The sequence below is a fragment of the Rhodospirillaceae bacterium genome (assembly GCA_016712715.1).
Lineage (GTDB): Bacteria > Pseudomonadota > Alphaproteobacteria > Dongiales > Dongiaceae > Dongia.
Map to the genome: position 1 here is coordinate 458,259 of JADJQM010000002.1, position 55,019 is coordinate 513,277.

At 63.6% G+C, this 55,019-nt stretch carries 60 protein-coding genes, 1 tRNA gene and 2 pseudogenes (1 of these 63 only partly in view); 31 read left to right on the top strand and 32 right to left on the bottom strand.

All coding sequences use genetic code 11. The features are described 5' to 3' along the window. Nucleotides 1-78: 78 nt before the first annotated feature. Nucleotides 79-1,068: a substrate-binding domain-containing protein gene (locus IPK59_12845; GenBank protein ID MBK8159606.1), complete on the bottom strand. Its 990-nt coding sequence runs from the start codon at nt 1,066-1,068 to the stop codon at nt 79-81. Between the two features lie 513 nt (nt 1,069-1,581). On the opposite strand from IPK59_12845, the gene IPK59_12850 reads away from it, so the two are divergent. After that, nucleotides 1,582-2,400 (top strand): sugar ABC transporter ATP-binding protein, encoded by an 819-nt coding sequence (locus tag IPK59_12850; GenBank protein MBK8159607.1) that lies wholly within the window; start codon nt 1,582-1,584, stop codon nt 2,398-2,400. A gap of 70 nt (nt 2,401-2,470) precedes the next feature. Beyond that, nucleotides 2,471-3,457 carry an ABC transporter permease gene (locus tag IPK59_12855; GenBank protein ID MBK8159608.1) on the top strand — a complete coding sequence of 329 codons (987 nt, stop codon included), beginning with the start codon at nt 2,471-2,473 and terminating at the stop codon, nt 3,455-3,457. Nucleotides 3,458-3,651: 194 nt separating this feature from the next. Here IPK59_12855 and betA read toward each other — a convergent pair. The 7 genes and pseudogenes from betA to IPK59_12890 form a co-directional block, all read right to left on the bottom strand. Beyond that, nucleotides 3,652-5,318 (bottom strand): annotated as a pseudogene (gene betA / locus IPK59_12860) (choline dehydrogenase). Nucleotides 5,319-5,322: 4 nt separating this feature from the next. Continuing rightward, on the bottom strand, nt 5,323-5,475 hold the full coding sequence (locus IPK59_12865) for a hypothetical protein (protein ID MBK8159609.1): 153 nt from the start codon (nt 5,473-5,475) through the stop codon (nt 5,323-5,325). Nucleotides 5,476-5,553: 78 nt separating this feature from the next. Then, nucleotides 5,554-6,480, bottom strand: coding sequence for an NAD(P)-dependent oxidoreductase (locus IPK59_12870; GenBank protein MBK8159610.1), 927 nt, complete (start codon nt 6,478-6,480; stop codon nt 5,554-5,556). 65 nt (nt 6,481-6,545) lie between these two features. After that, nucleotides 6,546-6,884: a hypothetical protein gene (locus tag IPK59_12875; protein ID MBK8159611.1), complete on the bottom strand. Its 339-nt coding sequence runs from the start codon at nt 6,882-6,884 to the stop codon at nt 6,546-6,548. Nucleotides 6,885-6,903: 19 nt separating this feature from the next. After that, complete coding sequence (locus IPK59_12880) at nt 6,904-7,434, bottom strand: hypothetical protein (GenBank protein MBK8159612.1); 531 nt, start codon at nt 7,432-7,434, stop codon at nt 6,904-6,906. Then, nucleotides 7,412-7,819 carry a hypothetical protein gene (locus tag IPK59_12885; protein ID MBK8159613.1) on the bottom strand — a complete coding sequence of 136 codons (408 nt, stop codon included), beginning with the start codon at nt 7,817-7,819 and terminating at the stop codon, nt 7,412-7,414. The genes IPK59_12880 and IPK59_12885 overlap by 23 nt, the downstream gene beginning before the upstream one ends. 306 nt (nt 7,820-8,125) lie before the next feature. Next, nucleotides 8,126-8,269, bottom strand: a complete 144-nt coding sequence (locus tag IPK59_12890) for a hypothetical protein (GenBank protein ID MBK8159614.1) — start codon at nt 8,267-8,269, stop codon at nt 8,126-8,128. A gap of 181 nt (nt 8,270-8,450) precedes the next feature. On the opposite strand from IPK59_12890, the gene IPK59_12895 reads away from it, so the two are divergent. Then, nucleotides 8,451-9,425 (top strand): hypothetical protein, encoded by a 975-nt coding sequence (locus IPK59_12895; GenBank protein ID MBK8159615.1) that lies wholly within the window; start codon nt 8,451-8,453, stop codon nt 9,423-9,425. Nucleotides 9,426-9,601: 176 nt separating this feature from the next. Here IPK59_12895 and IPK59_12900 read toward each other — a convergent pair. Beyond that, a tRNA-Arg gene (locus IPK59_12900) sits at nt 9,602-9,678 on the bottom strand. 55 nt (nt 9,679-9,733) lie between these two features. Further along, nucleotides 9,734-10,195: a winged helix-turn-helix transcriptional regulator gene (locus IPK59_12905; GenBank protein ID MBK8159616.1), complete on the bottom strand. Its 462-nt coding sequence runs from the start codon at nt 10,193-10,195 to the stop codon at nt 9,734-9,736. Nucleotides 10,196-10,319: 124 nt separating this feature from the next. Between IPK59_12905 and gstA the strand changes: the two genes are divergently transcribed. Together gstA and IPK59_12915 are read left to right on the top strand one after the other, a co-directional pair. Then, entirely contained in the window at nt 10,320-10,925 is a 606-nt protein-coding gene (gene gstA / locus IPK59_12910; protein MBK8159617.1) for a glutathione transferase GstA, read from the top strand. 121 nt (nt 10,926-11,046) lie between these two features. Further along, entirely contained in the window at nt 11,047-11,577 is a 531-nt protein-coding gene (locus IPK59_12915; GenBank protein ID MBK8159618.1) for a flavin reductase family protein, read from the top strand. Nucleotides 11,578-11,592: 15 nt separating this feature from the next. Here the strand turns inward: IPK59_12915 and IPK59_12920 are convergent, their stop codons facing one another. After that, complete coding sequence (locus IPK59_12920) at nt 11,593-12,327, bottom strand: GNAT family N-acetyltransferase (protein MBK8159619.1); 735 nt, start codon at nt 12,325-12,327, stop codon at nt 11,593-11,595. Nucleotides 12,328-12,439: 112 nt separating this feature from the next. Here IPK59_12920 and IPK59_12925 point away from each other — a divergent pair, with 112 nt between their 5' ends. The 4 genes from IPK59_12925 (at nt 12,440) to IPK59_12940 (ending at nt 16,059) form a co-directional block, all read left to right on the top strand. Further along, nucleotides 12,440-13,408, top strand: coding sequence for an HlyD family efflux transporter periplasmic adaptor subunit (locus tag IPK59_12925; GenBank protein ID MBK8159620.1), 969 nt, complete (start codon nt 12,440-12,442; stop codon nt 13,406-13,408). Further along, on the top strand, nt 13,405-14,340 hold the full coding sequence (locus IPK59_12930) for an ABC transporter ATP-binding protein (protein MBK8159621.1): 936 nt from the start codon (nt 13,405-13,407) through the stop codon (nt 14,338-14,340). Before IPK59_12925 ends, IPK59_12930 begins: the two co-directional genes overlap by 4 nt. Next, complete coding sequence (locus IPK59_12935) at nt 14,337-15,470, top strand: ABC transporter permease (protein MBK8159622.1); 1,134 nt, start codon at nt 14,337-14,339, stop codon at nt 15,468-15,470. Before IPK59_12930 ends, IPK59_12935 begins: the two co-directional genes overlap by 4 nt. 127 nt (nt 15,471-15,597) lie before the next feature. Next, nucleotides 15,598-16,059 carry a hypothetical protein gene (locus IPK59_12940; GenBank protein MBK8159623.1) on the top strand — a complete coding sequence of 154 codons (462 nt, stop codon included), beginning with the start codon at nt 15,598-15,600 and terminating at the stop codon, nt 16,057-16,059. Here the strand turns inward: IPK59_12940 and IPK59_12945 are convergent. Further along, the gene (locus IPK59_12945; GenBank protein ID MBK8159624.1) at nt 16,056-17,048 is read right to left on the bottom strand and encodes an ABC transporter substrate-binding protein; all 993 of its coding nucleotides are present in this window, start codon (nt 17,046-17,048) and stop codon (nt 16,056-16,058) included. The two genes, IPK59_12940 and IPK59_12945, sit on opposite strands and share 4 nt — an antisense overlap. Before the next feature lie 175 nt (nt 17,049-17,223). Here IPK59_12945 and IPK59_12950 point away from each other — a divergent pair, with 175 nt between their 5' ends. The 4 genes from IPK59_12950 to IPK59_12965 all read left to right on the top strand — a co-directional run bounded on the left by IPK59_12950 (nt 17,224) and on the right by IPK59_12965 (nt 20,667). Beyond that, nucleotides 17,224-18,201 (top strand): proline racemase family protein, encoded by a 978-nt coding sequence (locus IPK59_12950; GenBank protein ID MBK8159625.1) that lies wholly within the window; start codon nt 17,224-17,226, stop codon nt 18,199-18,201. Further along, entirely contained in the window at nt 18,198-19,193 is a 996-nt protein-coding gene (locus IPK59_12955; GenBank protein MBK8159626.1) for an NAD(P)-dependent glycerol-3-phosphate dehydrogenase, read from the top strand. The genes IPK59_12950 and IPK59_12955 overlap by 4 nt, the downstream gene beginning before the upstream one ends. Nucleotides 19,194-19,244: 51 nt before the next feature. Continuing rightward, entirely contained in the window at nt 19,245-19,679 is a 435-nt protein-coding gene (locus IPK59_12960; protein MBK8159627.1) for a universal stress protein, read from the top strand. A 367-nt stretch (nt 19,680-20,046) separates the two neighbouring features. After that, a complete protein-coding gene (locus IPK59_12965) occupies nt 20,047-20,667 on the top strand; it encodes an N-acetyltransferase (protein MBK8159628.1) in 621 nt (206 codons plus the stop codon). 6 nt (nt 20,668-20,673) lie between these two features. Here the strand turns inward: IPK59_12965 and IPK59_12970 are convergent, their stop codons facing one another. From IPK59_12970 to IPK59_12995, 6 genes are all read right to left on the bottom strand, one after another. Further along, a complete protein-coding gene (locus IPK59_12970; GenBank protein ID MBK8159629.1) occupies nt 20,674-21,717 on the bottom strand; it encodes a trypsin-like peptidase domain-containing protein in 1,044 nt (347 codons plus the stop codon). Between the two features lie 309 nt (nt 21,718-22,026). Next, nucleotides 22,027-22,461: a GNAT family N-acetyltransferase gene (locus tag IPK59_12975; GenBank protein ID MBK8159630.1), complete on the bottom strand. Its 435-nt coding sequence runs from the start codon at nt 22,459-22,461 to the stop codon at nt 22,027-22,029. Nucleotides 22,462-22,647: 186 nt separating this feature from the next. Continuing rightward, nucleotides 22,648-24,165: an aldehyde dehydrogenase gene (locus tag IPK59_12980; GenBank protein ID MBK8159631.1), complete on the bottom strand. Its 1,518-nt coding sequence runs from the start codon at nt 24,163-24,165 to the stop codon at nt 22,648-22,650. Between the two features lie 180 nt (nt 24,166-24,345). Further along, a complete protein-coding gene (locus IPK59_12985) occupies nt 24,346-25,380 on the bottom strand; it encodes a DMT family transporter (protein ID MBK8159632.1) in 1,035 nt (344 codons plus the stop codon). 61 nt (nt 25,381-25,441) lie between these two features. Next, nucleotides 25,442-25,711, bottom strand: a complete 270-nt coding sequence (locus IPK59_12990) for a hypothetical protein (protein ID MBK8159633.1) — start codon at nt 25,709-25,711, stop codon at nt 25,442-25,444. A gap of 106 nt (nt 25,712-25,817) precedes the next feature. Then, nucleotides 25,818-28,298 (bottom strand): cation:proton antiporter, encoded by a 2,481-nt coding sequence (locus tag IPK59_12995; GenBank protein ID MBK8159634.1) that lies wholly within the window; start codon nt 28,296-28,298, stop codon nt 25,818-25,820. A 297-nt stretch (nt 28,299-28,595) separates the two neighbouring features. On the opposite strand from IPK59_12995, the gene IPK59_13000 reads away from it, so the two are divergent. From IPK59_13000 to dnaQ, 3 genes are read left to right on the top strand one after another with little or no spacing between them, the layout of a single operon-like run. Then, nucleotides 28,596-29,183, top strand: a complete 588-nt coding sequence (locus IPK59_13000; protein ID MBK8159635.1) for a dephospho-CoA kinase — start codon at nt 28,596-28,598, stop codon at nt 29,181-29,183. Nucleotides 29,184-29,242: 59 nt separating this feature from the next. Beyond that, a complete protein-coding gene (gene murI, locus IPK59_13005) occupies nt 29,243-30,118 on the top strand; it encodes a glutamate racemase (GenBank protein ID MBK8159636.1) in 876 nt (291 codons plus the stop codon). Continuing rightward, a complete protein-coding gene (dnaQ, locus tag IPK59_13010) occupies nt 30,111-30,803 on the top strand; it encodes a DNA polymerase III subunit epsilon (GenBank protein ID MBK8159637.1) in 693 nt (230 codons plus the stop codon). The genes murI and dnaQ overlap by 8 nt, the downstream gene beginning before the upstream one ends. A gap of 72 nt (nt 30,804-30,875) precedes the next feature. On the opposite strand, the gene IPK59_13015 is transcribed toward dnaQ, so the two are convergent. The 7 genes and pseudogenes from IPK59_13015 to IPK59_13045 form a co-directional block, all read right to left on the bottom strand. Then, nucleotides 30,876-31,268: a VOC family protein gene (locus IPK59_13015; protein MBK8159638.1), complete on the bottom strand. Its 393-nt coding sequence runs from the start codon at nt 31,266-31,268 to the stop codon at nt 30,876-30,878. Between the two features lie 74 nt (nt 31,269-31,342). Then, nucleotides 31,343-32,200, bottom strand: coding sequence for an AraC family transcriptional regulator (locus tag IPK59_13020; protein ID MBK8159639.1), 858 nt, complete (start codon nt 32,198-32,200; stop codon nt 31,343-31,345). Beyond that, nucleotides 32,197-32,871, bottom strand: coding sequence for an LUD domain-containing protein (locus IPK59_13025; GenBank protein MBK8159640.1), 675 nt, complete (start codon nt 32,869-32,871; stop codon nt 32,197-32,199). The genes IPK59_13020 and IPK59_13025 overlap by 4 nt, the downstream gene beginning before the upstream one ends. Continuing rightward, nucleotides 32,868-34,295: pseudogene (locus IPK59_13030) on the bottom strand (lactate utilization protein). The gene IPK59_13025 and the pseudogene IPK59_13030 overlap by 4 nt, the downstream one beginning before the upstream one ends. Continuing rightward, entirely contained in the window at nt 34,292-35,107 is an 816-nt protein-coding gene (locus tag IPK59_13035) for a (Fe-S)-binding protein (GenBank protein MBK8159641.1), read from the bottom strand. Before IPK59_13035 ends, IPK59_13030 begins: the two are co-directional and overlap by 4 nt. A 6-nt stretch (nt 35,108-35,113) precedes the next feature. Beyond that, nucleotides 35,114-36,244, bottom strand: a complete 1,131-nt coding sequence (locus IPK59_13040) for an MltA domain-containing protein (GenBank protein MBK8159642.1) — start codon at nt 36,242-36,244, stop codon at nt 35,114-35,116. Between the two features lie 89 nt (nt 36,245-36,333). After that, nucleotides 36,334-37,116, bottom strand: coding sequence for a Tim44 domain-containing protein (locus IPK59_13045; GenBank protein MBK8159643.1), 783 nt, complete (start codon nt 37,114-37,116; stop codon nt 36,334-36,336). Nucleotides 37,117-37,491: 375 nt separating this feature from the next. On the opposite strand from IPK59_13045, the gene IPK59_13050 reads away from it, so the two are divergent. The 3 genes from IPK59_13050 (at nt 37,492) to IPK59_13060 (ending at nt 39,252) form a co-directional block, all read left to right on the top strand. Continuing rightward, complete coding sequence (locus tag IPK59_13050; GenBank protein MBK8159644.1) at nt 37,492-38,001, top strand: FxsA family protein; 510 nt, start codon at nt 37,492-37,494, stop codon at nt 37,999-38,001. Further along, nucleotides 37,998-38,555, top strand: a complete 558-nt coding sequence (locus IPK59_13055) for a histidine phosphatase family protein (GenBank protein ID MBK8159645.1) — start codon at nt 37,998-38,000, stop codon at nt 38,553-38,555. The genes IPK59_13050 and IPK59_13055 overlap by 4 nt, the downstream gene beginning before the upstream one ends. Before the next feature lie 190 nt (nt 38,556-38,745). Further along, nucleotides 38,746-39,252, top strand: coding sequence for a GNAT family N-acetyltransferase (locus IPK59_13060; protein ID MBK8159646.1), 507 nt, complete (start codon nt 38,746-38,748; stop codon nt 39,250-39,252). Here IPK59_13060 and IPK59_13065 read toward each other — a convergent pair. Then, nucleotides 39,249-39,941: an SDR family NAD(P)-dependent oxidoreductase gene (locus IPK59_13065; protein ID MBK8159647.1), complete on the bottom strand. Its 693-nt coding sequence runs from the start codon at nt 39,939-39,941 to the stop codon at nt 39,249-39,251. The genes IPK59_13060 and IPK59_13065 overlap by 4 nt on opposite strands. A gap of 164 nt (nt 39,942-40,105) precedes the next feature. On the opposite strand from IPK59_13065, the gene secB reads away from it, so the two are divergent. Then, nucleotides 40,106-40,633 (top strand): protein-export chaperone SecB, encoded by a 528-nt coding sequence (gene secB, locus IPK59_13070; protein ID MBK8159648.1) that lies wholly within the window; start codon nt 40,106-40,108, stop codon nt 40,631-40,633. 20 nt (nt 40,634-40,653) lie between these two features. Beyond that, nucleotides 40,654-41,271: a Smr/MutS family protein gene (locus IPK59_13075; protein MBK8159649.1), complete on the top strand. Its 618-nt coding sequence runs from the start codon at nt 40,654-40,656 to the stop codon at nt 41,269-41,271. Between the two features lie 7 nt (nt 41,272-41,278). Here IPK59_13075 and IPK59_13080 read toward each other — a convergent pair whose 3' ends face one another. Beyond that, on the bottom strand, nt 41,279-42,070 hold the full coding sequence (locus IPK59_13080; protein MBK8159650.1) for an SDR family NAD(P)-dependent oxidoreductase: 792 nt from the start codon (nt 42,068-42,070) through the stop codon (nt 41,279-41,281). A 39-nt stretch (nt 42,071-42,109) separates the two neighbouring features. Further along, complete coding sequence (locus IPK59_13085; GenBank protein MBK8159651.1) at nt 42,110-43,027, bottom strand: LysR family transcriptional regulator; 918 nt, start codon at nt 43,025-43,027, stop codon at nt 42,110-42,112. 124 nt (nt 43,028-43,151) lie between these two features. On the opposite strand from IPK59_13085, the gene IPK59_13090 reads away from it, so the two are divergent. The 4 genes from IPK59_13090 to IPK59_13105 all read left to right on the top strand — a co-directional run bounded on the left by IPK59_13090 (nt 43,152) and on the right by IPK59_13105 (nt 46,536). Then, nucleotides 43,152-44,270 carry a dimethylsulfoniopropionate demethylase gene (locus IPK59_13090; GenBank protein ID MBK8159652.1) on the top strand — a complete coding sequence of 373 codons (1,119 nt, stop codon included), beginning with the start codon at nt 43,152-43,154 and terminating at the stop codon, nt 44,268-44,270. Nucleotides 44,271-44,380: 110 nt separating this feature from the next. Then, nucleotides 44,381-45,574, top strand: a complete 1,194-nt coding sequence (locus tag IPK59_13095) for a phosphoglycerate kinase (protein ID MBK8159653.1) — start codon at nt 44,381-44,383, stop codon at nt 45,572-45,574. A gap of 13 nt (nt 45,575-45,587) precedes the next feature. Continuing rightward, nucleotides 45,588-46,148 carry a hypothetical protein gene (locus IPK59_13100; protein ID MBK8159654.1) on the top strand — a complete coding sequence of 187 codons (561 nt, stop codon included), beginning with the start codon at nt 45,588-45,590 and terminating at the stop codon, nt 46,146-46,148. Between the two features lie 10 nt (nt 46,149-46,158). Beyond that, nucleotides 46,159-46,536: a hypothetical protein gene (locus tag IPK59_13105; protein MBK8159655.1), complete on the top strand. Its 378-nt coding sequence runs from the start codon at nt 46,159-46,161 to the stop codon at nt 46,534-46,536. Between the two features lie 42 nt (nt 46,537-46,578). On the opposite strand, the gene IPK59_13110 is transcribed toward IPK59_13105, so the two are convergent. Both IPK59_13110 and IPK59_13115 read right to left on the bottom strand, forming a co-directional pair. After that, complete coding sequence (locus IPK59_13110) at nt 46,579-46,914, bottom strand: AzlD domain-containing protein (GenBank protein ID MBK8159656.1); 336 nt, start codon at nt 46,912-46,914, stop codon at nt 46,579-46,581. Then, a complete protein-coding gene (locus tag IPK59_13115) occupies nt 46,911-47,684 on the bottom strand; it encodes an AzlC family ABC transporter permease (protein ID MBK8159657.1) in 774 nt (257 codons plus the stop codon). Before IPK59_13115 ends, IPK59_13110 begins: the two co-directional genes overlap by 4 nt. A 76-nt stretch (nt 47,685-47,760) precedes the next feature. Between IPK59_13115 and IPK59_13120 the strand changes: the two genes are divergently transcribed. From IPK59_13120 to IPK59_13130, 3 genes are read left to right on the top strand one after another with little or no spacing between them, the layout of a single operon-like run. Next, nucleotides 47,761-48,309 carry an NUDIX hydrolase gene (locus IPK59_13120; GenBank protein ID MBK8159658.1) on the top strand — a complete coding sequence of 183 codons (549 nt, stop codon included), beginning with the start codon at nt 47,761-47,763 and terminating at the stop codon, nt 48,307-48,309. Next, entirely contained in the window at nt 48,306-48,803 is a 498-nt protein-coding gene (locus IPK59_13125) for a hypothetical protein (protein MBK8159659.1), read from the top strand. Before IPK59_13120 ends, IPK59_13125 begins: the two co-directional genes overlap by 4 nt. A 16-nt stretch (nt 48,804-48,819) precedes the next feature. Then, nucleotides 48,820-49,068 carry a GNAT family N-acetyltransferase gene (locus tag IPK59_13130; protein ID MBK8159660.1) on the top strand — a complete coding sequence of 83 codons (249 nt, stop codon included), beginning with the start codon at nt 48,820-48,822 and terminating at the stop codon, nt 49,066-49,068. Between the two features lie 171 nt (nt 49,069-49,239). Here IPK59_13130 and hrpB read toward each other — a convergent pair whose 3' ends face one another. Next, nucleotides 49,240-51,756 carry an ATP-dependent helicase HrpB gene (gene hrpB, locus IPK59_13135; GenBank protein ID MBK8159661.1) on the bottom strand — a complete coding sequence of 839 codons (2,517 nt, stop codon included), beginning with the start codon at nt 51,754-51,756 and terminating at the stop codon, nt 49,240-49,242. A 125-nt stretch (nt 51,757-51,881) separates the two neighbouring features. Between hrpB and IPK59_13140 the strand changes: the two genes are divergently transcribed. Both IPK59_13140 and IPK59_13145 read left to right on the top strand, forming a co-directional pair. Next, nucleotides 51,882-52,556 (top strand): response regulator transcription factor, encoded by a 675-nt coding sequence (locus IPK59_13140; protein ID MBK8159662.1) that lies wholly within the window; start codon nt 51,882-51,884, stop codon nt 52,554-52,556. Nucleotides 52,557-52,577: 21 nt separating this feature from the next. After that, nucleotides 52,578-54,119 (top strand): HAMP domain-containing histidine kinase, encoded by a 1,542-nt coding sequence (locus IPK59_13145; GenBank protein MBK8159663.1) that lies wholly within the window; start codon nt 52,578-52,580, stop codon nt 54,117-54,119. A gap of 12 nt (nt 54,120-54,131) precedes the next feature. Here IPK59_13145 and IPK59_13150 read toward each other — a convergent pair whose 3' ends face one another. After that, a complete protein-coding gene (locus IPK59_13150) occupies nt 54,132-54,710 on the bottom strand; it encodes a hydrolase (GenBank protein ID MBK8159664.1) in 579 nt (192 codons plus the stop codon). 188 nt (nt 54,711-54,898) lie between these two features. On the opposite strand from IPK59_13150, the gene thrS reads away from it, so the two are divergent. After that, nucleotides 54,899-55,019, top strand: partial view of a threonine--tRNA ligase gene (gene thrS / locus IPK59_13155; protein ID MBK8159665.1) — the start only. The gene runs 1,811 nt beyond the window's last position; only the first 121 of its 1,932 coding nucleotides appear in the window; its start codon is at nt 54,899-54,901; its stop codon lies off the right edge, out of view.

A 55,019-nucleotide genomic window follows, 5' to 3' on the forward strand; every position in this document is an offset into this window, starting at 1 on the left:
AAAGCTGCTCGCATCTGCAAAAAAGGGCGCGCCATGACTGACGCGCCCTTTCCGCTACCTGCTACTTGCTGCCTGCCATCATTTCTGGATGCAGGTATCGACGGTGTCCTTGGTGCATTCGTCCAGACCCGTAAAGACCGGATCCGGGACAGCCTTGCCTTCGATCAGATCGATCATGACCGAGGGGGCCTTGTAGCCCATCTCGAACGGGCGCTGGCCGACCAGGGCGGTGACCAGGCCTTCCCGGGCGATCGCCACTTCGTCGCCGATCGTGTCGGCGGCCGAGATGACGAATTCACCGCTGGCGATCTTGTCGGCCATCGGTTTGAATAGATCGCGGTAGGGCTGCGGTGCGCCGAACAGCGGCCAGCCGCCCTCGATCGCGAAGGCGTCGAGATTCGGGTTGGCGGCGAGGATGTCGGTCATCGCCTGCACGCCCTTGGCGCCGTCGTCATTGGTGAAGACCGGGCAGCCCGCGACTTCGGTCCAGCCGCCTTCACCCTTCAAGGCCGGCAGGCCCTTCTGCCCGCTCAGCGCGTCGCGGGTACCCTGGGCGCGGCGCAGGATGTTGTCGGCGCCGGGATTGCCCTGGATCGTGCAGACTGTGCCGCCATTCGGCTTCTTTTCCTTGATGTATTCGCCGATGCGATAACCCATGAGGTAATTGTCGGTACCAAGATAGGTCTTGCGCAGCGCCGCGTCCTCAACGGCAAGATCGGCATCGAGTGTCATGATCGGAATCGTGGCGTTGGCGGTCTTGATCGTCTGGGCAATCAGCTTGGCATTCGACGGCGAAATGGCCATGGCGACGGTGTCGGCCTTGCCCAGCATGTCCTGAACGATCTGTGCTTCACCCGCTTCATCGGAGGTCGAGGCCGGTCCGGTATAGAAGCACTCATATTCGGAATCGGGGTTTTCCTTGTTCCACTTCTGGCAACCTTGATTGATCGCCTCGAAGAAGGGGTTGTCGAGGCCCTTGACCACGATCACCAGTTGCTTTTTTGCCAAGGCCGGGCTGGCACTCAGAGCCAAAGCGGCAGCCGCGACGATTACCGAAAACTTATTCATTCCATTCCTCCCAATAAAACAGACGAGCGTTTAAAACTTGGCGGGCGTTTAAAACATGGCGGGCGTTGATCGCCCTTTGCACCACACTGCATTCAGTCCTTCGACGTCGAAGCGGGACCGGATGATTGCGCATCTCGCTGGATGCCATCCGACGGTCCGACGACTACTCATGTCACAAGAGTTGGTTCGGCAAAGCAGCCGTCATTCAGCCGGCTGGCGCGCATCCTCCCTTTCTTCCGACTTCGCCCGGACGTTTGTCGTCCGATGTCACCATCGAAATTTTTTTCTTGTTCCGCGATTAGCTAATAACGATGGTTTGCAACCGTCAATCATTTTGTCGTACAAAATGAAATCTTTTGTACGATAATATTAACGACTGAGGTGTTTGAGGTGTTTGCAGTGCAAACATTCTGATCGTCGATTGGCTGTCAATTGACGCTCGGGACGCTCACTGCATAGAGTTGCGAAGCTGTTTTGCGCAAGACCAGGCGTCGTTCGCTTTAGCAAAACCGCATCGCAGCATCACGTTCCGCGAACTTAACAAGCCGGAAAACAAAGCCGGCAGATTGCTCTGGGAGGGGCGACCGTCGCGTGCCAGTTCTTGAACTTCAGAATATCTCGAAACATTTCGGCGCCATTCAGGCGGTGAATGATGTGTCCTTCTCGCTCGAAGCCGGCGAGGTCGTCGGCCTGATGGGTGACAACGGTGCGGGAAAATCGACGCTGGTGAAAATGATCGCCGGCAATTTCCGCCCGAGTCACGGCACCATGCGCATGGATGGCCGGGACCTTGTCATGCACAAGCCGGTGGAGGCGCGGCGCCATGGCATCGAAATCGTCCACCAGGATCTGGCGCTGTGCAACAACCTCACCGCGGCGGAGAACGTCTTCCTGGGCCGCGAGTTGCGGCGCGGCTTCGGGCCGTTCAGCGTGCTCGACTATCCGGCCATGTATAAACGCGCGGCGCAGATCTTCACGGAACTGAAATCCGAGACCAGGCCGCGCGACCTGGTAAAGTCGATGTCGGGCGGCCAGCGTCAGGCCGTGGCCATCGCCCGCACGCGCCTCAGCGACGCCAAGATCGTGCTGATGGATGAACCCACCGCCGCCATCTCGGTGCGCCAGGTCGCCGAAGTGCTCAATCTCATCCGGCGTCTGCGCGACCATGGCATTGCGGTTGCCCTCATCAGCCACCGCATGCCGGACGTCTTCACCGTGGCCGACCGGGTGATCGTCATGCGGCGCGGCCGCAAGGTCGCCGACAAGAAGATCGCCGAGAGCTCGCCGGAAGAAGTGACCGGGCTCATCACCGGCGCCATCGAAGCCGCCTGATCAGGAAACCCCAATGACCAGCGCCGACATGCCCAACACGAACGACACCCAATCCAGCACCGACCGCACCATGGAGCAGCGCCTGGCGCTGAAACAGCATGGCAGGTTTACAGCACTCCTTGCCAACCAGACATTCTGGGTCTTCATCGCCGTCGTTCTCGCTTGCCTTTATCTGTCGGTCAGCACCGACTCATTCGCGACGACGAAGAATCTCTACAACATCACGCGCAACGTCACCTTCGTCGCCATCATCGCCCTGGGGATGACGGTGGTCATCATCTCAGGCGGTATCGATCTCTCGGTTGGATCCGTGTTGTGTCTGTGCAGCATGGTGCTGGCGGTGACGATGCATGCCGGATACAGCATCGAAATCGGCATCGCCGCCGCCATCGGGACGGCGCTGGTGGTCGGCGCCTTCAACGGAATTCTGATTGCCTATCTGGGCTTTCCACCCTTCGTCGTGACCTTGGGCATGCTGTCGGTTGCCCGCAGTCTTGCCATGGTGGCATCCAACAACACGGTCGTGTTCGAATTCGGCCCGGATCACGACAAGCTCCTGGCCCTGGGTGGCGGCGCCTGGCTGTTCGGCATCGCCAATCCGGTGCTCTACATGCTGGTACTGGCGATCCTCACGGGTTTTGTGCTGCGCTGGACGCGGTTCGGCCGCCATGTCTTTGCCATTGGCGGCAACGAAAAGGCGGCGACCCTCACCGGCGTGCCGGTGAAGCCGATCAAGGTCGCGGTCTATATGATCTCGGCCCTCTCGGCAGGCATTGCCGGTATTGTTCAGACCGGCTGGCTGGGGGCGGTGACCACGAATATCGGCGCCGGCATGGAGCTGCAGGTGATCGCCGCGGCGGTGATCGGCGGTGCGGATCTTGCCGGCGGGGTCGGGACGGCGCTCGGCGCCCTGGTGGGTGCTGCCCTCATCGAGGTCATCCGCAACAGCCTCGGCCTGCTCGGGATCAATGCCTTCTGGCAGGGCGCCTTCATCGGCGGCGCCATCATCCTCGCGGTGCTGTTCGACCGGGTCCGGAACTTCCGCCAGAACGACTAGCGGCACCCCATGTCCGGCGAGTTCGGCCTGCCAGGGGTGATGAAACAGATAACTGGGAGTTAATGCGGCGCTTCCGGCCAACTTGATAAAAGACAAGGGGGTCCGCAAAGGGCCGGATTTGGGTTGGGGCCGCCTTTGGGCGTGCACGGACACCAAGTGTGCTTCAGCGCCGAATCGGGCCTTAACCCGAAGGATCAGCGCTGTGAGGTCTGCCAGTTTGGCGAGACCCAGACCGGCGCGTTGGCCGGCGGCAGTGGTTCCTTGCCCAGGATCATGTCGCTGCATTTCTCCGCCATCATGATGGTGGGCGCGTTCAAATTGCCGCTGACGATCGAAGGCATGATCGAGGCGTCGACCACGCGCAGGGATTCGATGCCATGGACGCGCGCCTGCGGGTCCACCACCGCCATCTCGTCGGTACCCATCTTGCATGAGCAGGATGGGTGATAGGCACTGTCGCCGCGGCGGCGGATGAAGGCGTCGATCTCGGCATCCGTTTTCACAGTGTCGCCGGGATTGATCTCCGGCCCGCGATAGCGGTCAAAGCCTTCTGCGCGAAAATCTCGCGCGTGAGCCTCACGGCATCCCTGAACTCGCGGCGGTCGTTCTCGGTCTGCAGATAGAAGGGCTGGATACGCGGATGATCCGTCGCCTTCGCTGATTTCAGCTTGATCCAGCCGCGCGCTTCCTGGCGCATGTTGCCGATATGAACCTGATAGGCATGGCTGGTGCCGTTGACGCGGCCATGATCGTTGACGGTCGAAGGCAGGAAGTGGAACTGCAGATTGGGGTGCTCGAACCCGGCGGCCGAGCGGATGAAGCCGCCGGCTTCCAGCTGGGCCGAGGCACAGACGCCCTTCTTGTCCAGGAACCAGCGCATGCCGGCCAGCACCATCGGCACCGGCTTGGTGTAGGTAAAGAGCGTGATCGGTTCCTTGCATTGCTGCTGGATATACATCTCGAGATGTTCCTGCAGGTTCTCACCCACGCCCGGCAGATCATGCTGCACCTCGACGCCGACCTCTTTGCGATGATCCGCCGGACCGATGCCGGAGAGCATCAGAAGCTGCGGCGAGTTGATGGCGCCACCCGAACAGATCACCTCGCGTTCGGCGCGGTAGCGCTTGATCTGGCCGTTCTGTAAGAATTCGACGCCAACAGCGCGTTTTCCTTCCAGGATGATGCGGTTGGTGAGGGCGCGCGTCTCGACGGTGACATTGGTGCGCTTCTCCGCTGGACGCAGAAAGGCCTGCGCCGCCGACCAGCGCTTGCCATTCTTGATGGTCATGTCCATGCGGCCGAAGCCTTCCTGGCGGTAACCGTTCATGTCGTCGGTTTGTGCATAGCCGGCCTGTTGAGCCGCCTCGATGAAGGCATCGAACAACGGGTTCTGTTGATCGCCGGTATGGACATTAAGCAGGCCATCGCCACCGTGATAGGCGTCGCCACCCTTCTCGCGCGATTCCGCACGTTTGAAATAGGGCAGGATCTCCTGATACGACCAGCCCGGGCAGTTTTCCTTGAACGCCCAGCGGTCGTAGTCCAGCGCATGGCCGCGGATATAGACCATGCCGTTTAGCGAGGACGACCCACCCAACACACGACCGCGCGGCCAGTACATCACGCGGTCGTCCATGTAGGGCTGCGGTTCGGTGTGATAGTACCAGTTGTAGCGGTCGTGGCCCAGATTGTAGGCCATGGCCGCCGGCATATGGATCTGCCAGTTCCACCAATGATCCTTCGGCCCCGCTTCCAGCACGCAGACCTTGTGGCTGCCATCGGCACTCAGGCGATTGGCCAGCACGCAGCCGGCAGAACCGGCTCCGACGATGACGTAGTCGAAGATGGCGTCGAACTTCATGAAATCAACCCGCCTCAATGCAGCGCAGCACCTTCATCATATGGTCTTTGCTGATCAAAGCGCCGACATGGGTGCCGGGGTCCCTCGGATCGCCGATGCCATTATCTTGACCCGCGCCGCCAGCCAGTGCGGAGTTGGTCACAGAGAGGCCGAGCATGACGAGTGCTGAACGCCCGATGAGCTTGCAATTCGTCGTTGGAGCCCCCTTTTCCATTGTTTGGTTGAGATGAACGCCTCAGACCGTGGGTGCTGCCACTTCCCAGGGGGCGATCCAATTTCCGGCAACCCGCAGGGTGACCTTGGCATCGTCCTCGACGATCTTGCACACGGTCATCTCGCCGGCATCCATGCCGTAGCGGGCGCCGGCCTCACGGAAACGATCATGCGTCGCCCGGGTCAACTCCCCGCGGGTGCCGGTCTCGGTCATCATCTCGTCGATGAGGGAAAGGTCCTTCAGGCACAGCTTGATGGGAAAAGACGGGTCGTAGTGGCCGGCGAAGATCGAAGGCACATCGTGTTGCATGACAAAGCTGTCGGCGGCACCACCCTTCATCGCCTCCCACCAGACATCCGGCTCCAGCCCCATCAGCTTGGCGGCGACCATGGCTTCGCCGATCGCGGCGGCGTGAATTTTCCAGAGCTGGTTGTTGACCAGCTTGGCCACATATCCGTTGCCATGCGGGCCGACGCGGCGGATTTGACCCATGGCCTCGATCACGGCACGGACTACCTCAATCTCGGAATCCTCGCCACCGACGAACATCGGCATGTCGCCCCGGATGGCGGCGTCGACCGATCCGGTGACGGGGGCATCGATCGGAAAACCACCTTTCGCCCGCACCTCTTCGCCCAGGGCCCGCATCAGCTTCGGGCTGCTGGTGGTAAGATCAATCCAGTATTTGCCCTGGCATGACGTCGTCAGGAACCCCGCTGGGCCGCGCACGACCTGTTCGATCTCCTTGGGACCAAAGACCATGCTGACGACGACATCGACCTGGTCCAGCACCTCGGCGGCGCTGTCCGCCCAAATGGCCCCCTTGGCCACCAGGGCATCGGCGGTTTCCCGGCGCAGGTCGTGAACCACCATCTTGAAGCCGGCGCGCTGGATGTTGAGCGCCGCATTCCGGCCCATGGTCCCAAGGCCGATAAATCCCACTTTCATCAGGAATGAGCTCGCTTTGTTGACTGTATCGTGAAGGCCAGACGACCGCCGCCCGACGCCGAGGTTTATACGGTCGATGGCGCCGCCATCGCCTGCTCGGCAATTGGAATGCCGTAGACGGTCTCGTTGACCTTGGCATCGCCGCCGATGCCTGGCTGATCCTCATAGACGAAGACAGACATCAGGCGTTGTCGCTGCCCCTCGACCGGTGTCACGCGATGAATGGAATTGCAGCCGCGGAAGATTACCAATGCCCGCGGCTCTCGTGGCACCACCACCACGCGCGACCTGTCACCGGCCAGGATTTTTCCGACATCGGCAAAATGCTGATCATCGTCCGTTCGCGTGTTCGGCACGATTTCGAACTCGCCGCCGGCCTCCGCCGATTGCAGCATCAAGGTCATGGTGAACGCGTTCCATGAATCAAAATGCCAGCGCCCCTACCAGCCCCCACGCGAGGCGCGCGCCTTCTGCTGGTGTACATTCCTCTAGCCCTGCGATCTCGGTAAGCTGGGTCTCGGTCAATTCCATTAAATTCGCCATGGTATCAATTCCTTCTGTGTGTTGATTTTGATCGACGCCCCTCCCCCCCGGCCTCGCTGCGTCTCCGGACATGTCAGGCGGGGCGGTAGGGGGACACTGTGTACTCGCGCGGGGAGACATATCCCCTCGTGGATCGTTGGACATTTTTTGAAACACCGTTACCAACGCAAAGTCTGGAACGTGATATGTCGCTGTATGAGGGAGGGCTATGACTTCCTCGCGTACTTTGAGGATGATTGTCTCCAATTCAGCATCCTGAAAGCCAGCGACACCAGCAGCCGCACTGAGATCAGATTGGTTGAGTGTGACACCGCGCCCCGGCACCGCCGTCTCATCCCAGATCCGGACAAGTCGTGGGTATGCGAGATAGTGATAATCGTCGATATCCTCAAAGCTGCGGTAGCGGTCCAAACGGGTTTCCAGGCCCTGCTGGGTACTGAGTGTCGACGTTCTTGTTCGCAGCCTTGGCTTCTGCCGTGGCTTGCTTGGCAGCATCGTTAGCTTGCTGGCGGGCTTGCATAGCCGTCATAGCCGCGCTGGCAACGGCCATAGCGATCATGACGGGGATGACTGCTGGACCCATCTCTATGCCCTCGACGGGCCGGTGGAGGCCGCAAAGGGCGTCAAACAGCGTCCCCTCTTCGGCAAGACGTGCCGCCGCCCGGAGGGCAAGCCGGACGACATCGCTGCGATTCACGAAGGCGATATTGAAGCGGGCGGCGTATGCGCGGCTGATGGATGCCATCGCAGCGGTCTCAGTGGGGGTTGGGCGAAATGCCAATGGACTGGCAAACATGGAATCTCCTCGGGGGGTTGTTGAACTTGAATACGAAACAAACTGAGACCCAACAGGGGGTCGCGCACGGGGAACACCCTAAATAGTGGCGGCTAGTAACTCGGTTCTATCTAGGTCTAGGTCCGACAAAATGGTCTGCTGAGCTGGGGGGCTTCTGTGGACTTCGATGGTGTTGTTTGGCTCTCAAATCGGCATACGTTCCCTAGCTATAGGTCCCCAAAAAGGGCTCTCTCGATAAATCGCAGCAAGCTCAGTTAGTTGGAGAACAAAATCCTCAAGCGCCCCAACGGGGAATTTACAGGCGCCTCATTCCAGTCTGAGGGCCGGATCGGGCAACTCTGCCACTAGGGCCAGGCCCTGTTTTTTGACCGCATTCACCAGCGTCGGCACGGGCTTCCCCATGATCGCCGGGTCGGGCTGCAGTAGCAGCGAAGCGTCGGAGCCGGTCACCAGAGGAGCCAGCGCCGCTTCTGGATGGCAGCGCGGGGCTGCCGATTTTGGCGATCAGTTCCCACGGCTCCCAATTCCGCACCCGCTGGCAAAAGTCGCAAGTCACATAGAGGCGGTAGGGGAGGAGGTTGTCGAGACAGTTGAGGCTGAACATCGCGGCACTCGATATGATGTTCTACAGATGTTCTCGTTCACGCTCGCTGTCAATCAGCTGCCCGTTGTGAAAGAGTCTCCGAAAGCATCTTTTGGCAGAGGGGCAAACAGCACAATGTTTAGGTTAGGCCCTGGAGGCGGGGGCGGTGGGCGCGGCGCATTCGAAATGCGGCAGGTCTCGGACGTTGGCACCCGACACCCTGCGGTCGCACGCCTGGGTGTCCAGACAGGCGAACTCACGAAATGGTTAGATGTCGAACCCCCGGTGCGCGATGCGGTCAATGGGTTGTACATCGAGACATTGATGCCGACGCTGCTGGAATGTCATCGCATCTACGACGAGCTTCGTGAAGATGGTGCAGCCCAAGTTCACCGCTTCACCGAAGCGAACGATCCTCGCGCCCCGATGCCTCATATCCTGCGGCTTCGTCCTCGAGTTGAGAACTATCTCTACAATGCGAAGAATTATCTTCGCGACTTACTCCAGGTCTTCAAAATCCTGGACGGATGCGAGCTGGACCAGGCGTCACACTTCGCCGACTTAAAGGAGAAAGGGCAGAGCGAACTCGCGAAATGGGCGACTGCTAAATTCGGTGCAACGGATAGCTTGACAGAGATGCTCGCCAGCGAAGTTGTCTGGACGGATGAAACGATAAAGAAGCGGAACGCTGTCGAGCATCCGGGTGGATACTCAGGTTCGCTGGAGATAACTAATGTCGAAGAAAAGTCAGATGAGCGTGGGATGTTCTTTCATCCGACCTGGAACCGCACCGGAGAACCGGCGTCCGATCTATACCTCGACATGAATACGATCCTCCATAATCTCCTATCCCTCGCGGAGGATGTACTCGCAGATGCCGTTCTTAAACACACCCCGTTCGGAAATCTGCTGATCGAGGACATTAGCGCAGACCAACGAGATCCTGCGTGTCCAATCCGACTTCGGGTTACTGCAAATCTTCCCCCACCCCCAGCTCCCGCTGAACCACGCGCTGGTGCTTAGGGCCACCCATCTCAACGCTTCGGGTGTCTGCACAGTACGAGTGCTGCCCTCTCGACGAGAGCGGCTACACCACAGCCAACTGGCCTATGAATATGTATGGAAGACCTGTATGGATCAGATTTGCGAAATTACAGTAACTAATTGATTTATATTTATTATTTTATCATGAATGAAGATGGCGTCCCCGAGAGGATTCGAACCTCCGACCTACGGTTTAGGAAACCGGCGCTCTATCCTGCTGAGCTACGGGGACGTTGCGGCTGGTTATAGCAACGCTCTTTCCCGATGGCAAAACGGGCTTTGGCAGATCAGGCCAGTTTTTCCAGGATTCGGATGAGAGCCTTGGCATCCTCGCCAGCAAGCTTGCGGCCGACATGGCGTTCGATCGCCCCGGCATAGACCGGCCAGATACGGGCGAGCAGCGCCCGGCCGGATTCGCTGAGGCGAATGGTCTGGCGGCGGCGATCGTCGGGGTTGATCTGGCGCACGACCAACCCTTCCGCCTCCAGCCGGTCGATGAGGCGGGATGTGGTGCATTGAGTGAGGAGCAGATCGCGCTCGATTTCCCCCGGGACGAGGCTGTGTTCGGGCGCGCGTTCGAGCGCCGCCAGGGCATCATACCATTGGGGCGGCGGCAGGCCTGCCGCCTTCAGATCCGCCTCGACCGCGGCCTGCAAGATGGGGGCTACCCGCAGCAGACGCGCCCAGGCACCCGCCACAAAGGGGCAGATCGAAACTTCCTGGTCGGTGGCGGGGGCGGCGGTATCCATCTGGTAACTATATGCATCTGCATGAGTCTTGACAATATATGCAACTGCATTTAATCATCGTGACGCCGGCCCATCCCCCCTCGATTTGTGCCGCAAGTGGCCGGAAAATCTGGAGAAAACCCCCATGAAACTATTCTATTCCCCGGGCGCGTGCTCACTTTCGCCCCACATCACGGCCCTCGAAGCCGGCATCAGCCTGGACCTGCTCAAGGTCGATATGAAGACCAAGACCCTGGAAGACGGCACCGATTTCCGCGCCATCAACCCCAAGGGCCAGGTGCCGACCATGATGCTGGATGACGGCGAGATCGTGACCGAAGGACCGATCATCGCCCAGATCCTTGCCGACCTCGCCCCTGCCAGCAACCTCGCCCCCGGCAACGGCACCAGGGCGCGCTACAAGCTGCAGGAATGGCTCAACTTCATCACCTCCGAAGTCCACAAGGGCTACAGCCCGCTGTTCAAGCCGACCACGCCGGAGGATTACAAGCCGGTGGCCAAGGCGCAGCTTGCCGAGCGTTATGCGTTCCTCGACCAGAAGCTTGCCGGCAAGCAGTATCTGCTCGGCGACCAGTTCACGGTGGCCGACGCCTATCTCTTCACGGTCAGCAACTGGGCAAAGCATGTCGGTGTCGATCTCGCCGGCTTTGCCAATGTTGGCGCCTATATGGACCGCATCGCCCAGCGCCCGAAGGTACAGCAGGCGTTGAAGGCCGAAGGCCTGCTGTAAGGCCGAGAGATCACCCGCCGGCGCCTAGCTACTGCGCCGGCGGGTGTTTTGCTGCGTAACGTCTTGGTCGCGCGTCGCACCTGCCCTAGTTTGGTCCGGCAAAGCATGAGGATCGACCAGGATGAAAGACTTCCCTCTGCCCAAGGTCTACCAATTGCTGGAACCAGGGCCGGTGGTGCTGCTCACCACCGCGCATCGGGGCAGGGCCAATGTCATGACCATGTCCTGGCATATGATGGTCGAGTTCGAGCCGCCGCTGGTGGCCTGCGTCGTCAGCAGTGCCGATTTCAGCTTCGCCGCCCTGCGCGCGACCAGCGAATGCGTCATCGCCATTCCGTCGGTGGAGCTGGCGCCGACCGTGGTGAAGATCGGCAACGTATCGGGCAGCAAGATCGACAAGTTCGCCGCTTTCGGCTTGACGAAGTTACCGGCGCAGGAGGTAGCGGCCCCGCTGATCGGTGAGTGTTTCGCCAATCTCGAATGCAGGGTCGCCGATACAAGGCTCACCAACAAATACAGCCTCTTCATCCTGGAAGTGGTGAAGGCCTGGCACGACCCCAGGCACAAGAAGCCGCGCACCATCCATCACCAGGGCAATGGCCGGTTCGTTGTCGATGGCGAGACGATCAGGCTCGCCTCGAAGATGCCCTGATCCGAAGGACCGCACTCAGGCGAGGGCCGACTCCATCATGAAGGAGAGCCGTTGCCGCGCCTGGCCGGCAGCGTCGAAATTATCCGGCGCCAGCCAGGCTTCGTAGACGGCGCGGATTTTCGGCCAATCCTTGTCGATGATCGAATACCAGGCCGTGTCGCGGTTGCGGCCCTTATAGATCGTGGCCTGCCAGAACGTGCCTTCATAGATGAAGCCCAGGCGCCCGGCCGCGGCCTGGGACGGGCCATTCAGCGCATCGCATTTCCATTCATAGCGGCGATAGCCAAGCTCGTCGAAGACACGCTTCATCAGGAGATACATGGCTTCCGTGGCGGCCGCCGTGCGTTGCAGGGCCGGCGCATAATTAATGTGCCCGACCTCGATTACGCCGACCGCAGGCTCGATGCGCAGATAGCTCGCCACACCGCTGGCCTTGCCCGTCGCCTTGTCGATGATGGCATGGAACAGCGGATCTTCGGATTTCGCCATGGCGGCAACCCAGTCGCGATAGACCTTTTCGTCGTCATAGGGTCCATAGGGCAGATAGGTCCAGATGCGGCCCTCGCGGTCCTTTGCGTTGGCGGCATAGAGGTCCGCGGCGTGCTTCTCCGCATCCAGCATCTCGATCCGGACGAAGCGCCCGTCGAGGGGTGCACGCGGTGGACGTGGCCGCGCGGTCCAGCCGGGCACCGGAAAGCCGATTTCCTGGCCCAGTTCATTCACCACCGGTTTTTGCCCGCTCCCGCTCATAACAGAATATCCTTTTGGTTCCCGATCTGGCCAGTCGGCCGGCAATGACCTTATAGTATTCCCGATTCGACATTCAATCTCGCGCTCCCCAGTTCATGGTCCGGAGACCGTCATGCGCGCTGTCAGAACCTTCGCTCTCATTGCGCTGCTTGCCATCGCCGCCTGCGAGAGGGCGCCGGATGACCGGCTGCTCGGCTATGTCGAGGGCGACTATATCTACATGGCCCTGCCGGAGGGCGGCCGCCTGACCGAGATCGCGGTCAAGCGCGGCGACCAGGTCACCAAGGGCGCCGGATTGTTCACGCTCGACGAGACGGCGACGCAAGCGCGACTGGCCAAGGCGCAGGCCGACCTCGCAGCGGCGGAGCGGACATTGGCGGATCTGAAGCTTGGCGAGCGACCCGAAGAACTGGCGATCATCAAGGCGCAATTGGATTCGGCCCGCGCCTCGCTGATGCTGTCGGAGCCCCGCGTCAAGCGGCGCCGCGAACTCGTCAAGAGCAACATTGTCGGCACGGAAGATCTCGACGCCGCCGAGGCGTCCATCCTGGAAGACCGCGGCCTCATCGCTGAAATGACGGCCCGCCTGGAAGCTGCCGGCCTGCCGGCGCGCGCCGACCGGATAGCAGCACAGCAGGCGGCGGTCGACGCCTTTCGCGCCGCGGTGGCCGAGGCGCAATGGTCGCTTGATGAACGCCGGGCCGTGGCGCCCGCCGACGCCCGCGTCGAGGACGTCTATTATCGCCTGGGCGAGGAGGTCGCGGCGGAGAAACCGGTTCTGCAATTGCTGCCGCAAGGGAACATCAAGCTGCGGCTCTATGTCCCTGAGGTGGAGCTTGGCTCGTACCGTGTCGGCGAGAAGCTCGCGGTCAGTTGCGATGGCTGCCCGAGCGGCCTTTCCGCCACCATCGACTTCATCGCGGCGGAAGCGGAATACACACCGCCGGTGATCTACAGCGATACCAGCCGCGCCAAGCTGGTCTTCCTGATCGAGGCAAGGCCCGATGCGGGGGCGCCCGCGGACTTCCAATGGCATCCCGGCCAACCGGTCGATGCGCGTCCACTCCAAGCCGGCTCATGAGCGAGGCCGTCATCGATGTGCAGGGGCTGACCAAGTCCTTCGACGGCAAGCGGGTCGTCGACGATGTCGCCTTGCGCGTCGGCAAGGGACAGATCTATGGCTTCCTCGGCCCCAATGGCAGCGGCAAGACGACCACCCTGCGCATGCTGTGCGGCCTGCTGACGCCCGATGCCGGGTCGGGATCCTGCCTTGGCTTCGATATCCGCAGCCAGGCTGCCGAGATCAAGCGCCGCACCGGCTACATGACGCAGCGCTTCAGCCTCTATGAGGACCTCACCATCCGCGAGAATCTCGATTTCGTGGCGCGCGTCTATGGCCTCAACCGCCTGCGCCAACGCGTTGACGGGGCGCTCGAGCGATTGGGCCTTGCCGCGCGGCAGAGACAGCTTGCCGGGCAATTGTCGGGTGGCTGGAAGCAGCGCCTGGCGCTTGCCGCCTGCATTCTCCATGAACCGGAATTGCTGTTGCTGGACGAACCCACCGCCGGCGTCGACCCCAAAGCCCGGCGCGATTTCTGGGATCAGATCCATGCCCTGGCCGGGGCCGGCCTCACCGTGCTGGTGAGCACGCATTACATGGATGAGGCGGAACGCTGCCACGAGATTCTCTACATCGCCTATGGCCGCCTGATTGCCAAGGGCACCATCAAGGAGGTCTTGGCAGCGCACGGCCTTGCCACCTGGTCGGTCGAGGGACCGGGCCTGCATCTGCTGTCGCGCGAGCTGCAGCAACTGCCGGGCATCGACACGGTCGCGGCCTTCGGCACCGTCCTTCATGTCTGCGGGCGTGACGCAGCCGCGCTCGAAGCCAGCATCGCGCCCTATCGCCAGCGGCCTGAACTGCACTGGGCGCGGTCAAGTCCCAGCCTTGAGGACATCTTCATCCAGCTGATGGCCGATATCGACGGCAACGGGCGAGTCGAGAGGCAATGAAGCTGTTCTCGCCATCCCGCTTCTGGGCCATCCTGGTGAAGGAATTCATCCAGATGCGGCGCGACCGCCTGACCTTCGGCATGATGATGGGCGTCCCGCTGCTGCAGCTGCTGCTGTTCGGCTATGCCATCAACACCGACCCGAAGAACCTGCCGGCGGTTGCCGTCGTGGCCGAGAATTCGGTCTTCGCCCGGTCGCTGCTGCGCGCCATGGAGCATACCGGCTATATCCGTTTCATCAGCGCGCCGGTTGACGCAGCCACCGCCGATCGCCTGATACGGCGGGGCGACGTGCAATTCGCCGTGCACATCCCGCCGGATTTTGCCGAGGACCTGGTGCGCGGCAGGCAGCCAGCCTTGCTGGTCGAGGCTGACGCCACCGACCCGGTCGCCACCGGGAACGCGGTGGCAGCTTTGCAGGGGCTGGATGTCTCCGCCCTGGTCCATGATCTCAAAGGCGCGCTCGCCGATCTGCAGAGCGCGGCGGCGCCGTTCGAAGTGAGGTTGCACAAGCGCTACAACGCCGAGGGCATCACGCAATACAACATCGCGCCCGGCCTGATGGGCGTCGTGCTCACCATGACCATGGTCATGATGACGTCGCTTGCCGTCACGCGCGAGCGCGAGCGCGGCACGATGGAGAATCTCCTCGCCATGCCGGTCCTGCCGATGGAGGTGATGCTGGGCAAGATCCTGCCCTATATCGTGGTCGGTTATGTGCAGGTCGCCATCATCATCGTGGCGGCGCGCTATCTGTTTACCGTGCCGCTGGTGGGGTCGCTGCCGCTGCTCAGCCTCGCCGCCATCATCTTCATCGCCGCCAATCTGGCCGTCGGCTTCACCTTCTCGACCATGTCGACCAACCAGCTGCAGGCGATGCAGATGTCGTTGTTCTTCTTCCTGCCGTCGATGCTGCTCTCGGGCTTCATGTTCCCCTTCCGCGGGATGCCGGGCTGGGCGCAGGCGATCGGGGAGGTGCTGCCCCTCACCCATTTCCTGCGCATCGTGCGGGGGATCCTGCTCAAGGGAAACGGCTGGCCGGACATCTGGCCGGATCTGTGGCCGATCATGCTGTTCCTGCTCCTCGCGGCCATCCTGGCCATGATCCGCTATCGCCGGACCCTCGACTAGCCGCCCGGAATCCCGTCGCCACTGGGTCGGGGGAGGGCCGGATTGCACCAACTGTGAACTGGATCACTTGTGGTCGCGACCATGTCTCGCTACCTAGGAAGCAAGAGTTGTTCCCAAGGAGCAGAAAATGACCGTGCCGAAACCGACTACGTTCCTGACCAAGCTGCGCCGCTACGGCACTGTCGCCGGTCTGGCCAGCGTGACCATGCTGGCCAGCGCCTGTGTGCAGACGCGCCCGGCCCCGGCCGCCGGGCAGGATCCCTTTGTCATCAGCCAGTCGACCAATGCCTCGCTGCGGGAATATCTGGGCAAGATCTACCCTAATCTGCGCGGCGCCTTTGCCGTCAGCGCCGATGGCGCCAATTCCTACTATGTCTTTTGCCCGGACATCCTGTGCAGTCCCGGAAACTTCAGCGGCATCGCGCAAACCCAGTGCCAATCGCTGAGCGGGCAGGAATGCTACCTGTTCTACGCGCACAATGAGCCCCGCATGGCCTTTACCGTCGCTGTGGAAAAGACGCCCACCGGGCGCCATGGTTTTCGCCGTGGGCGGCCGCTCAGTGAGCTGCCGATCTACAATCGCGACTAGGGTCGTTGGCGCAGGATTGCGCTGACGGCGCCAGCCGGCGCGGATGTCAGGGTTGGCTCCGGCGCACCGGTCAGCAACAAGTTGACTGTTCGGTCAAAGGCGGCATCGTCGAGCGTGCCAATCTCAACCGTGCCGGCGGCAACCGCCTTTGACACCGCCGCCAGCGATTCAGCGACTGAATCCGGGTCGAGCTTGTCCGGCGCCGATTGTTCCAGGATCATACGTTCCGCCTGGCTGGGATCGTCCTGCAGGCTTTGCCAGCCGCGGGCGGCCGCTGTCAGAAACCGCGCAAAAACGTCGACCTTGGCGGGATTGGCGAGGTCGGCACTGCGCGCATAGAGCCCGTCTTCAAGCATGCCAAGGTCGAGATCCTGGTAGCTGTAGGTGATCAGCCCAGCACGGCCTTCGCCCAGCGATGCCAGGGCAAAGGGGGCCCGATAACTGGTGGTGGTGAGGCAATCAACCTCGTTCTCGAGGAAGATCTCGGCATCGGTTCCCTGCCGCACAATGGTGACGCCGCCGCCGGTCGCGAAATAGCTGAGGCCCAGACGCGACAGCCAGGCGTAGAACGAACTCTCCCAGCCATCCAGCCAGACACCGACATTGTGACCAGCGAGCTTCATGGGCTGGTCGACCGTTTTGCGGCACATCAGGCTCAACGTGGATCGCTGGAAGAATTGCGCGACATGCACAACATCGCCGCCCCTGGCGCGCGCCACCAGGGCAAGCGGCATGATTTCAACGGCGAGATCGGCGCTGTTGTCGACCAGGGCCTCGACAGGCGACCGGCCGTAGCGCGCCGGGCTTAGGGTCACATCCAGGCCAGCTTCCATGAAGTATCCGCGCCGCTGGGCGATGAGAAGGCCCACCGTCCGCGTCGGCGGCCCATCCGGCAAGGCGACGGTGATGGCTATTCGGGTGGATTGCGCCATGGCCGGGGTTGTGTGGAACGCCAGCAACATCATCAGCAGGGCTAGAATGCGCGTCATGAACAGCCGGTTCCGTGGTCGCCAAGCATGGTGATCTTTGCCTTGATAATCCTGGGCCGGCAGATTACAGGCGGTAGGCCAGCAGCGCAAATTTGAGAGGCGTCCGTCGATGAATGCCGCAATCCAGCCGGGGCAGCAGGTTCCGGGGGCAGATACCAGGATCGAGACGATCGATATGCATACCGGGGGTGAGCCCGTGCGTATCGTGACCAAGGGCTATCCAACCATTTCCGGCGGCACAATCCTGGAAAAGCGGCGTTTTGCCCGCGATCATCTCGACGCCTTCCGCCGGCTGATCATGTTCGAGCCGCGCGGTCACTATGATATGTACGGGGTGCTGCCGGTGGCGCCCGATCTGCCCGGCGCCGACATGGCTGTGCTGTTCATTCACAATGAAGGCTACAGCACCATGTGCGGCCATGCGACCATCGCCCTTGGCCGCTATGCGCTCGACCAGGGCCTGATCCACCCCGGCCCCGACGGCATGGCCAAACTCAACCTGCAATGCCCCTGCGGGCTGGTCGAAGTGAGTGTCGCCGCATCGGGACCGGAAAAGGGCCGCGTCAGCTTCGTCAGCGTGCCGGCCTTCGCCTTCGCCCGCGATGTCACCGTCGAGCTGCCGGGGAAAGGCAAGCTCACCCTCGACATCGGCTATGGCGGCGCCTATTACGCCATCCTGCCTGCCAGCGCCTTTGCCCTCGACGTGCGCCGTTCGACCACCGCCGAGCTGGTCGCCGCCGCCAGTGCCGTCACCGCGGCCGTGCAGGCGCAGGTAAAGCTGCATCATCCGGACAACCCCGACCTCGCCTTCCTCTATGGCACGATCCTGACGGATGGTGGAGATGGTGCCGCGCAGCCCACGGCCAATATCTGCGTCTTCGCCGCCAATGAGGTGGACAGGAGCCCCACGGGCAGCGGCGTCACCGCACGCCTGGCGCTGATGGCAGCACGTGGCCAAGTCGCCGATCAGGAATGGCGCCGGTTCGAAAGCGTCACCGGCAGCATCTTCCAGGGCCGTGTCGTTGCCCATCTTGGCGCCGGCGATTTTCCGGCCGTCCGGGCCGAGGTGGCGGGGCATGCCTACTACACCGGCCGCGCCAGTTTCACGGTCGAGCCGGAGGACCCGCTGGCCAGTGGGTTCCTTCTGCGATGAACATCGCCCGCGTCTCGATCATCGGTGCCGGCGCGTGGGGTTCGGCACTCTCGCTCATTGCCTGTCGTGCCGGCCGCGCGACCCAGCTCTTCGCACGGCGCGAGGCGCTGATCCGGCAATTGGCGGAAACCCGCGACAACAAGGATTACCTGCCCGGCATCCCCCTCCCTGACGACCTTCAACTGACCTCCGCCCTGGGCCGGGCGCTCGATGCCGATGCCGTGCTCTTCGCCCAGCCGGCGCAGCATTTCCGGTCCTTCTGTGCCGCGGCCCGGCCCTATTGGCACCCGAATACGGCGCTGGTTCTGTGTGCCAAGGGGATCGAGCAGTCGAGCGGCCTGCTGCTCCATGAAATCGCCGCCGAGGCTCTGCCCGGCGTCCGGGTCGCGGCCCTGTCCGGGCCGAGCTTTGCCACCGATGTCGCGCGTGGCCTGCCGACGGCCGTGGCCATCGCCGGCGAGGACATGTCCCTTGTTGACGCGTTGATGGCTGCCCTCAGCCATGGCGGCTTCCGCCCCTATGGCTCCAGCGATCTGCTGGGGGTCGAGGTGGCCGGGGCGGTCAAGAACGTGCTGGCCATCGCCTGCGGCCTGGTCATGGGTGCCGGGCTCGGCGACAATGCCCGCGCCGCCCTCATTACCCGGGGCCTGGCCGAGGTTTCGCGCCTTGCCCTTGCCAAAGGCGGGCGGGCGGAGACGATGATGGGCCTCGCCGGGCTTGGTGACCTGGTATTAACCTGTTCTTCGCCAAAATCGCGCAATATGTCGCTGGGCATGGAATTGGGCCAGGGCAGGGCGCTGGCCGACATCCTGGCGGCCCGAAAGAGCGTCGCCGAAGGCGTTACCACGGCACCCGCCGTCGTGACCCTGGCCAGCAAACTGGGTGTCGAGATGCCGATTGCCGAAGCCGTCAATCGCATCCTGCATCTGGGAAGCAGCCTCGGCGCCGAGGTCGAGGGATTGCTGTCACGGCCGTTGCGCCGTGAGGACTGACAGGCGCGGGCATCGGACCTGGCGCGTGAGGCAACGAGAAGGACGCAGACGATGAGTGTCACCATGGACAAGATTCTCTGTGCGACGGACGGATCGGTCCCCGCCACCAAGACCGTGGCCTTCGCCATCGAACTGTCGCAGCGCCTGTCGCTGCCGCTCTCCTTCGTGACCGTGGTCGACGGCGATGACGGCGACACGCCGACGGTCTGGGATTCCGCCGCCCTGCTGGCGGGCAAGCTGCCGGTGGACAAATCGCTGCTGACGGCCGTCGAGCTGGCCCTGAAGGGCGGTTTGCGGCGGATCGCCGCCGTGCGGGCGCCGGGCCGCGACATTGCGCGCACCATCGTCGACTACGCCGAAAAGAACTCCTACCACCACATCGTGACCGGATCGGCCGGGCGAACCGGGGCCGCCCGCCTGCTGATCGGCTCGGTCGCCTCGGACATCGTCACCTATGCGCACTGCCCCGTCACCGTCGTTCGGTGACACCTTGCAAAGCCGTCACCGTCGTTCGGTGATCTCGCGCGCACGGCCGGGCTACGCCCTCACCACATAGCTGCAACACGCAAATGTCATTGCCCGGCCATAAATTATCTATGGATTCAGGGGGCTGTTTGCCTTATGTAACCCTCCACTTGCAACAGCCGGAAGGCTATTCCATGTCCACCCTGTGTCTCCGACGACGATCGTCGACCACCATCCTGGGTTTTCCCCGGCTGGTGTCGAAATCGGCTGCGCGAGATGCATTGGATGTGATGGGGCGTCGCTGACACCCCGGAGATCCGAAGCGGAAGCGGGCCGATGCCAAGGCCTGCTCACATTTCCCAACCGCTTATCTGACGAGGATCTCTCGATGAACAACCAGAACACTGGCACCCCGAGCTTCACCATCAAGCCTGAAACCGCCGCGTTGACCGGACAGGTCGAGCAGATGCTCGATTCCGTGTTCGGGCCGGCGCGGTTCGACAAGGCTTCCTATCTGTTCCGAGAGGGTGTGGCACCCGTTGCCGAGCTCTCTTACGTCGCCATGATGGGCGATGACGTGGTCGGCACCATCCGCTATTGGCCGATCCTGGTCGGCGCCACCAACCACCCGGCTTTGCTCCTGGGGCCCCTCGGCATCACGCCGCGCCTCGCCGGCAAGGGCATCGGCCGCACCCTCACCTTCCGCACCCTCGAACGTGCCGCCGAAATGGGCCACGACCTGGTGCTGCTGGTGGGTGATGTCGACTATTACAAGCGCTTCGGCTTCGTGCCGGCGACGCCCCATGGCTTTGTCATGCCCGGCGAGAAGCGTCCCGAGCGGCTGCAGGTGGCGCCGTTGAAGCGCGACGTGCTGGGCCGCATCAGCGGCGAGATCAACCACATCCGCGCATCGCTTGCCACGCCATCGGCCCCGCCGGAGGAGAGCTTGCCGGTGGGTGATCGAAGCGGCCTTTTGAACCAGCTCTCGCTGCGGGCCGACGCGCGCTAACGAGCGCTATTTGACGAAGCATTCGACTAGGACCGAGACGGCAGCGGCATGACGCTTCATGTCCGCTGCCGCATTGGTCACAGGCCCCTGTGCCACCGTGCGATAGGCAATGCCGTGACTGTCGAGGAAGGCGCGCACGACCCCCGCCCGCACCGCCATGCCTTCCTTGAGCCCGACCGGGGCGCTCTTCTTCACAATCCCCGTCACCGGCAATTCCGCGGATACCACGCCAACGACGCGGCCGCTGGAATCCATCAGCGGGCCGCCGCTGTTTCCCGGATCGATCTGGTTGCTGAGCAGCCAGTAGAGATCCATGTCGTCGCCGGAGACCTTGCGCTCTGACCGGCGGCCGGTGGTCATGACAAAGGTCGGTTCAGCCGTGCCAACTCCCGGAAAGCCGCCGGTATAGAGGTCCATCTCCACGCTCAACGTGTCATCCGGCACGATGGCTGCGGGGTCGCCCAGCGGTATGCTGGTCTTGATAACGGCCAGATCCGAATTTGCGTCCGCGGCCAGGATCCGTGCCGGCAGGCCGGGCGCCACGGCCATCTGATCACAGCCCGATACCACATGTTCGTTGGTGAGAACGACGCCGTCGCCAATGACGATGCCAGAGCCGAACTTGATGAAATCATCATCGCTGCCGAGGCTGGGGTCGATGATGATTGTGTATTCCGCCGCCGCCCACACCGCGGCAGGATCCTCGGTGCGCAGGCGGCGCAGGGCATCGGCAGCGGCTGCGTTATTCTTGAGCGCCGCACGGCTGTACCAGCCCAAAGCAATATCATGCTTGCCCTGGGCTTCAGCTATTCGTCCGGTCGCGAATTGCGCCAGGGATTGCGTCTGTGGCTGGCCTTTGGCAGCCGCCTTGCGATACCAGCTCTCCGCCTTGCCGGGGTCCTTGGCCGTGCCGATACCTTGTTCCAGCACCAGGCCGGCCAGGTAAAATGCCGAAACGCTGCCGCCGTTCGCCGCATCGAGGCAGGCGCTGGCGACTTTGGCGGCATCGGCGCTGGCGTGCAATGTGCCATCGGGCGAGAGGCTCGCCATGCACTGAGCGGCCGCATCGGCGCGGGCAGGCAAGATAAAACCGGCAAGCGATGGGATAGCGACAATTAGGGCTGCGGCTGCGGTCGAGCGTAGACTCACCTGGGCGATCCTCGATCTGTGTCACGAGAACATTTCCCGCTCCCGCCACCTGCAATTCTATGACGTAGGCAATTTTCCGATGCAAAGAAAAAGAGCGGCTGGTTGACGGTGGTCGGCGTCTCCAGGCACTTGTCGCGACCCATGCAGGACTGCTTGAACCCGCCCCAGATCGACGTCATGAGCGGCGCTTCCGCCAATATCCGGAACGTCCTAGACCCGCCACTCCATCAGAACCGATCCATCTTGCGGCTCGAGGACGGCGCCGAGTTTGTCATAGAAGCGGATGGCATCATGGTTCCGGCGCCACACTGTCCAGAACAGTCTGGAAGCACCCAGATCCTGAGCTATCCGGTGCGCTCCCAGCATCAACGCCCGCCCGGCACCGCGCCGTCGATGCGGCGCGCTCACAAAGAAGTCGGCCACGTGCAGCGTCGGGGTCGCGTCATCCATGAAGACGCCGATGAAATAGGTGAGATAGCCAATTGCTTCCCCCTCCAGCTCGGCGATCAGAACCGTACAAATGGATTTCGGGCCAAAGGCGAAGGAAGCCAGACGGGCCATGGCGGCGGCGGCGATTTCGGCGGCGTCATCTGCGGGCGCAGCACCGTGAAGCATATCAAGATAATCGTTGAAGGCGCGCGTCATGGCCGTGAGCGCCGGGAGATCGGCTTCCGTCGCCAGGCGAATGCAAAGACCCTCGCGCATAGCCGCTCCTCGCAACTGTCGGGCCGGCATCGCCGGCTATTCCATGGCCCTTGCCCCGAAACCGGGCGATGAATGGGCGGCAGGTTGACCTGCCGCCCCACCATCTCAGATTGCTTCTGCGGCGGGTCAGCCGCCGATATGCATCCAGACCGATTTTGTCTGGGTGACGGTGGTGAGCGTCTCCAGGCATTTGTCGCGGCCCATGCCCGATTGCTTGAACCCGCCCCAGATCGAGGTCATGTCGCCATGGTCGAAGCAATTGACCCAGACGATGCCGGCCTCGATGTCGCGCGCCGCCTTGTGGGCGACCGACACGTCCGAGGTCCAGATCGAGGCAGCAAGGCCATAGATCGAATCATTGGCCATCTCGATCGCCTGGTCGAGCTTCTTGAACGGCAGGATGGTACCGACCGGGCCGAACACTTCTTCCCGCGCGATGCGCATCTTGTTGTTGACGCCCGTGAACAGGGTCGGTGCCACATAGCAGCCCTTTTCCATGCCCTTGGGCACGGCACCGCCGAGGCTGAGCTTCGCCCCTTCCTTCTTGGCGATGTCGATATAGCCCAGCACGCGCTTCTGCTGTTCCTTGGTCACCAGCGGACCCATCGTGGTCGCGGGGTCGAGTGGATCGCCCGGGCTGAAGCTGGCCTTCGCATTCTCCAGGAACTTTGCCACGAATTCGTCATGGATCTTGGCATCGACCAGGATGCGCGAACCGGCATTGCAGACTTCGCCCTGGTTGCCATAGATGCCGTTGACCGCATATTGCGCCGCCACGTCGAGGTCGGGTGCGTCCCTGGTCACGATCTGCGGTGTCTTGCCGCCGCATTCCGTGGTGACGCGCTTCATGTTGGACTGGCCGGCATAGATCATCATCAGCTTGCCGACGTCGGTGGAGCCGGTGAAGCCGATCTTGTCGACATCCATGTGAAGCGCCAGCGCCTTGCCGGCTTCTTCGCCGAGACCCTGCACGATGTTGAGCACCCCGGCCGGACCGCCGGCTTCCATGAACAGCTTGGCAAGCAAATTGCCGGACAGCGGCGATTGCTCAGCAGGCTTCAGGATCACCGAATTGCCAGCGGCCAGCGCCGGGGCGATCTTCCAGGACGCCATCATGAGGGGATAGTTCCACGGCACGATGCAGCCCACCACACCCAAGGGCTGGCGCAGGATGTAATGAAATTCCGTCGGTGCCGTCGCGGTGACGGTGCCCTCGATCTTGTCGATCGTTTCGCCGAAATACTGGAAGGTCATGGCGGCGCCGGGAATGTCGATGTTCAGCATTTCGCTGATCGGCTTGCCCATGTCGGTTGAATCGAGGAGGGCGAACTGGAGCGCGTTCTCTTCGATCAGCTTGCCGAACTTGTAGATCACCGTCATGCGGTCGCGCGGCGCCATCCTTGACCAGACACCGGATTTGAACGCCTTCCGCGCGGCCTTCACCGCCAAGTCGACATCGGACGCATCGGAGCGCGCGACCGAGGCGATGATCTCACCGGTCGCCGGGTTGATGGTCTCGAACTTGCGGCCCTTCTTCGCGTCGACGAATTTGCCGTCGATGAAGTTGCGCGTTTCGAATTTCAGCTTGTCGGCGTATTTGCGGAACGCCTTCTTGTCGAGTTTCTTCGCTTGATCGAGGTTCATGGCCTCATCTCCTCCATTGCGGCGCAGGCACCTGCCCGGCCTTGAATTGGCTACCGGCTTTGAGCGGCTCTTTGCGGCCAGCCTTGGCTTCGCTGGTTTATAGCATTGGCGATGTTTGGGCGGCTAGAGGTGGGCCCCATGCGCGAGGCGGCGACACTTCGCCGCGTGTGCCAAGGACACCTATTCCTTTGGGGATAGCGCCTCGGCCTCGATCTTCGCCAGTCTTTCCAGCGCACGGATGCGTTCGCGGTGGGCGGTATAGATGCCGGTCGCGATGATGACAGCGCCACCAATCCAGGTGGTGACCGCCGGCAGCATGTCGAACCAGACATAACCCACGGCCGTGGCCCATAGCAGTTGCAGATAGATGAAGGGGGCGATGACCGAGGCCGAGGCATAGGAGAAGGCGCGGATCACCAACGTGTGGGCAAGGCCGCCGGAGAGGCCCAAAGCCGCCAGCAGGAGCCATTGGTTGAAGCTTGGCGCCTGCCACAGGAAGGGCATGAAGCAGCTCAAGACCAGGCAGCCGACCAGTGCCGCGTAGAAGAGCGAGGTGGCGTTGCCGTCATGGCGTGCCACGACCCGGGTCAGCACATTGTAGCTGGTCCCGGTCGAGGCCGAGAGCAGCGGCAGGAGGATGGCGAGATGCACCATGCCGAAGCCGGGGCGGATGACGATGAGGACACCGATGAAACCGACCGCGACCGCCGCCCAGCGCCGGATGCCGACGCGTTCGCGCAGGAAGAAGTAGGAGAGGATCGTGATGACCAGCGGCTCGACAAAGGCCACGGCGGTGGCCGAGGCCAGATCGACATAGCTCACCGCCAGGAAGAACAGCAAGGTCGTCGCCAGCATGAGGAGCGAGCGCAGGAATTGGAGGCCGGGCTTGCGCGCCCGCAGCATGTCGCGCCAGGGCTGGGTCCAGCGCGATGGCGTTGAGACCTGCGGTGCCGCAACGGCCGGTTCAAAACGTGCCGCGACACCGGCATAGAGGATGGCAAAGACCAGGTGAAAGACATAGCGGCCCCAGGCCACTTCCATCACCGGCATGCCCTCGGCACTGAGATGCTTGACGATCGCATTGAAGAAGGAAAAGACGAAGCCCGCCGCCACCAGGCACAAGATACCGAACAGCGGCCGGTCACCGGCGATCTGGCGCTCGCGTGCACTTAGTGTCGGCACGGGATTTAGGTCGGCTGCTTCTGGGTCAGCCAAGTGTGCTGCCCACGAACATGCAATCGTCCACTATAGAATTCCCTTCTGCGCTACAGGCAATTTATACTTTTGCTCCATGCCGGCGTCTGATTTCCGTCCTCATCGCAAATACTGTGCCGGTTTGCTTTGAAGAATCGTCCGTATTCAAATGCGGTATAACAAAACGAAACACTTCTGAGTCGACAAGTCCGAGCGACTGATCTGCAATTTCCAATGCGGCCCATCGAGCGTACAGCTCTGGCTGCTCTTCCTGACACCACTGCAACAGCAGTTCCGCCTGTTCTCTCGTCGCTCGGGGGCTATCGCTCAGGTCAACAATTTTCTCCGTCATGGCACTCGTCCTTCATGATCACCGGAAGCGATTCTGCCGCTGTCTCTCCCCACCTCAGTACCTATCTTCACAAGGCGCGAGTAAACGAACTCGATCCACGTTTGGATCAGCCAAGGTTGAGGCGCTCCTTGGCGACCTGTTCGATGCGTGCCTTGAGGCCCGCATCCTGGCCGAGCAGGGCATGGAAATCGCGTGCCTTCAACTCCAGCAGCTTGCAGAAACCGAGCGCCACCACGTCGGCGTTGCGCGGATGGCCGGTGAGCAGCGCCAACTCGCCGAAGAAATCGCCGCTGCCCAGTTCGACGCTGGGCTCGACCACCACGCGGACGGCGCCCGACGCCACGAAATACATGGCGTCGCCCTTGTCGCCGCGGCGCACCACCTTTGATTCCGGCAGCACCAATTGCGGCGTCAGCAATTGGGCGATGGATTGCTGCCGCTTGATGTCGAGATCGCGGAAGATCGGGACCCGGCTCACCAAGTCGATGGCGGAAAGCTCGGGGTCAAGCTTGCAGCGCTTGTCGAGCCCGGTCCAATGGCGCTCCAGCTCGGTCGTCAATTCCCGCTCGACCTCGCCGCTCACCACGAGATTGGCGGCAAGCGACTGATAAGCAGCACTTTCCCGCTGGCGCGCGATGCGCCCCAGATATTGCCGCTGCAGGGCCGCGGCATAGGCCGGGTATTGCAGCTTCAGGGCCAGGAGCGATTCCTCGACCGCCTCGATGCGGCGCGAGGTGAGCTTGATGATCTCGGCCGAGGGCTCCTCGCCGATCAAAGGCTGCAGCCGGTCGCGGCTGAAGGGCACGAGGCCCGCCAGGACCTGGCGCTGGGCCATGAGGAATTGGAACCGATCGGCCAGCGCGTCGGTCAAGGGCCGTTCATAGCGCGTGGTCCGCTGCAGCCAGAGGGCGAAGCGGAAGGATTGGGAAAAATCCAGCCCGCGCTCGGCCGCTGCCACATAGCCGCGGCGCCCGGACCCGCGCACCGCTTCGCGCACATGCTGGGCTTCGCGCAGCAGCAGTTCGGCAATGCGCCGGTCGACGATGCGGCCATTGAGGAGGGCAAAGCAGCGCTCCACTTCATGGGCGGCAGCGACGGTGAGGCCGACCTTGACCATCTCGTCGGCCATCAGTTCGACACCGCGATGGGAGCGGGCACGTGCGACGGCAAGGCGCGCTTCGAGGCTTGAGAGGGCCGCATCGGCCACCTCGCGGTCGATCCCCTCGGCCCGCGCGATTTCGGACAGATCGGTCGCAACATCGCCCAGCGTCATCAGCTTGGCGCGGTCGCGCACGCCGCGCGCCACCGGATTGAGACGGTTGAGGCGGAAGAAACCGACCAGCGGCCGCAGGGTGATGCCGTTGATGAACAGGGTCAGCAGCACGAAGCCGGTGACCGAAGTGGCGATGAAATCGCGCATCGGCGCCGGGACCGCGGTGTTTTCGATGACGGCCAGCGCCAGGGCCAGGGACACGGCACCCCGCAGGCCGCCCCAGACGATCACGGTCTTGATGCGGTTGTTGATCCGCTGCATGAGACCGGCGCGGGTGAGGAGCGGCAGCAGCAGATAGACGGTGACGCCGCGTGCGGCGAGTGTTGCGAGATAGACCAGCAGGATGAAGCCGAATTCAAGGAGGCTGGTGCCTTCCATGATGCGCGGCACGAACATGGCCGCGAGCAGGAAGATCAGCGAATTGGCCCAGAAGCCGAGCTGGCCCCAGACACCTTCCATCTGCTCGAAGGTGTGCGGCAGCATGCGGATCTTGCCGGTCGACCCCAGCACCAGCCCCGCCACCACGCAGGAGACGACACCGGAAACATGGAAATAATGTTCCGGCACGACGAAGCTCAGGTAAGCCAAGGCGATGGTGAGGGTGATCTCCGCCTTCGGCCAGCCGCCGAGGAAGGGGAACAGGGCGCAGGCCGCGCGCGCCATGATGAAACCGGCGAGCGCACCGCCGATGAAGCTCACCAGGAAGCGGAACACCGTGTCGCCGATGCTGCCGCCGCCACCGCTCAGCAGCATTTCCAGGAGCAGGGCAAAGAGGGCGATGGCGGCTGCGTCATTGAACAGGCTTTCGCCTTCGACCAAGGTGGTGAGGCGCTTCGGCACGCCCACCTCGCGGAAGATGCCGACGACCGCGGCCGGGTCCGTGGTGGCGACGATCGAGCCCAGCAGCAGGCAGGCGATGAGGCCGAAGGGCGAAGCCGCGGCCAGGGCAAAGCCGACGGTCAGCGCGCAGATGACGACTGCGACCACCGCCATGGTGAGGACCGGTGCCAGATCATCGAGCAGGCGCCGGACGTCGATGGCAAGTGCCACCTCGAACAGCAAGGTGGGCAGGAAAATGAGGATGAAGGCCTCGGACGAGATCTCGACACTGGCCAGGGCGTCGATGATGTCATGGAGCATCGGCGATGGCACAGCGAGGTCGGGGCGCAGGGACACCACCGCCCCCAGGATGAAGCCGATGGCCGCCAGCAGTACCGAGTAAGGCAGGCGCAGTTTCGCCGCCAGGGGCGGCAACAGGCTCATCAAAGCGAGCAGGCTGACAAGGCCGAATACCACGAGGCCGGTTGTAGTCATGAAATCGGGGCTGCCTTCAGGCGGGAAACCAATCTGTCCCGGTCTTATAGCCCATGATCATGGCCCTGGTCCAAAGCCCTTCCCGAGGTTTTGTGATGAGAGCCCACAGAAAGCACCCCTCACCCCAACCCCTCTCCGCCGTCGGCGAATGTCGGCATTCGCCGACGGGGGGGGCGAGGGAGTATCGAGCGAGGTCGATCTAAAGCCCCTCGCCCCCCCGGGGAGAGGGGTTGGGGTGAGGGGCGCCTGTTAGGCCTCGCGCTTGACAAGAATCAGCGCCGGCCCCAATCGATGGACATGCGCATCCTGGGTCTCACCGGTTCCATCGGCATGGGGAAATCGACCGCGGCCCGGATGCTGCGCGCCCTCGGCCTGCCCGTCCATGACGCCGATGCCGCCGTCCACCACTTGCTGGCCAAGGGCGGCCGGGCGGTGGCCGCCGTTGCGGCGGCCTTTCCCGGCGTGGTCAACCAAGGTGCCGTTGATCGCCAGGCCTTGGGCGCCAAGGTCTTCGGCCAGCCTGCGGAAATGAAGCGGCTGGAAGCCATCCTGCATCCTTTGGTGCGGGACGCGGAGCGCCGCTTCCTGCAACGCTGCCGCCAGCAGCGGCACGACGTCGTGGTGCTCGACATCCCCTTGCTGTTCGAGACCGGCGGCGAAAAACGCTGCGACGGCGTGGTGGTGGTGACGGCGCCACAATTCCTCCAAAGTCAGCGGGTATTGAAACGTCCGGGCATGACGCCGGCGCGGCTTCGCCAGATCCTCGGCGCCCAGATGCCGGACCGGGAAAAACGGCGCCGGGCGGATTGGGTGGTCGAGACCGGCCTTGGCCGTCGACCGACCCTCGCTGCGCTGGCGCGGGTCGTGCAGTCGCTGAAAAATTGATCGATCTGCTCGATCAAACTCAATGGAGTGATCAGTAAATTCGATGATAGAGATGTTTGATGATAGGTGTGTTTGATTCGGGCCATGGCGGCCTGACCATCCTTCAAGCCTTGCAGCAGCGCCTGCCGCGCCAGGGCTTCATCTATCTGGGCGATCACGCCAACGCCCCCTATGGCCAGCGCTCACCGGACGAGATCTACGCCCTGACGCAGGCGAATGTGGCGACCCTGTTCGGCCTGGGCTGCACGCTCGTCATCCTCGCCTGCAACACGGCCGCCGCCGTTGCCTTGCGCCGCCTGCAGCAGGAATGGCTGCCACATCACTTCCCGCATCACCGCTGCCTTGGCGTCCTCGTGCCGATGATCGAGGAGATCGCGCATAATCCCTGGCATGCAATGGCCAGCCAGAGCGATTGGGACCGGCAGCCGGAGACGTTGGGCGTCTTTGCCACCCGCGCCACGGTGGCGAGCGGCGCCTATGTTCATGAAGTGGCAAAACGCGCGCCGCGCCTCCGGGTCTTCCAGCAGGCCTGTCCCGATCTCGCGGGCCTCATTGAGGCTGGCGCCGAGGAAGACGTGCTGGCGCCGATGATCGCCCGCTATGTGGCCGAGTTGCAGGCGCAGTTGGGGGGCGCTGTGCTCGACAGCGTGGTGCTTGGCTGCACGCATTATCCGCTGGTCGAACATCTGTTCCGCGCTGCCTTGCCCGAGAGCACGCGTCTCGTCTCGCAGCCCCAGCGCACCGCCGACTCGCTCACCGCCTATCTCTTCCGCCATCCGGAGATGAAGCGATTTGGTGCATTACCGGCGGAAATCCGCGCCTATACAACGGGAAATGCGGATCAGGTGACGATGCTTGCCAGCCGCTATTTCCCACGGCATCTTCGCTTCCAGCCGCTGCCCACACCTGCCGACCGGATGCACCATCATGCGTGAAATCGTCCTCGATACCGAAACCACCGGCTTTGATCCGGTGACCGGCGACCGCCTGGCTGAAATCGGCTGCATCGAGCTCGAGAATCACATTCCGACGGGCCGCAACTTCCACCGTTACATCAACCCGGAACGCGAGATGCCGGATGCGGCCTTCCGCATCCACGGCCTTTCCACCGCCTTCCTCGCCGACAAGCCGACATTCGCCACTGTGGCCGATGAGTTCCTGGCCTTCGTCGCCGAGGATCCGCTGGTCATCCACAATGCCGAATTCGACATGAAGTTCATCAACTATGAACTCGAGAAGTCCGGCAAGCGCGCGATCCCGTTCCAGCGGGCCATTGATACGGTCAAGATGGCGCGCACGAAGTTTCCGGGCTCACCGGCGTCGCTGGATGCGCTGTGCAAGCGCTTCAACATCGACAATTCGAACCGCACCCTCCATGGCGCCTTGCTGGATGCGCAGCTCCTGGCCGATGTCTATCTGGAACTGCTGGGCGGACGCCAGACCGGTCTGACGCTCGCCACCGACGATGCCGGCACCAGCGACATGAATTTCGCCAGGCGCGCCGGACCTGCCTCAAGCCGCCCGGTACGCGAGCCGCGCCTGTTCGCCCCCACCCCGGAAGAACTCGAAGCCCATGCGGCGTTCATTGCGAAATTGAAAGACCCGGTCTGGCTGCAGTAGCGGCACCCCTCACCCCAACCCCTCGCCCCGCTTGCGGGGAGAGGGCCGGGGTGAGGGGTCCTTAGACGCGCCTCACCCCTTCCACGGATCATAGGTCCCGAACGACCAGAGATGTCCGCCGGCATCGCGGGCCGAATATTCGCGCGCACCATAGCTGGTGTCGGCCAACGGGCGGACGATCTCCGCACCCGCCGCCTTGGCGCGGGCGTAATGCGCATCGATATCGGGGACGCACATATAGATCCCCATGCGTTCGGTCGACCAGGGATTGGCAGGGTCGGGCTTGCCGGTCGAGCCGAACATGATCATGGCATTGCCGAATTTCATCTCGGCATGCGCAATGCCGCCATCGGGGGCTTTGTGAACGGCATGCTCTGCGAAACCGAAGGCCTTTTGCAGCCAGGCCACGGCGGCAGGTGCATCGTCGTATTTGAGGGCGGGGAAAATCGTGGCTGTGTCGCTCATGTCGTCCTCCAAAGCGTGTTTGATGACACACTCTAGGACGAGGCCCGAAACCCGGTCTTGGATAAATTTTCCGATTAAATGCCGTGTTCGGCGAGATAGGCGCCCGGCGCCATCCCGGCGAAGTCGCGGAAGTCACGGTTGAAATGCGCCTGGTCGTAATAGCCGCAGCGGTCGGCGAGTTCGGCAAGACTGGGTCGGCCCCCGCCTTTCGATACTGGCCGTTGCAGATGCGCCAGCATCCGGTTGAAGCGATAGATGCGCCCGATCGTCTTGGGCGGCAAGCCGATCTGCTCGTGAAAGCGGTTGATGAGGCGCTTGCGGCTGATGGAGAGATCCTCGGCGAGCCTCCCGATGGCGACCTTGCCATGGCTGCGCTGCAATTGCTGGAGCGCCCAGGCGATGTCATTCGCCATCGGCACGCGGTCCATGATGCGCGCGAGCAGGAAGCTGTCTAGCATGTCGAAGCGCCGGCGCCAATCATCGGCATGGCGCAGTTGATCGATGAGATCCGCGCCCGCCGCCCCCAGCAGATCCATGAGATCAAGCGTGCGATTGGCGATCTCATGCATCGGCAATCCGAGCAGGCGATAGGCGCCAAGCGGTGTCAGATTGAGCTGCAGGCAGGCGGCGTCACCACCCGACAACGTGTCGGCCGATTGATCATGCAACCCGGCGATGAAGGAATCGAACGGCCGCAGGGCGCCGCTATCGGTGCGTGGCGATCCCACTTCCCAGCCGGGCCCGAAATTGAGGATGACCGGCACCATGATGACCGGCATCTGCCGGCGGAAGACCGGCAGCGGCGCCGCCTCGACCCAGCCCTGATACTCGCCGACGACCATGTTCTGAAGGCGTGGGTCAGGCGGCGCAAAAAATGCCTCCCACCGCGCCTGGTGGGTTTCGCCGGAAAGCCTGCGGAGAGTCCCGCTCACAATTCCCCGTCGACGACGATGACGTGGAGCTTCTTGGGCCCATGGGCGCCCATCAGGAGGATCTTGCCGATATCGGCACTGCGCGAGGGACCGGTCACGAAATTGACCGTGCGCGGCAGGGCGCCATCGGGGCCGCGTTTGACGCGCGCCAGCGCATCCTCATAGGTGCCGACGATCTGGCTCTTGGCAATCACCACCACATGCTGGTCGGGCAGGAAATGAAGCGTGGTCGGCGTGCCTCCTGAGGATTGCAGCACCATGGTGCCGGTTTCCGCCACCGCCGCCACGGCAGGTGTCACACTGGTCGGGTCCTTGCCATGGGAGCGGTCGCTCGACGTTTTCACCATCGGCGCCTTATCCCAGAACAGGCTGCTCACCCGCGCATCGGGCGAGAGGCGCACGCGGGCCTCGAAATTATTGTTGGCGAGATAGCGCGCGACAGCTGCCGGCACGTCGTCGCGGCTGGCCACCTCGTCCAACGTCGCCTTGGCATTGGCGAGCTGCGTCTTGAAGAGGCCGATGACATCGACGCCCGGCGCCGTGGCGCGCGCGGGGATGAGCGGCGTGGGTTTGCTGGGTGCCGGTTCGCCGTGGCGGCGATCCGCCTGCCGGCTGATGCCGGCGCGGATCGAGGCCAGCATGCGGTCGCGGCCGGTGCCGGATGTGCTCATGACCGCGCTCCCTTTTTGGCTTTCCATTGTTCATGAAAGGTGCGGCCCTGGCTGGCCGGGAGATCGCGGTGCTTGGTCCAGCCGGAGGCGAGCGGCGCCGAGCTCAAGCGCCCCTGCTGGCCGGCGAGATTGAACAGCGCGCGGGCTCCGATCCGCGTCACCAGGCGATAGAGCAAAGGCCGCTTCGCCATGAAGGCCCAGAACCACAGGCCGGAGCGTTCCGTCTGCGGCGTGATGGCGCGTGAGAACTCCCGTTCGCGCCAGTTGCGCAACAATTTGGGGATCGGGATGCGCACCGGGCAAACCGATTCACAGCGACCGCAGAGGGTCGAGGCATTGGGAGCGGTTTCGCGTTCTCGACACCCACCAGCATGGGGGTCAGCAGCGAGCCGATCGGCCCCGAATAGACCCAGCCATAGGCGTGGCCGCCCACCGAATGATAGACCGGGCAATGATCGAGGCAGGCGCCGCAGCGGATACAGCGCAGCATCTCCTCAAGATCGGAGCCGAGATAGGCCGAGCGGCCATTGTCGATGAGCACGACATGGAACTCCTCCGGCCCGTCGAGATCGGTCGGCCGCCGCGGGCCGCTGGAGAAGGTCGTGTAGACCGACTGCTCCTGGCCGGTGGCGGAGCGCGCCAGAATCCGCAGCAGGGTCATCGCATCCTTGAGGCTTGGCACCACCTTCTCGATCGAGGCCAGCACGATATGGATGCGCGGCAGGGTTTGCGTCAGATCACCATTGCCCTCATTGGTGACGATGGTGGTGGCGCCTTCATCGGCGATGAGGAAATTGGCACCCGTGATGCCGACATCGGCCTTGAGGAAGCCGGCGCGCAGCTTTTCGCGCGCTTCCGCCATCAGGCTTGCCGGATCCTCGAGATTGCGTGCGGGATCGAGATCGGTATGCGCTTCGCGGAAGGTTTCCTCGACCTGGGCCTGGGTGACGTGGAGGGCCGGGCCGATGATGGCTGGGCGTCTCGCCGCGCAGTTGAATGATATATTCGCCAAGATCCGTTTCGACCGGTTCGATGCCGTTGGCAAAGAGGAAATCGTTGATACCGATCTCCTCGCCGATCATCGTCTTGCCCTTGGTGACGGTCCTGGCGTTCACCGACCGGCAGATTTCCAAGACCTTGGCGCGGGCAGATTCACCGTCCGGGCACCAATGCACCTTGCCGCCGCGATCGATCACCGATTGCTCGAATTGCAGCAGGTAATGATCGAGATTGGCGATGATGTGGTTCTTGAGATCGCGGCCGATATCGCGCAGCGTCTCGAATTCCGGCATCTTGGCCACGGTGTTGAGCCGCGTCTGGATCGAATGCGAGCGCGCGATGCCGAGCGCTTCCTGCAGCGGCTTGTCCTGCAAGGCGCCGGTGGCATTTTCCTTGAAGGCATTGCTGGTGGGGACAAAGGTCATCGGCTGCGCTCCTCGCCGATGGCCGGTTCGCCAATCGCCGGTTCCTGGGTCATGCCGGCCAGCACTTCGGCGACATGGCGCACTTGCACATGGCTGCCGTCGCGCTTCATCTTGCCGGCAAGGTTCATGAGGCAGCCGAGATCGCCTGCGAGCAGCAGATCGGCGCCGGTCGCATCGATGGTCTCGACCTTGCGCGCCGCCATGGAATTGGAGACGTCGGGAAATTTGATGCAGAAGGTGCCACCGAAGCCGCAGCAGGCATCGGTCTCCTCCATCTCGGTCAAGGTGAGGCCCGTGACCTTTTTCAGGAGATCGCGCGGTGCCGCCTTCACCTTCATCTCGCGCAAGGATGAGCAGGAATCGTGATAGGTGCAATTGGCCGCGAGCGCCGCGCCGAAATCGGTCTTGCCGCATTGCTCGGCCAGGAACTGGGTGAGCTCATAGGTGCGCGCGGCAAGTTTTTCGGCCCGTGGGCCCCATTGCGCATCGTCGCCCAGCAATTGTGGGTAATGATGCTTGATCATGCCGCCGCAGGAGCCGCTTGGCGCCACGATGAAGTCAAACCCCTCAAAGGCCGCGATGGTCTGCTTGGCGATATCGACCGCCGTCCTGCGGTCGCCCGAATTATAGGCGGGCTGCCCGCAGCAGGTCTGGGACGGGGGCACGCTGACCCGGCAGCCGGCCTCCTCCAGCAGTTTCACCGCCGCGAAGCCGACGCTGGGGCGGAAGAGGTCAACGAGGCAGGTCACAAAAAGGGCGACATTGGCGCCCGTCCTAAATACTGGCTGGGCCGTTCCGGGCTGGCTGTTCACGCGTACTCACTTCAGGCTGCTGACGATGTCGACGACGTCGAGAGTTTTGCGCGCTGCCGCGGTCACTGGCAAGAGCATGAACCAGTTGCCGGGATTCTTCATGCTGCCGGCAAAGGTGAGCGCCGCCTCGCCGCTGCCCCAGAAGAAGTCGCCGCGCACCGGCCCCTTGATGGCAGTCCCCACATCCTGGGCCATCATCAGGCGGCGCAAGGGCGAGCCCTTCTTGGCGGCGCCATGATCAATCGGCCAGGAGGTATCCAGCCAGAGCGGCAGCCCCATCGGCACGAAGGCGGGGTCGACGGCCAGACTGCGCCCGGCGGTGAGTGTCACACCCATGGCCCCGACCGGCCCGTTTTCCTTGACCTCGCGGAAGAAGATGAAGCGCGGATTGCGGTTCATCATGGCCTGCGCCTTGTCCGGATTGGCGCGCAGCCAGGTACGGATGGTCTGCATCGAGGCCGATTTCCGGTCGATGATCCCTTCCTCGATCATGATCTTGCCGATGGCGACAAAGGCCTGCCCGTTATTGCCGGCATAGCCGACGCGCATTTCCGTCCCGTCGGTCACCTTGACGATGCCGGAGCCCTGGATCTGCAGGAAGAAGGCGTCAACCGGGTCCTTCAGCCAGAGGAATTCAAGGCCCTGGCCGCGCAAGGCGCCCGCCTCGATCTCGGCCCGCGTCAATTTGGTCGGTGTCTTCGGCGCGCGGTAGAGCGGGTACATGTGGAGCGAATCGGGCTGGCGCGCGGCCTCGATCTCCGCCTCGTAATAACCGGTGAAAAGTCCCGATTTGCCGCGGATATCCACTGCCGTGAAGGGCACGAACCAGCGTTCGAAAAAAGCCCGGGCCAGGGCCGGGTCGTTGCGGCCCTTCAGTTCGGCGGCGGCCGCGCAGGGCGCCTGCCAATCGCCGGCAAGCCCGGCCAGCCCCTTGGGACCGATCGGTTCCTCCGCCGGCTTCTTGAGGATCACCTTGCAGGAATTGAGCAGCGCCGGCAGCGCTTCCTCGAGCCGGTCATCGCCCCAGCCGGGCAGCATGGAATAGGAACTGGGACTGACCTTGAGGCCGGGCGGCGATTCCGGGGGCGTACAGGCCACCAGCAGCGTGGCAAGGCCGAGGAGGCAAGCGCCTGCCATCAACCATGAACCCGCGCCATTGCCTGGAACGCTGCCCGATTTGCCCTGCATCCCCGTCAGCTTCCCCCGAAGCGCTAGCGTTCCGCCGTTTATTGTGGCGTTTCGGTTGCCACCAACTGCCAATTGGGATCTCGCGACGTGGTGTCGCGCGCGAAAGTCCAGATATCGATCAGGACATCGACATGGGTCGGATCGCCCTCGATCACGGTACCGCCGGCATCCTCGGTGATGCTGATCTGCTCGCTGACGAATTTGACCGTCACGCGCGCTTCCTTGCCGGCCATTTCCGCGCCGGTGATCTGCGCCTGCGTAATGCCGATCAGCGTGGTCTTGAGGCGGTGGCCAAGCCGGTTCCGTTCGGCGATCGCCGCGGCGAAATTGTCGTAGACGCTGCGCGCCAGCAAGGCCTGGAGCGCCTTGACCTCGCCCGCGGCAAAGGCCTGGACGATCATGTCGAAGGCGATTTTGGCACCGCCGACGAACTCCGGCGCGTCGAAGGTGGGATCGGCCTTGGTGATGGCGGCAATGCCGTCGCGGACAGCTTCCGGCCCGCGGCTGATCTCGCCCTCGATCTGGCGGCGATCACGCGGCGTGAGGCCACCGCGCTGACCCGTGTCGCGCGCCGCCGCCGCAGGTTCCGGCTGCGCGTCGGGCTCATTCCGCACCACCGTCGGTCGACGGCTGCCGATCTGGATGGGCGCCTCGGGCTCGTCGCGCCCAGCCTGACGGCGGGCGCCAAGATCCTTGGGATCGGGCCGGGCAAAGGGGTCGATGCGGGGCTCATTGCCGGTGCGTCGACCGAGCACGGTATAGAGCTTCCAACCCAGAACCACGGCGACAATGGCGAAAAAGACGATATCGAGATGTTGCAAGAACGGTAATCCTTGTCGATACAAAGGCGGCATCTTGCGTAACCGGCGCGCGGCTACCAAGTTTGTGGCACCAATTTCTGCGTCACCAACTCTCCCGCTACAACAAGGGCGCCCCGATTTGGTTCGCCCGCCAGCCGATTTCGACCATATGGGCGATTTCGACCATTCTTCGGCAGGCTCGCTGGACCGGGACACGGCCTTGGGCTAAAGCGTTGATCCGGCATTCTACATAGGAAGTCGGCCCAGTGACAGCAAGTCGGCATTGCTTCCCGACTGCGGACGGGGCCGCAGGGAAAAATTGACCCAATTCACGCCATTCTTCACGGCAAGGCGCTGCTTTCACAGCGATTTTGCCCATTACAGCGGCCGACGGCCATGATTCGGCTGCTGGTTGGCCTGATCGTGGCCCTGCCCTTCCTGGAAATCGCCGGATTTGTCGTTATCGGCGGGCGGATCGGCCTCGGCCTCACCTTGTTATGGCTGCTGGCGGCTGGAATGCTCGGCATGGCCCTGATCCGTCATGGCGGGCTCAATGCCCTGACCAAACTGCAATCCGCCCTCAATGAACAGCGTGAACCGGGCCATAGCCTGATCGACGGTGCCGTGATGGTGACCGCCGGCCTGCTGCTGATCGTGCCCGGATTCGTCAGCGACCTCCTTGCCCTCATCCTGGTGCTGCCGGTGACGCGCAACTTCCTGCTGCGCCATGCCGCAAGCCATTTCGAGACGCGCATCTATCGCAGTGGCGGCGCTCATGGCAGCACCCGGACCAGTCATACCGTTATCGAGGGCGAATTCGAGATCATCGAACCGGAGGATGCGACCTCTTCTCCGCCCAGGGACAAAACAACGCGCCATCTTGAAAGACCCGAAGACGCATCATGATCCTCATCCGCCACGGCCAATCCGAGTTCAATGCGCATCACGACCGCACCGGGCGCGACCCCGGCATTCCCGACCCCAGATTGACCGAGCTTGGCCGCCGGCAGGTCGCTGCATCGGCCGAAGCGCTCAAGCGCCACAGCCATCCGATCCGCCGCCTCCTCGCCAGCCCCTACACGCGCGCCATTGAAACGGCGGAGATCGTCGCCCGCGTGCTCGACCTGCCCATTGAAATCGAACACAGCGTACACGAGCATGCCCATTACCATTGCGACATCGGGACACCACGCAGCCGGCTCGCCGAACGCTGGCCGGCGCTCTCCTTCGACCATATCGAGGAAACCTGGTGGCCCAATCTCGACGAGACCCGCGACCAGGTCGAACAGCGCTGCCAGGCTTTCCACCGCCGTGCCGCAGCGTTGGCCGATTGGCAGCATGTCGCCGTGGTCAGCCATTGGGGCTTCATCCTGCAACTGACCGGCCATTCCGCCGCCAATGCCGAACTGGTGCCGTTCGATCCGACAAGGGAGCGGCGGGTGAAGTTGGGCGTGAAATAGTTCTTCGCAACACCCCCTCACCCCAACCCCTCTCCCGCGAGTGGAGAGGGGCTTTTGCCACGCGCTTACACCAGAATCAGTCGACCAGATTGGGTATTGCCGGCAGATCTCATTCCCTCTCCCCTCGCGGGAGAGGGTCAGGGTGAGGGGGCCGTGCCAGCAAGCTCGTTGCCAATGGGAAACCCGGACCATGACTCTCCCCATCCTCACCACACCGCGCCTAACACTCCGACCGCTCGCGATGAGCGATGCGCCGGCGCTGCATCAATGGCTCTCCGATCCGCAGGTCATGCGTTATTGGTCAACCTTGCCGCATACCGAGATCGCGCAAACCGAAGCCTGGGTGCAAAGCAGCCTCGACGCCATGGCCAAGGGGGAGGCGCAGGATTTCGCGGTGCTGCACGACGGCCGCGTCATCGGCCGCGTTGCGTTCTGGCAGGGCGACGAGATCGGTTTCCTGTTCGACCCCAAGGCCTGGGGCAAGGGTTTTGCCAGCGAAGCCCTGCGCGCCATCGCCGCTTATGGATTCGAGGTTCTCGGCTTTGACGAAATCCGCGCCGATGTCGATCCCGACAACGCCGCCAGCCTGCGGGTCCTGGAGCGCGTCGGATTCAAACGTACCGGCTTTGCGGAAAAGACCTTCGAGATTGGCGGCAAGTGGTTCGACAGCGTGTATCTGAGCCTGAAGCGGCCCTAGAAATTCTCCGACCAGGGCCGCAGATCGACCTCATGGCTCCAGGCGTTGCGCGGCTGTTTGTGGATGCTGAGATAGGTTTCGGCGATGGCCTGCGGCGAGAGCCATTTATCCTCATCCGTGGGATCGCGTCCCGAGCGCATGCCGGCGATGCCGCCATCGATGATGAAATGGGCGACATGGATGCCCTTGGGGCCGAGTTCGCGCGCCATGCTTTGGGCGAGGCCACGCAGGGCGAACTTGCCCATGGCGAAGGGGGCCGATTGCGCAAAGCCCTTGGTGCTGGCCGAGGCGCCGGTGAAGAAGATCGACCCCTTGCCGGCACCCTCCATCACCCGGGCAGCCCCCTGCCCCACCAGGAAGCCGGCCAGCGCGTTGTTGCGGAGCGCCGCCTCGGCGTCGATCGGGTCGATTTCGGCGATGGGTGCCCGCGGCGCGCGGTAGCCGACATTGAACACCACCAGTTCTGGGACACCGAAATCCCGCTCGGTCACCGAGAACAGGCGCGACACGGCCGCCGCCTCGCTGGCATCACAAGCCATGGCGCGAGCGCCCATTTCGGCCACCAGGGGGGCCAGTTTGGCGATATCGCGGGCCACCAGGACCAGTTTCAAGCCGTCGGCGGCGCAGGCGCGCGCCAAAGCCGCCGAAAGACCGCTGCCGGCCCCAACAATGATCGCATATCGGCTCATCCGGCTGATTTTCCTTTTGTCGCAGGGGGGCCAGATTGCCCAGCCTGTGACCCCGCGGTCAACCCAATGGTCGCTTGCGCGATCCGCTTCCAGGTTGCACCAAGGCCCCAGGGATGGTAGCGGAACGCCAACCCGCGCAAAGACCTACCCCAAGGAGCGTTTCCATGACCGACCAGAACCCAGCACCCGCCAATGCCGCCGGCCAGGACCAGGCCGATACCGGCCCGGCGCTGGTTGTTATGCATCAGTTTCTGAAGGACTTTTCCTTCGAAAACCCGCTGGGCCACGAAACGCCGACCGCGCTCAAGGAAGCCCCCACCGGCATCATCCGGGTCGATGTGCGCGTGAAGCCGCTGACGCCCCCGGATATCGAGGTCGTCCTGTTCATGTCGGTCGATGCCAAGATCGGCGACAAATCGGTCTATCTGGTGGAAAGCGAATATGCTGGCCTCTTCCGCCTCGGCCGCGTGCCGCAGGAGCATGTCCTGCCGCTGGTCATGATCGAGGCCCCGCGCCTCCTCTTCCCCTTCGCCCGCCAGATCATCGCCAATGCGGTCGCAGCCGGCGGCTTCCCGCCGCTCCTCATCAACCCGGTCGATTTCGTCGCCATGTACCGCGAGAAGCGCGAAGAAATGCTGAAGCAGGCCGAGGCGCAAAAAGCCGCAGCACCCGGTACCGCGGCCGTCAACTGATCCCGATCCGCTAACAGACCGTGGCCGGCAAGCGGCGCCTCACTGAGCAGGAGCTTGCCCTCTGGCAGGCTGTTGCCAGTACCGTGGCGCCGCTCAAACGCAAGCGCCGCAAGAAAGACGGCAGCGCCAAGCCGAAACCTGGCGCTGCCGTCGTGCTCCCCAAAGTGCCGGAGAAAACACCGGTAAAAGCCGCACCGCCGGCCAAAGCCGCTAAGGCGCCGCCACCCAAGCCCGCAGCCGTCAAGCCCGCGCCGCTGCCGCCCTTGCTGACGCCGTCACCCATTCCAGGTGCCATGCCCGGCATCGACAAGCGCCAGGGCGAGCGCTTCCGCCGCGGGCAAATGCCGATCGAGGGCAAGATCGACCTCCACGGCCGCACGCAGAACGAAGCGCATGACGCCCTCCTCCATTTCATCGAACGCGCCCACAAGGCCGGCAAGCGCAAACTGCTGGTCATCACCGGCAAGGGCATGACCCAAGGAAACGCTAAGGTGGCGAAATCGGGCATTCTGAAATCGCTCGTCCCGCGCTGGCTCAACGAGCCCATCTTCCGCCGCCTGGTGCTGGCGATCTCGCAGGCAAGGCCAGAACATGGCGGCGAAGGTGCGCTCTATGTTTTGTTGAAGCGCATCAAATAGCGCGCTTCTACTTCCACTTCTGCAGCGTGTTCTCGACCGCGGCGGTGACGAAGCGGCGGGGCAGCAGGCGCATGGCGATGCTGGCCAGGTAATTGGTCGGTCCCACCACATGGACACGTTCCTGGCCGAGGGCACGCAGGCCTTCCTGTGCCACGCGTTCGGCGCTGTGCATCGGCGCCGAGCCCAGCTTGCCGCTGGGCGGGTTTTCAACGCCGGCACGTTCGAAGAAGCGCGTCTCGGTGGCGCCGGGACAGAGCGCCAGAACGTCGACCGGTTCTTGTGCCAGCTCCTCGGCCAGCGCCTCGGTATAGTTCAGCAGGAAGGTCTTGCTGGCGGCATAGGTGGCAAAGAGCGGCATCGGCGCGAAGGCCGCCGTGCTGGCGACGTTGATGATGCCGGCGCGGCTCCCGCTTTCATGGGCATGGCGCAGCATCATGGGCAAGAGGCCGCGCGTAATCTCGACAGGGGCGGCGACATTGACCTGCACCATCTCCATCTCGCGGAGTTCCGAATTGTCGATGACGCGGCCCAGCTGGCCGATGCCGGCATTGTTGATGACGAGGTCCACCCTGGCCGTTTCGGCAGCACCGATCACGGCATAGCGGCCTTCCGGATCGGTGAGGTCGGCCACGACTGTCCGTACCTGGCGGCCATGGAGACCGAGTTCCTGCGCCAGCGCATTCAAGCGGTCGCGGTCCCGGCCGGTGAGCAGCAAGGCGGTATTGCGCGGCAGCGCGCGGGCGAATGCGGTGCCGATGCCCGAGGAGGCGCCCGTGATAAGCGCGGATTGATAGGTCATGAAAACGTCTCTCTGCCGCCCCGATCGGGCAATCGGAGCCTAGGCTGAAAACGAGCCCCCGCCAACCCTGGGCGGCGGATAGAGCAGCATCTCGAGCAGGCGCCGACCGGCCGGTTCCTCGAGCCAGCCCGGCCGGCTGACCAGATGATAGCCCCGCGTCGAGACCAGGGGCGCCGCGCGCAGGGCGACGAGCACCCCGCTCGCCAGCAGATCGTCGATGACGCCAAGCCAGCCCAGCGCCACGCCACTGCCCTGCAGCGCCTGATAGATGGCGATGCCGTGATTGGTGACAACAAGGCTGCGGTCGATCGCCTGCGCCTTGGGCGCGAATTGCGCTTGCCAATCTGACCAGGCGAACCAGCGCCGTTCCTGATCCTCGAGATGAATGAGGGGACCGCGCTTCAGCAGTTCCGCGGCACTCACCTGTTTCAGTGTGCGCGCCAGGGAAGGTGCCGCCACCGGCACGACGCGTTCGGGCAGCAGCAGGCGGCTGTCGCAGCCGGGCCAGTCGCCGTCGCCGAACAGGATCGCGGCATCGACCTCCGCGAGATCGATATCGGCATCCCGTTCGGCGGTGATGACGCGGTAGGACGAGGCCGCCCCGGGCGCCTGATGCGCCGCCAGTCTCGGCAGGGCCCAAAAGGTGGCGATGCCCGGATAGGTGCCGATGGTCAGCATCTCGCGCGCGCCGCGGCGGCGGATCTTGTGGCTGGCGTCGGCAAGCCCGGTCAGGGCCAGGGCGACGCTGCGGTAATAATCGTCGCCGATCGCGGTCGGCCTGGTCATCGGGCCGCGCTTGTCGAACAGGGCGACGCCGAGATCCGCTTCCAGCGTCTTGATCTGGTGGCTGATGGCCGGTTGGCCGACATTGAGTTCGCGCGCCGCCCGCGTGAAGCTGCCGGTCCGATAGCAGGCTTCAAAGGCACGGATCGCGCGCAAGGGTGGGAGATGGCGCATCTATCATCGATAAAATTGATAATTCGATCATTTTTAGGCTGATTTCCAAGGCCCGTCAAATCACCGATGATGTCGTAGATCGATCATTGCATTCTCCGACATGCCGACCGAGGTGCCGACCACCATGCTGCAACCCACCCAGCCGATCCTGGCCGTTTCGCGCCGGACGCGCGCAACGCCCTTCACGCCACGCGTCGAGGGCGCCGGGGTGCGCGGCTACACCGTCTACAATCACATGCTGCTGCCGACCGCCTTCCGCTCGCTGGAAGACGATTACTGGCATTTGAAGCGGCACGTTCAGGTCTGGGACGTCGGTTGCGAAAGGCAGGTGGAAATCACCGGGCCCGATGCCGCGCGCTTCGTGCAGATGCTGACGCCGCGCGACCTGTCCAAGGCTGTCATCGGCCAATGCCTCTATGCACCGCTGGTCGATGCCGAGGGAATGCTCGTCAACGATCCCGTCCTGCTGAAGCTCGCCGCCGACCGCTATTGGCTGTCGATCGCCGATTCCGATGTCCTGCTCTGGGCCAAGGGCCTTGCCCTGGGGTTCGGTCTCGATGTCCGTGTGTGCGAGCCGGATGTCTGGCCGCTCGCCGTGCAGGGGCCGCAGGGCGAAGAGCTTACGGCGCGCATTTTCGGCGAGAGCGTGCGCGAGATCGGCTTCTTTCGTTTCCGCCACTTGCCGTTCCAGGGTCATCCGCTTCTCGTCGCGCGGTCGGGCTGGAGCAAGCAGGGCGGTTTTGAAATCTATCTCGACCGCGCCGATCTCGGCCTTGCCTTGTGGGATGCATTGATGACAGCCGGCGCCGACCTTGATGTCGGCCCCGGCTGTCCCAACCTCATCGAGCGCATCGAAGGCGGCTTGCTCTCCTACGGCAACGACATGACCATCGCCAATAACCCGCTGGAATGCGGGCTCGACAAATTCTGCCGGCTCGACGGCTCCGTCGATTGCCTGGGAACCAACGCCCTGCGGCGTATCGCCGCCCAAGGCGTCGCGCGCAGGATCGTGGGCTTGCGGATCGAGGCCGATTCGCTGCCTTCCTGCGTGGCGCCCTGGCCGGTGCTGGCCGATGGCAGATGCATCGGCACAGTCAGCTCGGCGGCCATGTCGCCAAGCTTCAAAAGCGGGCTTGCTTTCGCCATGGTCGAGCGCGGCTTCTGGGACGCAGGGCAGGCCGTGTGCGTCGTGACGCCGGCCGGCGAACGGGCCGCCGTGATCGCGGCCCTGCCTTTCGCCTAAACGCCACCGGGCCGAAGGCAGATTTCCGCGTCCTGGGCAGTTGCATTAGGGTGGGAGCTATGGCACCCAGACCCCAGATGTCCCAACACAAGCCCCGGGAAGATTGACCAATGCCCCAGTTCCGTACCCTCGACGATCTGAAACCGGCCGGCAAGCGCGTGATCGTGCGCTGCGACCTCAACGTGCCGATGCTGGATGGCCAGGTGACCGACGCGATGCGCATCGAGCGCTCGGCCGCGACCTTGAAGGAACTGGCCGAGAAGGGTGCAAGGGTCATCATCGTCTCGCATTTCGGCCGCCCCAAGGGCAAACCGGCGCCGGAATTCTCGCTGCAGCCGCTGGTCGCGCCGTTATCGACAGCTTTGGGGAAGAAGGTTGCCTTCGCCGCCGATTGCATCGGCCCGAAGGCCAGGGATGCGGTCGCGGCCCTCAAGGATGGCGACGTGCTGCTGCTGGAAAACCTCCGCTTCCATGCCGCCGAGGAAGCCAATGACAAGGCCTTCGCCAGCGAACTGGCGAGTTTGGGCGATATCTATGTGAATGACGCCTTCTCCTGCGCGCATCGCGCCCATGCCTCGACCGAGGCGATCGCGCATCTGCTGCCCTCGGCAGCCGGACGGTTGATGCAGGAGGAGTTGGATCATCTCAGTGCCGCGCTTGAAAAGCCGCAGCGCCCGGTGATGGCGCTGGTCGGTGGTGCCAAGGTTTCGACCAAGCTCGAGCTGCTGGGCAATCTGGTCGGCAAGGTCGACCGGCTGGTGATCGGCGGCGGCATGGCCAACACCTTCCTGTTTGCGCAAGGGATCGAAATCGGCAAGTCATTGGCCGAACGCGACCTCGCCGACACGGCGCGCGCGATCCTGGAAAAGGCCAAGGCCGCCAATTGCACCATCGTGCTCCCCGTCGATGCCGTGGTGGCCGGCGAGTTCAAGGCGGGTGCCGCGAACAAGGTCGTCGACGTCAAATCCGTGCCGGCGGATCAGATGATCCTCGATGTGGGTCCGAAATCCGTGGCACTCATCAACCAGCATATGGACCAATCGAAGACCCTGGTGTGGAACGGCCCGCTCGGCGCTTTTGAAACGTCGCCCTTCGACCAGGGCACGGTCGCCGTTGCCAAACATGCGGCGCAACTGTCGAAGGCCAAGAAACTGCTCAGCGTCGCCGGTGGCGGCGATACGGTGGCGGCGCTGGCCCATGCCGGAGCGGAGGATGACTTCTCCTATATCTCCACCGCCGGCGGCGCCTTCCTCGAATGGCTCGAGGGCAAGGACCTGCCCGGTGTGCTGGCGCTGAAGGCTTAGGGCAACAGCGATCATGGCAAGAAAAATCCTTGCGGCCATACAGGTGGCCGTCCTCCTGTCCCTCTCCGCCTGCGTTACCAACATCGCGCCCACCGTGCAGCAGAACCCGCCGCCGGCACAGGCGCTCGACCAGTTTGCAAGCTTCGAACTCCTCCCCACGCAGGCCAGCGAGGCTGCCAAGGCCGAGAAGGACGCGCTGGCCAAGATTGACCAGCATCTCAGGGCAAAGCTGCCGCCACTTTTCACCACATGGCAGAAGGCGGCTGGCGCCAAGCTGACGATTGAACCCAATGTGCGGGAGCTGAAATTCGTCGGTGGTGGCGCGCGCTTCTTTGCCGGGGCGCTGGCCGGCAGCTCTGCGGTGGTGATGACCTTGAAGCTTACCGATGCCACCACCGGCCGAGTGGTGGCTGAGCCTCAGTTTTTCCAGCGCGCGGCGGCGATGGGCGGCGCCTGGTCGATCGGCGCCACCGATAACGACATGCTGGAACGGATTGTCACGGTGGCGCAGGAATATCTGCTGCGCAATTATCACCAGGCCGTCGGCGGACCGACCGGGCTGGAAGAAGAATAGGGAGAGGCCCATGAGCGCCGAAGAGATCGACGATCCCATCGAGTTCCTCGCCACCTTGGGCGGGCTGCAGGATGCCGGCATCGACTCTGTCACCCTCGATGTGGCCGAGCAGGTGATCTACGTCTTCATCGACGATCTTTATGCCAATCTGGAAGGCCGGCCCGATTACCCCGGCGAGCGGCCTTGCGCGCTGGTGTTCCTGAATGTCAGCGGCTTCCGCATGGATGTCGATGCCAGCGACGGGCTGCGCATTTCGGAGCTGCGCGTCAACGAGACAACCATCGGATATGCGCTGGAAGTGGACCTCAACATCGGCGGCGTGGCCGGGCGCGGCAAGAACATCACCGCGAGCTTCGCCACGATGGAGATCGAGGACGTCGAGGATTGATCCTCTCCTTCGTCATGGTCGGCCTTCGCGGACCATGACGAATTAAGCAGCACCCCCCAGCGTCGTCACCGCAACCAGCCACAGCGCACCGGCCGTGACACCCAGCACGATGCTGCGGCGGAAGATGAAATAGACCAGCAAAGCAAAGCCGGCCGAACTCAACCGCATCCACAGTGCCGTCTCCCCCAGTTCCCCCTGCGGGGCCACGATCAATCGCGCGATGAGGCCGGCCAGCAGCGCATAAGCCACGCACGCAACCCAGCGCATCAGCGCGGAATTGGGGTCGATTTTGCCCGACAAGGCGACACCCGCCGCGCGCCAGCCATAGGTGACCAGCGCCCCCACCAGCAGGAACCACCAGGCGGAGACGGTCATCATTTGCCACGCCCGCGATCATACTGGTTGATCAGGAAGGCCAGTGTGCCGCCGCCCAGCCCCGTGATCAGCAGGCCCCATTCCGGGGTGATCATGTGCAGAAGTGGCCCGAGCACGACACCGATCAGCAGCGCCCAGCGGCGGTCGCGCCGCACGATGTCGATGGTGAAGAGCAGCATGAAATAGAGCGGATTGAGGAACACCAGTCCCAGCGTCACCGTGGGCGGCAGCACGCCGACCAGGAAAAAGCGCAATGCCGTGGAGCACAGGGTCGCGGACCAGATGACGAAGGTGAAGCCCAGGAAGTACGGCAGGCGCTGCCCCGGCGTCATAGCCGGACAGCGTTGCATGGCAATCGCCCAGCCGGTCAGCGCAATGAAATGCGCGCTCAGATAGTGAACAAGGCGGGGATTTGGCGCGGCATCGCCTTCGCGCAGGATCGGCAGCAGGGTCACGACCATCGGCATCAAGCGCGCATTGGCCAACCCCACCGCTATGGCCGCGGCCAGCAGCGAGCCGCCGGCCGCGAAAATCTCGATGAGCGCGATCTGGCCCGGCAAGGCCCAGCCGGTGATGCTGGAGGCGACCCCCTGAAGGAAGGTCAGGCCCGATTGATGAACGAAGGCACCAAAGCCCACATAGCTTGCCCCCAGCACCAAAGCGGGGGCGCCGACGGCCGCCCAGGCGCCACTTCGTCCGGCACCGGCGGGCGAGCCGAAATCATGGGTCCAGGTCGGTGAGGCTTGCGCATCCGGGGGAGATTGAGGTTCCATCGGGCCGCACCATAGGCCAGTGACGCTTGCGACGTCATCCGCCTTCCGCCACAGTCGAGCCATGTCCTAAACGCAGATGACGATGCCAGACCTCAAAGAACCCAGTTTCGAACACCGCGTGCCCGACGGCGACAACCGCCTGCGTCAGGTCTGCACCGATTGCGGCTTCATCGCCTATGAGAATCCCAAGGTGGTGGTGGGCGCGGTCGTCACATGGGGACCGAAAATCCTGCTGTGCCGCCGGGCCATCAATCCGCGGAAAGGCTTCTGGACCCTGCCGGCCGGCTTCATGGAACTCCATGAAAGTGCCGAAGTGGGCGCGGCGCGGGAAGCCATGGAGGAGGCCAATGCCAGGATCGAGATCGATGCGCTGCTGGCCGCCTATACCATCCCACGCCTGTCGCAGGTCCAGCTGATCTATCGCGCCCGCCTTGTCGACCCCCATATCAGCGCGGGCATCGAGAGCCTGGAGGTGGGGCTGTTCGACTATGCGGACATTCCCTGGGAAGACCTTGCCTTTCCGTCGGTGCGCTGGGCCCTCACGCAATATGCCGAGATCAAGGACCGGCTGAGCTTCTCCGCCTTCAGCAACCCGCCGGGCGAGAGCGGGGATCATGGCACGTGAGCGACGCCACCGATGATTTAAGCTGGCGGGTAGAGCGGACCTGCCACAAGGCCTGGCCGTCCTTCCGCGAGGAGGTGATCGGCGATTGGGTGCTGCGCTTTGCCGCCGGCCATAGCCGCCGCGCCAATTCGGTCAACCCGATGCGCGCGGTCGGCGGCGATATCGGCGCGCTGATCGATGCGGCGGAAGCGCGCTATGCAGCGGAACATCTGCCGACGATCTTCCGCATCCCCACCCTTCTTCCAGCCGACATCGAAGCGCAGCTCGGCGCGCGCGGCTATCTGCCGGAGGGCGAGACCATCACGCTCCATGGCGATCTTCATCCCATGCCGATGCGGCGCGACCCCGATGTGATCATCGACCGGCAGCCGACGGATATCTGGCTCGCCGCGATGTCGGATCTGCAGGGCCACAATGCCGTGCGCCGGCAAAGCTACCGCGCCATCCTGGCACGGCTCGACGTGCCGACCGCCTTCCTGATGTTCCGGGGTTGAGGGCGCACCGGCCGCCATGGCCTATGGCGCCCTGCATGATGGTCAGCTGTGTCTTGAATCCGTCATCACCGCGGAGGCCTTGCGCGGCCGCGGATTTGCCAGCCGCATTCTTGGCGCCTTGATGGGCTGGGCGATCGAGCAGGGTGCCGGCGGCGTCTGCCTGCAGGTCGAAGCGCAGAACGCCGTCGCCCAGAAACTCTATCGCGGCATGGGAATGACGCGGGAGCTCTATCGGTATCGGTATTGGCGCGGGGCCAAAGTATAAACCTTTGCCCATCAATACGCATCCCCTCTCCCCTCGCGGAGAGAGGGTCAGGTGAGGGGTGGGAAGAGCGGACTCGTTGAGAGATCCCCCTCACCCGCTCGCTTTGCTCGCCACCCTCTCCCGCAAGGGGAGAGGGTTCAAATACTTTTGCGGAAATGAGGTGTCGCTTCCTCACCTCGGCCTTGGCTTCGCCCGCGCTGTCGGTTCCGCGATCAGCGGATCGTCCGGCCAGTAATGGCGCGGATACTGGCTTTTCAAATCCGCTTTCACCGCCTTATAGGCATTCGACCAGAAGCTGGTGAGGTCCTGCGTCACCTGGACCGGCCGGCGTGCCGGTGACAGCAGGTGCAACAGCACCGGCGCGCGGCCGCCGGCGATGCGCGGGGTTTCGGTGGCGCCGAACATTTCCTGGAGGCGCACGGCGAGGATCGGCTGCTCGCCGCTGTCGTAATCCAGCGGCACGCGCGAGCCCGAGGGCACGTCGAGATGCGTCGGCGCCATAGTCTCCAGCGCCTGGCGCTGCTGCCAGTCGAGGCTGTCGGTGAGGGCCGCGTGAAGATCGATGCGGTCGAGATGCGCGCGCCGCGACACGCCATCCAGATGCGGTCCCAGCCAATCCGGCAGGGTCGCGAGCAGCGCTGCGTCCGACCAGTCAGGCCAGTCTTTCTCGGGAAGAACACGACGCAGAAACGCGACACGCGCCCGCAAGGTCGTGGTGGCGGAACTCCATGGCAAGCTGCCCAGTCCCATCTGGCGGATGCCGTCCAGCATCGCCGCGCGCACGAGCTCGGTGTCCGGCTTCTGCAGCGGCTTTTCTTCCAGCACCAAGGCCAATAGCCGGCGCTCGCGCTTCGCCTCGACGATCTCCGTCCGTGCATTCCAGGTGACGGATTGCGTGGTCTCTATGAGATCGGCGAAATCCTCCTCGATCTCACCCAGGGTGATGGGGGCTGCGAGATAGATGCGCGCCGATTTCTGGCCCTGGTCCAAGGTGGCGACCGCCAGGTAAGGCTCGCGCGACAGCGGATCCTCGAGGCTGAGTTCGGCGCCACGACCGGATGCCAGTCGGTACTGGCCCTGGCCACCGCGCTGCTGCGCCAGGCGGTCAGGGTATGCCAGCGCCACGATGGCGCCGGCGGCGGACCGGCTGGCGCTCTGTTCCGGGCCGATGCCGAGTTGCCGGCGCCAATCCTTGGCCGACTGCTGGATGCGCGACCGGCCATTTCTATCACCACCGCCCGAGGCCAGCATTTCCAGACGCTGCCCGAGATCGGCGACACGCCCCCCACCATTTCCGGGACCTGAAATGATATCGCGCTCGCTCAACAGCGCCGCGATGTCACAAGCGAGAGCACCCAACCCACGCGACTTGGCGATGATCAGCATATGCGCCAAACGCGGATGCAGGCCGAGCTCCGCCATGGCGCGGCCATGGGCGGTGATGCGGTTGCCGGCATCGAGTGCCCCCAGTTCCCGCAGCAGCTCGCGCGCCTGGGCCAGGGACGCCGGCGGTGGCGGGTCGAGAAGCGCAAGGCTTGCTGGATCATCGATGCCCCAGGCTGCGAGCTCCAGCGCCAACGGCGCCAGATCGATTTCCAGAATCTCCGGCGCCGGCTGCGGACTGAGTGCGCGTTCGCTGTTGGCACTCCAGAGGCGGTAGCAACTGCCCGGCCCCAACCGCCCGGCACGGCCCCGCCGCTGATCGGCATTGGCCAGCGCCACCTTGGTGGTGACGAGGCGCGTCATGCCGGTCGCTGGATCGAACCGCGCGACACGGCGCAATCCGCTATCCAGCACGACGCGCACGCCGGCGATGGTCAGCGAGCTTTCGGCGATGCTGGTCGAGAGCACGATCTTGCGGCGACCTTGCGGGTCTTCATGGATGGCGCGCTCCTGCTCGGCCAGGGGCAAATCGCCATGGAGCGGCAGGATGATAGCGTCGCCCATCCCGCCCAATTCGCGTTCCGTGCGGCGGATTTCGGCAAGCCCCGGGAGAAAGGCGAGGATGTCGCCGGTTTCGTCCCGCAGCGCCTGGCGGATTGCCGATCCCATCTGCTTCTCGATCCAGGTCTTGGCATCATCGCCGAGGTAATGTGTCGTCACCGGAAAGGCGCGGCCCTCGCTGGTGAGGCGCCCTGCCCCCGGCATCAGCCTGGCGATGGCGGCGCCGTCCAGGGTCGCCGACATGACGACGAGACGCAGATCGGGCCGGAGCCCCGCTTGCGCCTCCAAGGCGAAAGCCAGGGCAAGATCGGCATCGACGCTGCGCTCATGAAATTCGTCGAAGATCAGGGCGGCAACACCCTTCAATTCGGGATCGCTCTGCAACTGCCGCAGAAAGAGGCCGGTGGTGACGCATTCGATCCGGGTCGTCGGGCCGATTCTGCGGTCGAGCCGCACGCGGTAGCCGACCGTGCCGCCCACCGCCTCCCCGAGATGGCCGGCCAGCCGGTGTGCCGCACCCCGGGCTGCGAGGCGCCGGGGCTCGAGGACGATGATCTTGCCGTCGCCCCGCCAGGCCGCGTCGAGAAGGACAAGCGGCACCTGCGTGGTCTTGCCAGCACCCGGTGGCGCTTCCAGCACCAGGTTTGGGCCGGCCGCCAGCGCCTCGGCGATCTGCGGCAGCAGGGCCGCGATCGGCAGATCCGGGTCGAATTTTCTGGGTATGGGCTTCGCGGTCTGGCTCATCGGTCCTTGGCATAGCATCTAACCATCGATTCCGACACGGAAAATGGCGTATCTTCGATCTTGTCAGGTTCCTGTCAGTGGCCGGGAATAGGTTGGCCCAGCCGCCCCATATCGAAAGTGCCGACATGCGCCTGCTGTTGATTGAAGACAATGACCGACTCTCGGAATTCCTGGAAAAGGCCCTCAGGGATGCCGGTTTCGCCGTCGACAGAGCCGATAGCTGCGCCGCGGCGACGGCCTCCTTCGATGCCAGTCGCTTTGACGCCGTCATCCTGGATCTGGGCCTCCCGGATGGTGACGGGCTGGCATTGCTGAAGGAGCGACGCGCCACCGGCGACCGAACCCCCGTACTGATCCTGACCGCCCGCGACGGGCTCAACGACCGGGTGGGGGGGCTCAATGCGGGCGCGGATGACTATCTGGCCAAGCCTTTCGCCATGGAGGAGCTGATCGCACGCGTAAAGGCATTGCTCAGGCGCCCCGGCGCCGCCCTCAGCGTCCAATTGACGCTCGGCAACATCTGTCTGGATACCGTCGGCCCCAGTTTCACGATTGACGGCAAGACGGCCACCTTGACTCGTCGGGAACTTGCCTTGATGGAGATCCTGCTGCGCCGTCCCGGCAAGGTGATCAGCCGCGGCGCCATCGAGGAAGGGCTCTACAGCTTCAGCGACGAAGTGGGTTCGAATGCGCTCGAAGTGCTGGTGTCGCGGCTCCGGAAGAAGCTGGGCACCCTCGGTGCCGACATCAATCTGCACACGGTGCGGGGTGTCGGCTATATGGTCATGGACCACGCCTGAGCGAGACGGCTAACATCATTCATGGCAAGCATTGGATCCTCGCTGCAGTCAAGACTGACCGTGCGCCTGCTCGGTGTGTTTGTGTTTGCCTTCATGCTGACCGGGCTTGCCACCTTCCTGTTGTCGCGCACCGATGACACGGAACTGCCGACGAGCAGCCTGCTTTCCTACATCGACATGGTGGCGCCTCATATCACCATGAGCGCCGGCGGCGTCTGGCAGGTGAAGGACGTGCTGCTCTCTGACGAAAAGGCCTATGTGCTGCGGCGTGGCGATGGCAGCCTGATCGAAAGTGGCGGCTATCCCGATACGCTGACGGCCATTGCCGGCATGAGTGCTGCGAAAAGCATCATCGGAATGCCGGCCGGGACGTTCACCCTGACCTGGCGGATTGATCGAGAGACCGAAGACAACATCTATCTTCTGTCCGTGTCACTGATGGTGGCGGACCAGCCGGTCATCCTTGAAATCGCCGATGTCGATACACCGACCGATTCCGGCCTCTACGCATTGGCTTACGAATGGCTGGGCGAGTTCGTGCCGGTTGGCGTGCCGCTTCTGCTGGTGCTGGTCCTCGCGTTGACGCTGTCGCTGCGCTCGGCGCTCAAACCGTTGGAGACGCTCAGGCGGCTGGCGGCGCGCATCAGTCCGCAGCAGACCGGCCTGCGCCTGCCGACCGAGGAACTGCCCTCGGAACTGCAATCGCCGGTGCTGGCCATCAATCGCGCGCTCGACCGCCTCGATCATGGGTTTCAGGCGCAACGCGACTTCCTGGCGGATGCCGCGCACGAACTCCGGACACCGCTTGCCATTCTCTCGGCGCATCTCGATACGCTGCCCCGCAATCAGGGCACCGACGCCTTGAAAAGCGATGTGCAGCGCATGACGCGCCTGGTCAACCAATTGCTGCTCGTGGCGCAGATGGAGTCGCTCACCATCGACCCCGCTGAAACGGCGGATCTTTCCGACATTGCCATCGATCTTGCGGCCCTGCTCGCCCCCCTTGCCATTCGCAGCAACCGGTCCGTGGGCGTCAGCGGCGCGGAAGCGCCGGTGCTGGTGCGCGGCAACAAGGATGCGCTCTATCAGGCCTTGCGCAATCTGGTCGAGAACGCGCTGCGCTTCACCGCGGTCGGGACCGAAGTCGAAATCAGCGTTGATCGGTCAGGCAGCGTCACGGTCAGCGATCATGGCCCAGGCATTCCCCCGCAGGAGCGCGACTTGCTGTTCCGGCGTTTCTGGCAAGGTGCGCGGCGCAAGCCCCGCGACGGCCAGCCTCGCGACGGCCAGCCTCGCGACGGCCAGCCTCGCGACGGCCAGCCTCGCGATGGCCTGGGGCAAGAGCCCAGCAGTGGCGCCGGTCTCGGTCTCGCCATCGCCCAGCGCATCGCCGAGACCCATGGCGGGTCTTTGCAGATCAGCGACAATCCCGGCGGCGGCGCAAGGTTCACCCTGACCCTGCCGCTGGCCGGCGTGCTGTCTCCGCCTGCCACCGTTCCCGTCGATACGGGTCCACGGTCCGCCGGACGTACGGTCACACCCCTGGGCTCCGGCGGCCGCTAGATCAGGGCCAATCTAGATCAGGGCCAGGATATCGGCGCTGCTACGGATGCGGGCGATGCGCGGCAGGATGTTGCGGACCGCAAAATCATGGAAGCCCTCGCTATAGCTGCTGCTGGCATCCTCGGCGATGAGGATGTTGTAGCTCCCGGCCCAGCCATCGCGCGCCGTGGATTCGATGCCAAAATTGGTGGAAACCCCGCAAAGGATGATCGTGTCGATGCCCCGCCTACGCAGCTGCAGGTCCAGTTCGGTCCCATAAAAGGCGCTCCACTGCCGTTTGATGATCTGGATATCCGGCAGCAGCACGCCAAGTTCCGGTGCTGGATCGCCCCAATCTGCGGGATATTCCTCGGGCGATGACGCTTCGGACGCGTCCGTCAATCCCTGCGGCCAGTCGGCGTCATCGGGTGCCAGGATCACCCGCACCGCAACGATGAGACCGCCCGCCTTGCGCAGCTTCTGCCCGATGGCGATGCTCCGTGCCACCACGTCCGGCCCCAGATGCGGGGTCAGGCCGGCGGATAGAATTCCCTTCTGCAGGTCGATGGTCACCAGGGCAGTACGTTTTGGGTCGAGCTTGGCGTCGGGCATGGCGGTTTCTTTCCGGCTGGGATGCTTGGTGCATGTTACGGCCAGCCACCGCCTTGCCGATACCGGCCTTGGCCGCAGCCCAGTCATCCCGCCCCGCTTCTTGACACCCTAGCAAATCCCCCTAAAGTCCCGCGTTCCGTGGCCATTTCGGCCCGGAATCACTGAAAACAATGGTTTTGTAGGGTGTCATGCTGACGATCACGCTGCCGGATGGCGCGAAGCGCGAGTTTCCGGGACCCGTTACGGGTGCCGAGCTTGCCGCCTCCATTGGGCCCGGCCTAGCCAAGGCCGCTCTGGCCATCAAATTCG

Excerpts from the sequence above, each read along its gene's own strand:
- IPK59_13090 (MBK8159652.1), top strand. The coding sequence starts at position 43,152 with ATGCTGCAACCCACCCAGCCGATCCTGGCCGTTTCGCGCCGGACGCGC.
- IPK59_12945 (MBK8159624.1), bottom strand. The coding sequence starts at position 17,048 with ATGACGCGCATTCTAGCCCTGCTGATGATGTTGCTGGCGTTCCACACA.
- IPK59_12920 (MBK8159619.1), bottom strand. The coding sequence starts at position 12,327 with ATGAGCGGGAGCGGGCAAAAACCGGTGGTGAATGAACTGGGCCAGGAA.
- IPK59_13055 (MBK8159645.1), top strand. The coding sequence starts at position 37,998 with ATGATCCTCATCCGCCACGGCCAATCCGAGTTCAATGCGCATCACGAC.
- IPK59_13100 (MBK8159654.1), top strand. The coding sequence starts at position 45,588 with ATGGCAAGAAAAATCCTTGCGGCCATACAGGTGGCCGTCCTCCTGTCC.
- IPK59_13150 (MBK8159664.1), bottom strand. The coding sequence starts at position 54,710 with ATGCCCGACGCCAAGCTCGACCCAAAACGTACTGCCCTGGTGACCATC.
- IPK59_12970 (MBK8159629.1), bottom strand. The coding sequence starts at position 21,717 with ATGGCGAGCCTCTCGCCCGATGGCACATTGCACGCCAGCGCCGATGCC.
- IPK59_13015 (MBK8159638.1), bottom strand. The coding sequence starts at position 31,268 with ATGAGCGACACAGCCACGATTTTCCCCGCCCTCAAATACGACGATGCA.
- IPK59_12905 (MBK8159616.1), bottom strand. The coding sequence starts at position 10,195 with ATGGATACCGCCGCCCCCGCCACCGACCAGGAAGTTTCGATCTGCCCC.
- IPK59_12990 (MBK8159633.1), bottom strand. The coding sequence starts at position 25,711 with ATGACGGAGAAAATTGTTGACCTGAGCGATAGCCCCCGAGCGACGAGA.
- IPK59_12995 (MBK8159634.1), bottom strand. The coding sequence starts at position 28,298 with ATGACTACAACCGGCCTCGTGGTATTCGGCCTTGTCAGCCTGCTCGCT.
- IPK59_12960 (MBK8159627.1), top strand. The coding sequence starts at position 19,245 with ATGAGTGTCACCATGGACAAGATTCTCTGTGCGACGGACGGATCGGTC.
- IPK59_12975 (MBK8159630.1), bottom strand. The coding sequence starts at position 22,461 with ATGACGCGCGCCTTCAACGATTATCTTGATATGCTTCACGGTGCTGCG.
- IPK59_13025 (MBK8159640.1), bottom strand. The coding sequence starts at position 32,871 with ATGAGCACATCCGGCACCGGCCGCGACCGCATGCTGGCCTCGATCCGC.
- IPK59_13080 (MBK8159650.1), bottom strand. The coding sequence starts at position 42,070 with ATGACCTATCAATCCGCGCTTATCACGGGCGCCTCCTCGGGCATCGGC.
- IPK59_12855 (MBK8159608.1), top strand. The coding sequence starts at position 2,471 with ATGGAGCAGCGCCTGGCGCTGAAACAGCATGGCAGGTTTACAGCACTC.
- IPK59_12935 (MBK8159622.1), top strand. The coding sequence starts at position 14,337 with ATGAAGCTGTTCTCGCCATCCCGCTTCTGGGCCATCCTGGTGAAGGAA.
- IPK59_12885 (MBK8159613.1), bottom strand. The coding sequence starts at position 7,819 with ATGTTTGCCAGTCCATTGGCATTTCGCCCAACCCCCACTGAGACCGCT.
- IPK59_12865 (MBK8159609.1), bottom strand. The coding sequence starts at position 5,475 with ATGCTCGGCCTCTCTGTGACCAACTCCGCACTGGCTGGCGGCGCGGGT.
- dnaQ (MBK8159637.1), top strand. The coding sequence starts at position 30,111 with ATGCGTGAAATCGTCCTCGATACCGAAACCACCGGCTTTGATCCGGTG.
- secB (MBK8159648.1), top strand. The coding sequence starts at position 40,106 with ATGACCGACCAGAACCCAGCACCCGCCAATGCCGCCGGCCAGGACCAG.
- IPK59_12875 (MBK8159611.1), bottom strand. The coding sequence starts at position 6,884 with ATGACCTTGATGCTGCAATCGGCGGAGGCCGGCGGCGAGTTCGAAATC.
- IPK59_12950 (MBK8159625.1), top strand. The coding sequence starts at position 17,224 with ATGCATACCGGGGGTGAGCCCGTGCGTATCGTGACCAAGGGCTATCCA.
- IPK59_12940 (MBK8159623.1), top strand. The coding sequence starts at position 15,598 with ATGACCGTGCCGAAACCGACTACGTTCCTGACCAAGCTGCGCCGCTAC.
- IPK59_13085 (MBK8159651.1), bottom strand. The coding sequence starts at position 43,027 with ATGCGCCATCTCCCACCCTTGCGCGCGATCCGTGCCTTTGAAGCCTGC.
- IPK59_12895 (MBK8159615.1), top strand. The coding sequence starts at position 8,451 with ATGTTCTCGTTCACGCTCGCTGTCAATCAGCTGCCCGTTGTGAAAGAG.
- IPK59_13065 (MBK8159647.1), bottom strand. The coding sequence starts at position 39,941 with ATGAGCCGATATGCGATCATTGTTGGGGCCGGCAGCGGTCTTTCGGCG.
- IPK59_13050 (MBK8159644.1), top strand. The coding sequence starts at position 37,492 with ATGATTCGGCTGCTGGTTGGCCTGATCGTGGCCCTGCCCTTCCTGGAA.
- IPK59_12980 (MBK8159631.1), bottom strand. The coding sequence starts at position 24,165 with ATGAACCTCGATCAAGCGAAGAAACTCGACAAGAAGGCGTTCCGCAAA.
- IPK59_13140 (MBK8159662.1), top strand. The coding sequence starts at position 51,882 with ATGCGCCTGCTGTTGATTGAAGACAATGACCGACTCTCGGAATTCCTG.
- hrpB (MBK8159661.1), bottom strand. The coding sequence starts at position 51,756 with ATGAGCCAGACCGCGAAGCCCATACCCAGAAAATTCGACCCGGATCTG.
- IPK59_13105 (MBK8159655.1), top strand. The coding sequence starts at position 46,159 with ATGAGCGCCGAAGAGATCGACGATCCCATCGAGTTCCTCGCCACCTTG.
- IPK59_12930 (MBK8159621.1), top strand. The coding sequence starts at position 13,405 with ATGAGCGAGGCCGTCATCGATGTGCAGGGGCTGACCAAGTCCTTCGAC.
- IPK59_13040 (MBK8159642.1), bottom strand. The coding sequence starts at position 36,244 with ATGGCAGGCGCTTGCCTCCTCGGCCTTGCCACGCTGCTGGTGGCCTGT.
- IPK59_13000 (MBK8159635.1), top strand. The coding sequence starts at position 28,596 with ATGCGCATCCTGGGTCTCACCGGTTCCATCGGCATGGGGAAATCGACC.
- IPK59_13145 (MBK8159663.1), top strand. The coding sequence starts at position 52,578 with ATGGCAAGCATTGGATCCTCGCTGCAGTCAAGACTGACCGTGCGCCTG.
- IPK59_13095 (MBK8159653.1), top strand. The coding sequence starts at position 44,381 with ATGCCCCAGTTCCGTACCCTCGACGATCTGAAACCGGCCGGCAAGCGC.
- IPK59_12925 (MBK8159620.1), top strand. The coding sequence starts at position 12,440 with ATGCGCGCTGTCAGAACCTTCGCTCTCATTGCGCTGCTTGCCATCGCC.
- IPK59_12965 (MBK8159628.1), top strand. The coding sequence starts at position 20,047 with ATGAACAACCAGAACACTGGCACCCCGAGCTTCACCATCAAGCCTGAA.
- gstA (MBK8159617.1), top strand. The coding sequence starts at position 10,320 with ATGAAACTATTCTATTCCCCGGGCGCGTGCTCACTTTCGCCCCACATC.
- murI (MBK8159636.1), top strand. The coding sequence starts at position 29,243 with ATGATAGGTGTGTTTGATTCGGGCCATGGCGGCCTGACCATCCTTCAA.
- IPK59_12915 (MBK8159618.1), top strand. The coding sequence starts at position 11,047 with ATGAAAGACTTCCCTCTGCCCAAGGTCTACCAATTGCTGGAACCAGGG.
- IPK59_13130 (MBK8159660.1), top strand. The coding sequence starts at position 48,820 with ATGGCCTATGGCGCCCTGCATGATGGTCAGCTGTGTCTTGAATCCGTC.
- IPK59_12870 (MBK8159610.1), bottom strand. The coding sequence starts at position 6,480 with ATGAAAGTGGGATTTATCGGCCTTGGGACCATGGGCCGGAATGCGGCG.
- IPK59_13115 (MBK8159657.1), bottom strand. The coding sequence starts at position 47,684 with ATGGAACCTCAATCTCCCCCGGATGCGCAAGCCTCACCGACCTGGACC.
- IPK59_13110 (MBK8159656.1), bottom strand. The coding sequence starts at position 46,914 with ATGATGACCGTCTCCGCCTGGTGGTTCCTGCTGGTGGGGGCGCTGGTC.
- IPK59_12845 (MBK8159606.1), bottom strand. The coding sequence starts at position 1,068 with ATGAATAAGTTTTCGGTAATCGTCGCGGCTGCCGCTTTGGCTCTGAGT.
- IPK59_12955 (MBK8159626.1), top strand. The coding sequence starts at position 18,198 with ATGAACATCGCCCGCGTCTCGATCATCGGTGCCGGCGCGTGGGGTTCG.
- IPK59_13060 (MBK8159646.1), top strand. The coding sequence starts at position 38,746 with ATGACTCTCCCCATCCTCACCACACCGCGCCTAACACTCCGACCGCTC.
- IPK59_13120 (MBK8159658.1), top strand. The coding sequence starts at position 47,761 with ATGACGATGCCAGACCTCAAAGAACCCAGTTTCGAACACCGCGTGCCC.